This window comes from Vibrio sp. SCSIO 43133, from assembly GCF_023716845.1.
Taxonomy (GTDB): Bacteria; Pseudomonadota; Gammaproteobacteria; order Enterobacterales; family Vibrionaceae; genus Vibrio; species Vibrio mediterranei.
In genome coordinates this window covers 459,817-517,487 of sequence record NZ_CP068025.1, presented here as the reverse complement: position 1 = coordinate 517,487, position 57,671 = coordinate 459,817, and the positions used below count along the sequence as shown (strand labels likewise).

General features: G+C 41.5%; 48 protein-coding genes and 1 tRNA gene (2 of these 49 only partly in view). 24 read left to right on the top strand and 25 right to left on the bottom strand.

Annotated features, from left to right (window positions below; all coding sequences use genetic code 11):
• The 3 genes from JKJ11_RS19185 to JKJ11_RS19175 all read left to right on the top strand — a co-directional run.
• Nucleotides 1–1,296, top strand: partial view of an NAD(P)H-hydrate dehydratase gene (locus tag JKJ11_RS19185; RefSeq protein ID WP_252039797.1) — the 3' portion only. Its footprint begins 237 nt before the window's first position; 1,296 of the gene's 1,533 nt are visible here — the last part of the coding sequence; its start codon lies beyond the left edge, outside the window; its stop codon occupies nt 1,294–1,296.
• A 526-nt stretch (nt 1,297–1,822) separates the two neighbouring features.
• On the top strand, nt 1,823–2,869 hold the full coding sequence (locus JKJ11_RS19180) for a GMP reductase (RefSeq protein WP_006073644.1): 1,047 nt from the start codon (nt 1,823–1,825) through the stop codon (nt 2,867–2,869).
• 208 nt (nt 2,870–3,077) lie between these two features.
• Nucleotides 3,078–3,869 (top strand): EAL domain-containing protein, encoded by a 792-nt coding sequence (locus JKJ11_RS19175; RefSeq protein ID WP_031494271.1) that lies wholly within the window; start codon nt 3,078–3,080, stop codon nt 3,867–3,869.
• A 40-nt stretch (nt 3,870–3,909) separates the two neighbouring features.
• Here JKJ11_RS19175 and JKJ11_RS19170 read toward each other — a convergent pair whose 3' ends face one another.
• On the bottom strand, nt 3,910–5,523 hold the full coding sequence (locus JKJ11_RS19170; RefSeq protein WP_252039796.1) for a hypothetical protein: 1,614 nt from the start codon (nt 5,521–5,523) through the stop codon (nt 3,910–3,912).
• Between the two features lie 444 nt (nt 5,524–5,967).
• Between JKJ11_RS19170 and JKJ11_RS19165 the strand changes: the two genes are divergently transcribed.
• Together JKJ11_RS19165 and JKJ11_RS19160 are read left to right on the top strand one after the other, a co-directional pair.
• Nucleotides 5,968–6,660, top strand: a complete 693-nt coding sequence (locus tag JKJ11_RS19165) for a response regulator transcription factor (protein WP_252039794.1) — start codon at nt 5,968–5,970, stop codon at nt 6,658–6,660.
• An 11-nt stretch (nt 6,661–6,671) separates the two neighbouring features.
• On the top strand, nt 6,672–8,006 hold the full coding sequence (locus JKJ11_RS19160; protein ID WP_252039792.1) for a sensor histidine kinase: 1,335 nt from the start codon (nt 6,672–6,674) through the stop codon (nt 8,004–8,006).
• A gap of 64 nt (nt 8,007–8,070) precedes the next feature.
• On the opposite strand, the gene nfsA is transcribed toward JKJ11_RS19160, so the two are convergent.
• Together nfsA and JKJ11_RS19150 are read right to left on the bottom strand one after the other, a co-directional pair.
• Nucleotides 8,071–8,793, bottom strand: a complete 723-nt coding sequence (nfsA, locus tag JKJ11_RS19155; protein WP_252039791.1) for an oxygen-insensitive NADPH nitroreductase — start codon at nt 8,791–8,793, stop codon at nt 8,071–8,073.
• Nucleotides 8,794–8,925: 132 nt separating this feature from the next.
• Nucleotides 8,926–9,016 (bottom strand) — tRNA-Ser (locus JKJ11_RS19150).
• A gap of 332 nt (nt 9,017–9,348) precedes the next feature.
• Between JKJ11_RS19150 and JKJ11_RS19145 the strand changes: the two genes are divergently transcribed.
• A complete protein-coding gene (locus JKJ11_RS19145) occupies nt 9,349–10,029 on the top strand; it encodes a MaoC family dehydratase (protein WP_006075750.1) in 681 nt (226 codons plus the stop codon).
• Nucleotides 10,030–10,083: 54 nt separating this feature from the next.
• On the opposite strand, the gene JKJ11_RS26190 is transcribed toward JKJ11_RS19145, so the two are convergent.
• Nucleotides 10,084–11,700, bottom strand: coding sequence for a VRR-NUC domain-containing protein (locus JKJ11_RS26190; protein WP_503061218.1), 1,617 nt, complete (start codon nt 11,698–11,700; stop codon nt 10,084–10,086).
• 381 nt (nt 11,701–12,081) lie between these two features.
• On the opposite strand from JKJ11_RS26190, the gene aroG reads away from it, so the two are divergent.
• Both aroG and JKJ11_RS19130 read left to right on the top strand, forming a co-directional pair.
• Entirely contained in the window at nt 12,082–13,134 is a 1,053-nt protein-coding gene (gene aroG, locus JKJ11_RS19135) for a 3-deoxy-7-phosphoheptulonate synthase AroG (protein ID WP_252039789.1), read from the top strand.
• 110 nt (nt 13,135–13,244) lie between these two features.
• Nucleotides 13,245–13,646 carry a hypothetical protein gene (locus tag JKJ11_RS19130; protein WP_082795548.1) on the top strand — a complete coding sequence of 134 codons (402 nt, stop codon included), beginning with the start codon at nt 13,245–13,247 and terminating at the stop codon, nt 13,644–13,646.
• A 46-nt stretch (nt 13,647–13,692) separates the two neighbouring features.
• Here the strand turns inward: JKJ11_RS19130 and JKJ11_RS19125 are convergent, their stop codons facing one another.
• Together JKJ11_RS19125 and msrB are read right to left on the bottom strand one after the other, a co-directional pair.
• Nucleotides 13,693–14,799, bottom strand: a complete 1,107-nt coding sequence (locus JKJ11_RS19125; RefSeq protein ID WP_252039788.1) for a mechanosensitive ion channel family protein — start codon at nt 14,797–14,799, stop codon at nt 13,693–13,695.
• Between the two features lie 247 nt (nt 14,800–15,046).
• Nucleotides 15,047–16,183, bottom strand: a complete 1,137-nt coding sequence (gene msrB, locus JKJ11_RS19120; protein WP_252039787.1) for a peptide-methionine (R)-S-oxide reductase MsrB — start codon at nt 16,181–16,183, stop codon at nt 15,047–15,049.
• 126 nt (nt 16,184–16,309) lie between these two features.
• On the opposite strand from msrB, the gene JKJ11_RS19115 reads away from it, so the two are divergent.
• The 4 genes from JKJ11_RS19115 (at nt 16,310) to JKJ11_RS19100 (ending at nt 21,942) form a co-directional block, all read left to right on the top strand.
• The gene (locus JKJ11_RS19115; protein ID WP_124942090.1) at nt 16,310–16,708 is read left to right on the top strand and encodes an OsmC family protein; all 399 of its coding nucleotides are present in this window, start codon (nt 16,310–16,312) and stop codon (nt 16,706–16,708) included.
• 12 nt (nt 16,709–16,720) lie between these two features.
• Nucleotides 16,721–17,590 carry a YdcF family protein gene (locus tag JKJ11_RS19110; protein WP_252039786.1) on the top strand — a complete coding sequence of 290 codons (870 nt, stop codon included), beginning with the start codon at nt 16,721–16,723 and terminating at the stop codon, nt 17,588–17,590.
• Nucleotides 17,591–17,690: 100 nt separating this feature from the next.
• Nucleotides 17,691–20,855: a response regulator gene (locus JKJ11_RS19105; protein ID WP_252039785.1), complete on the top strand. Its 3,165-nt coding sequence runs from the start codon at nt 17,691–17,693 to the stop codon at nt 20,853–20,855.
• Nucleotides 20,856–21,141: 286 nt separating this feature from the next.
• Entirely contained in the window at nt 21,142–21,942 is an 801-nt protein-coding gene (locus tag JKJ11_RS19100; RefSeq protein WP_252039783.1) for an alpha/beta fold hydrolase, read from the top strand.
• Between the two features lie 49 nt (nt 21,943–21,991).
• On the opposite strand, the gene JKJ11_RS19095 is transcribed toward JKJ11_RS19100, so the two are convergent.
• Nucleotides 21,992–22,447, bottom strand: coding sequence for a methylglyoxal synthase (locus JKJ11_RS19095; RefSeq protein WP_006074898.1), 456 nt, complete (start codon nt 22,445–22,447; stop codon nt 21,992–21,994).
• A 145-nt stretch (nt 22,448–22,592) separates the two neighbouring features.
• Nucleotides 22,593–23,585, bottom strand: coding sequence for a TMAO reductase system periplasmic protein TorT (gene torT, locus JKJ11_RS19090; protein WP_062461515.1), 993 nt, complete (start codon nt 23,583–23,585; stop codon nt 22,593–22,595).
• 92 nt (nt 23,586–23,677) lie between these two features.
• Between torT and torS the strand changes: the two genes are divergently transcribed.
• From torS to JKJ11_RS19075, 3 genes are all read left to right on the top strand, one after another.
• A complete protein-coding gene (gene torS, locus JKJ11_RS19085; protein ID WP_171390703.1) occupies nt 23,678–26,599 on the top strand; it encodes a TMAO reductase system sensor histidine kinase/response regulator TorS in 2,922 nt (973 codons plus the stop codon).
• A 74-nt stretch (nt 26,600–26,673) separates the two neighbouring features.
• Nucleotides 26,674–27,027: a hypothetical protein gene (locus tag JKJ11_RS19080; RefSeq protein WP_062461522.1), complete on the top strand. Its 354-nt coding sequence runs from the start codon at nt 26,674–26,676 to the stop codon at nt 27,025–27,027.
• A gap of 77 nt (nt 27,028–27,104) precedes the next feature.
• Entirely contained in the window at nt 27,105–27,569 is a 465-nt protein-coding gene (locus JKJ11_RS19075; RefSeq protein WP_006074902.1) for an RES family NAD+ phosphorylase, read from the top strand.
• Nucleotides 27,570–27,620: 51 nt separating this feature from the next.
• Here the strand turns inward: JKJ11_RS19075 and JKJ11_RS19070 are convergent, their stop codons facing one another.
• From JKJ11_RS19070 to JKJ11_RS19060, 3 genes are all read right to left on the bottom strand, one after another.
• On the bottom strand, nt 27,621–27,806 hold the full coding sequence (locus JKJ11_RS19070) for a hypothetical protein (protein ID WP_006074903.1): 186 nt from the start codon (nt 27,804–27,806) through the stop codon (nt 27,621–27,623).
• A gap of 30 nt (nt 27,807–27,836) precedes the next feature.
• Nucleotides 27,837–30,191, bottom strand: a complete 2,355-nt coding sequence (locus JKJ11_RS19065) for a fatty acid cis/trans isomerase (RefSeq protein ID WP_240205829.1) — start codon at nt 30,189–30,191, stop codon at nt 27,837–27,839.
• Between the two features lie 151 nt (nt 30,192–30,342).
• Entirely contained in the window at nt 30,343–31,575 is a 1,233-nt protein-coding gene (locus tag JKJ11_RS19060; protein WP_252039782.1) for an L-lactate MFS transporter, read from the bottom strand.
• A gap of 508 nt (nt 31,576–32,083) precedes the next feature.
• Here JKJ11_RS19060 and JKJ11_RS19055 point away from each other — a divergent pair.
• The 3 genes from JKJ11_RS19055 to JKJ11_RS19045 all read left to right on the top strand — a co-directional run bounded on the left by JKJ11_RS19055 (nt 32,084) and on the right by JKJ11_RS19045 (nt 35,699).
• Nucleotides 32,084–32,449, top strand: coding sequence for a hypothetical protein (locus JKJ11_RS19055; RefSeq protein WP_006074906.1), 366 nt, complete (start codon nt 32,084–32,086; stop codon nt 32,447–32,449).
• 212 nt (nt 32,450–32,661) lie between these two features.
• Complete coding sequence (locus tag JKJ11_RS19050) at nt 32,662–34,695, top strand: TonB-dependent hemoglobin/transferrin/lactoferrin family receptor (RefSeq protein ID WP_006074907.1); 2,034 nt, start codon at nt 32,662–32,664, stop codon at nt 34,693–34,695.
• A 116-nt stretch (nt 34,696–34,811) separates the two neighbouring features.
• Nucleotides 34,812–35,699 (top strand): LysR family transcriptional regulator, encoded by an 888-nt coding sequence (locus JKJ11_RS19045; protein WP_252039780.1) that lies wholly within the window; start codon nt 34,812–34,814, stop codon nt 35,697–35,699.
• A 9-nt stretch (nt 35,700–35,708) separates the two neighbouring features.
• On the opposite strand, the gene JKJ11_RS19040 is transcribed toward JKJ11_RS19045, so the two are convergent.
• A complete protein-coding gene (locus JKJ11_RS19040) occupies nt 35,709–38,393 on the bottom strand; it encodes a bifunctional acetate--CoA ligase family protein/GNAT family N-acetyltransferase (RefSeq protein WP_252039779.1) in 2,685 nt (894 codons plus the stop codon).
• A gap of 244 nt (nt 38,394–38,637) precedes the next feature.
• Here JKJ11_RS19040 and JKJ11_RS19035 point away from each other — a divergent pair, with 244 nt between their 5' ends.
• Together JKJ11_RS19035 and JKJ11_RS19030 are read left to right on the top strand one after the other, a co-directional pair.
• On the top strand, nt 38,638–39,225 hold the full coding sequence (locus tag JKJ11_RS19035) for an SPOR domain-containing protein (protein WP_252039778.1): 588 nt from the start codon (nt 38,638–38,640) through the stop codon (nt 39,223–39,225).
• A 164-nt stretch (nt 39,226–39,389) separates the two neighbouring features.
• Nucleotides 39,390–40,385, top strand: a complete 996-nt coding sequence (locus JKJ11_RS19030; RefSeq protein WP_236110423.1) for a D-alanine--D-alanine ligase — start codon at nt 39,390–39,392, stop codon at nt 40,383–40,385.
• Here JKJ11_RS19030 and JKJ11_RS19025 read toward each other — a convergent pair.
• On the bottom strand, nt 40,382–41,341 hold the full coding sequence (locus JKJ11_RS19025) for a site-specific integrase (protein ID WP_252039777.1): 960 nt from the start codon (nt 41,339–41,341) through the stop codon (nt 40,382–40,384). The two genes, JKJ11_RS19030 and JKJ11_RS19025, sit on opposite strands and share 4 nt — an antisense overlap.
• Before the next feature lie 97 nt (nt 41,342–41,438).
• Here JKJ11_RS19025 and JKJ11_RS19020 point away from each other — a divergent pair, with 97 nt between their 5' ends.
• Both JKJ11_RS19020 and yciH read left to right on the top strand, forming a co-directional pair.
• Nucleotides 41,439–41,813 carry a DUF3319 domain-containing protein gene (locus tag JKJ11_RS19020; RefSeq protein WP_252039776.1) on the top strand — a complete coding sequence of 125 codons (375 nt, stop codon included), beginning with the start codon at nt 41,439–41,441 and terminating at the stop codon, nt 41,811–41,813.
• 1 nt (nt 41,814) lies between these two features.
• Nucleotides 41,815–42,126, top strand: a complete 312-nt coding sequence (gene yciH, locus JKJ11_RS19015) for a stress response translation initiation inhibitor YciH (protein ID WP_038226864.1) — start codon at nt 41,815–41,817, stop codon at nt 42,124–42,126.
• 1,256 nt (nt 42,127–43,382) lie between these two features.
• On the opposite strand, the gene JKJ11_RS19010 is transcribed toward yciH, so the two are convergent.
• From JKJ11_RS19010 to JKJ11_RS18975, 8 genes are all read right to left on the bottom strand, one after another.
• Nucleotides 43,383–43,544 (bottom strand): YoaH family protein, encoded by a 162-nt coding sequence (locus tag JKJ11_RS19010; RefSeq protein WP_006075648.1) that lies wholly within the window; start codon nt 43,542–43,544, stop codon nt 43,383–43,385.
• 78 nt (nt 43,545–43,622) lie between these two features.
• Nucleotides 43,623–44,741, bottom strand: coding sequence for a conjugal transfer protein TraF (locus JKJ11_RS19005; protein ID WP_252039774.1), 1,119 nt, complete (start codon nt 44,739–44,741; stop codon nt 43,623–43,625).
• A 91-nt stretch (nt 44,742–44,832) separates the two neighbouring features.
• Entirely contained in the window at nt 44,833–45,711 is an 879-nt protein-coding gene (locus tag JKJ11_RS19000; protein ID WP_031493195.1) for a DUF2861 family protein, read from the bottom strand.
• Complete coding sequence (gene vxrB, locus JKJ11_RS18995; protein ID WP_006072729.1) at nt 45,711–46,370, bottom strand: response regulator transcription factor VxrB; 660 nt, start codon at nt 46,368–46,370, stop codon at nt 45,711–45,713. The genes JKJ11_RS19000 and vxrB overlap by 1 nt, the downstream gene beginning before the upstream one ends.
• Complete coding sequence (vxrA, locus tag JKJ11_RS18990) at nt 46,345–47,799, bottom strand: sensor histidine kinase VxrA (RefSeq protein ID WP_006072731.1); 1,455 nt, start codon at nt 47,797–47,799, stop codon at nt 46,345–46,347. The genes vxrB and vxrA overlap by 26 nt, the downstream gene beginning before the upstream one ends.
• A 620-nt stretch (nt 47,800–48,419) precedes the next feature.
• Nucleotides 48,420–49,823: a Re/Si-specific NAD(P)(+) transhydrogenase subunit beta gene (pntB, locus tag JKJ11_RS18985; protein WP_006072736.1), complete on the bottom strand. Its 1,404-nt coding sequence runs from the start codon at nt 49,821–49,823 to the stop codon at nt 48,420–48,422.
• A gap of 8 nt (nt 49,824–49,831) precedes the next feature.
• Complete coding sequence (pntA, locus tag JKJ11_RS18980; protein WP_252039773.1) at nt 49,832–51,370, bottom strand: Re/Si-specific NAD(P)(+) transhydrogenase subunit alpha; 1,539 nt, start codon at nt 51,368–51,370, stop codon at nt 49,832–49,834.
• Nucleotides 51,371–51,714: 344 nt separating this feature from the next.
• Nucleotides 51,715–51,990, bottom strand: a complete 276-nt coding sequence (locus tag JKJ11_RS18975; RefSeq protein ID WP_006072740.1) for an HlyU family transcriptional regulator — start codon at nt 51,988–51,990, stop codon at nt 51,715–51,717.
• A 292-nt stretch (nt 51,991–52,282) separates the two neighbouring features.
• Here JKJ11_RS18975 and JKJ11_RS18970 point away from each other — a divergent pair, with 292 nt between their 5' ends.
• Nucleotides 52,283–53,521 carry a GGDEF domain-containing protein gene (locus JKJ11_RS18970; RefSeq protein ID WP_006072742.1) on the top strand — a complete coding sequence of 413 codons (1,239 nt, stop codon included), beginning with the start codon at nt 52,283–52,285 and terminating at the stop codon, nt 53,519–53,521.
• Between the two features lie 16 nt (nt 53,522–53,537).
• Here JKJ11_RS18970 and JKJ11_RS18965 read toward each other — a convergent pair whose 3' ends face one another.
• On the bottom strand, nt 53,538–54,494 hold the full coding sequence (locus tag JKJ11_RS18965) for a Solitary outer membrane autotransporter beta-barrel domain (protein WP_252039772.1): 957 nt from the start codon (nt 54,492–54,494) through the stop codon (nt 53,538–53,540).
• A 151-nt stretch (nt 54,495–54,645) separates the two neighbouring features.
• Nucleotides 54,646–55,629 (bottom strand): GGDEF domain-containing protein, encoded by a 984-nt coding sequence (locus JKJ11_RS18960; protein WP_252039771.1) that lies wholly within the window; start codon nt 55,627–55,629, stop codon nt 54,646–54,648.
• Between the two features lie 213 nt (nt 55,630–55,842).
• Here JKJ11_RS18960 and JKJ11_RS18955 point away from each other — a divergent pair, with 213 nt between their 5' ends.
• Entirely contained in the window at nt 55,843–56,280 is a 438-nt protein-coding gene (locus JKJ11_RS18955; protein WP_006072747.1) for a DUF3069 domain-containing protein, read from the top strand.
• Between the two features lie 44 nt (nt 56,281–56,324).
• On the opposite strand, the gene modC is transcribed toward JKJ11_RS18955, so the two are convergent.
• Both modC and modB read right to left on the bottom strand, forming a co-directional pair.
• A complete protein-coding gene (gene modC / locus JKJ11_RS18950) occupies nt 56,325–57,437 on the bottom strand; it encodes a molybdenum ABC transporter ATP-binding protein ModC (protein ID WP_252039770.1) in 1,113 nt (370 codons plus the stop codon).
• On the bottom strand, nt 57,434–57,671 hold the final stretch of the coding sequence (gene modB, locus JKJ11_RS18945) for a molybdate ABC transporter permease subunit (RefSeq protein ID WP_252039769.1). 455 nt of this gene lie beyond the right edge of the window; 238 of the gene's 693 nt are visible here — the last part of the coding sequence; its start codon lies beyond the right edge, outside the window; its stop codon occupies nt 57,434–57,436. Before modB ends, modC begins: the two co-directional genes overlap by 4 nt.

The following is a 57,671-nucleotide window of genomic DNA, read 5'->3' as shown; positions in this document are numbered from 1 at the left end:
CTAAGTCTTAGTGCAGGTTATGACGTTACGGTTTGGCAAATCGGCGATTCAAGCGCACTTAAAGGTGACGCATTGCGAGCTAGAGATGAATTTCTTGCCGCTGGTGGCGTTATTGATTCGCCGGAAAACGTGGTTGCGGATGACATTGACGTTATTATTGATGCTTTATTAGGGACAGGTATTTCAGGTGAAGTACGTCCTTTCTATTCTCATGTGTTTGATCGTTTAAACCAGTCTTCTAAGCCAATCATCTCGATAGATACTCCTTCTGGACTTGATACTGATACCGGTGTTGTTTTGGGAAACGCGATCAAAGCTGATAGAACCGTGACTTTTATCGGCGTCAAACAAGGGTTAGTTACGGGTCGAGCTAGAGCATTTACAGGACACCTGCATTTTGCTGGATTAGGGGTAGATAGGGAGTTTGCTCAACAGAATAAAGCAAACGTCGTATTAACCAACAATCATTGGATGAGTTATCTTCCGCAAAGAGCAAAAGATTCTCACAAAGGAACGCATGGAAAGTTGCTAGTGGTTGGTGCAAACAATGGAATGAGTGGGGCGGCTTATCTGGCTTCTGCGGCTTGTTTGAGAGCAGGAGGTGGGCTTTGCGCCGTCTTAACCCACGAAGCGAGTGTCACACCAATAAGAACGTTGCTACCAGAGGCGATGATTGATGCGTGCACCACCCAATCATTGACTGAGCGCGTGAATTGGAGCTCCGCCATCGCAATTGGTGTGGGGTTAGGACGAACAGCTTGGTCCGCTAAAGTTTTTGACCAAACACTGAAGTTGGCGATGTCGTTGGATCTTCCAGTCGTCATTGATGCAGATGGCCTATATTGGCTTAACCAGATACAAAGTGACACAGCTGTCTTGAAGAACCATATCATCACACCTCATCCAGGTGAGGCCGCACAATTATTAAACTGTCGTATAAGTGATATAGAGAAGGACCGTTTTCAGGCAATTAGAGCATTACAAAAAACTTACGGTGGAGTAGTGGTACTGAAAGGTGCAGGAACACTGATTTATGATGGTCAGTCTATGGTTGTCTGTCATGCAGGAAACCCAGGGATGTCCAGTGGTGGAATGGGTGATTTATTGACTGGAACAATCTTAGCTCTATTAGGACAGGGAAAAAACAACATGCAGTCTGCAACTCTTGGCACTTTGATTCACAGCCTTGCGGCTGACCAGGAGTCAAAGGAACATGGAGAAGTAGGCATGCTAGCTTCTGATTTACTCCCACAAATTCGATTAGTTCGAAATCATGACAATTATGTTTCATCTTAAGCGTTTGAAGTATTCGTGATGGCGATAAGAACAATGACTTTTGATTTGAACAGTTCAGAGGTTATATAAAATAGCGGTTTTTTTCCGAATCAATCGGTAAAAATGAGCTAATAGATAACAAGAATAACCACAAAAATCGGTTAATAAATGCACATTCAGGTGTTGAGAGCTCGATATTTGCACAGTGCAAAAACGTTTGCGTCGAGTGCTAAAGTAAGCTTGTTTATGTAAATAACGTGGGTTTTTTCTGTTATATCAGAGGGTTGGAGAGATTTTATTTCGTTAAGATAGGATTGATAATCAGCGGATTTGCAACTTGTCGGAATGGTAACACAAAAAAAATTAAAATATCAGTCTTGCGAGATTATTTTCGCGACCTATAATGCTGAAAACCGGAGCGTCTGCCAACGCTCCGGTTTTTTTGTGTCCGAAGAAAGGTAAACCGTCTGCCAACGGAGAGCCAACGCACTATGCTTAGTCATATGCCCACTGGAACATGTACTATATAAATCAAGGAATTTACACAATGCGTATCGAACAAGAACTTAAGTTAGGCTTTAAAGATGTACTGTTTCGCCCTAAGCGTTCAACACTGAAAAGTCGTTCTCAAGTAAATTTAACCCGCGATTTTACATTCAAGCACAGTGGTCGTCAATGGTCTGGTACACCAGTAATTGCAGCTAACATGGATTCTGTTGGTAGTTTTGAAATGGCTACAGCGCTAGCACAACATGGTGTAATGACTGCGATGCATAAGCATTACACAGTAGAGCAGTGGGCTGAGTTTGTTGCTGGTGCAACAAAAGAAACATTGAACAAAGTATTCGTATCAACGGGCACGTCTGAGCGTGATTTCGAGAAAACAAAAGAAATCTTAGCATTAAGCGAAGATCTAGAATTCATTTGTATCGATATTGCAAACGGTTACTCAGAGCACCTAGTTGAGTTTGTACAAAAAGTACGAGCTGAATTCCCAACGAAAACGATTTCAGCAGGTAACGTAGTAACTGGCGATATGTGTGAAGAGCTGATTCTAGCTGGCGCGGATATCGTTAAAGTAGGTATCGGTCCTGGTTCAGTATGTACTACACGTGTTAAGACAGGTGTTGGTTACCCACAGCTTTCTGCAATCATCGAGTGTGCTGACGCTGCACACGGCCTAGGTGGCATGATCATTGGTGATGGTGGTTGTGCGTGTGCGGGTGATGTTGCTAAAGCTTTCGGTGGCGGCGCAGACTTCGTAATGCTAGGTGGTATGTTAGCTGGTCATGAGCAATCTGGTGGCGAAATCATCGAGCAAGATGGTAAGCAATTTATGAAGTTCTACGGTATGTCTTCTCAGTCTGCTATGGACAAACACTCTGGTGGTGTTGCTAACTACCGTGCAGCTGAAGGTAAGACGGTTCTTCTGCCTTACCGTGGTGACGTAAACAACACAATCCAAGACATTCTTGGTGGCGTTCGTTCAACTTGTACATACGTAGGCGCAGCGAAACTGAAAGAGCTAACTAAGCGTACCACGTTCATCCGTGTACAAGAGCAAGAGAACAACGTATTTGGTAAAGAAGGTTAATTAACTTTTAATCCAAGTCCTGATAAAAGAGTCGCCTAGGCGGCTCTTTTTTGATCTTATCTTTCTGCATTGTTTTGCCTCAATTCCAATACGCGGCTCAAACAAAGTGCTTTGCTTACATGGTATTACGTATCTCCTCACAGGGGTTTGGTACTATTGCGCCGATAATTCGTGCTGCAACCCGCAAAGGAAGGACTGCTTGCGTAATATGGACATTAGCAATATATATTCCAATAAATATGACACGGTGCAAAAGCTGTTAAAAATACAACCAGATGGCTTTGCCACCGGTGTGTATCAAGGCATTCAGTTTACTAGTGTGTTCCAACCAATTTTCAATCAACAATTAGAGCTTGTCGCACTTGAGGGGTTGGCTCGGATAAAGCACACCTCTGGTCGGAAACTTGATCCGGCGCGTTACTTTGCTGATTTAGAGCGACAAGTCGAGATAAATGTCGTCTGTACTATACTATGTTGTAAGCTACACCTGCATAACTTTTCTTGTTCTCGTTTTAGAAGACGAAAGTTATTCCTAAACGTCTCTCCGTGTGTGTTCGAGTTACTTGCAAATGAACCTCTTGCCATTGAACGTTTTATGACACGGATAGGTGAATTTGGTGCAATGCCATCACAAATAGTGTTTGAAATTACCGAGTTTAAAGAATCTGACATTCGCGCTATTGTCGTGGGAAAGGGCAAACTCGCGAAATTTGGTGTGCAGACAGCACTTGATGACTATGGGACAGACTATTCCACTAAAGACCGCGCACTAGAAATTAAAGCTGACTACTTAAAACTTGATAGAAGTGTCTTATTGTGTGATGAAAAAATTTCAGAAGCGGTAACTACTGCTAATAAAATAGGAGCAACTACTGTAGCAGAGGGCATTGAAAATCAAGACACATTAACGCGCTGTCAATTGCATGGAGTGTCATTGTTTCAAGGGTTCGGCTTAGCAAAACCCAATGCTATGAAAATACTGGAAAGTAACTTAGATTGATAGGAAGCAAACCAATAGGGTTGCTTCCTAGAGCAGGAATTTATTGCACGAGGGAGTATGTGCGATCTTTAAACTGAATAGCCTCGAAATTCGCTAGGGTATCTGTTCCCGTGTTTGAGCATTGCACTGCAACTGCGTATTTCTGCTCTGTGATAACGCAGTTAGCAAAGTCCTCATCAATGATATAGACGTCATCGCCACCCTTACCATCAACCACATTGTCTTTTTTATTACCTTCAATATGATTGTTCTGGTCGTTGGCACTAAGGTTAATCGTTGCATCACCTATGATTTTTACGTTAACTAGCCAGCGAGACTTAAAGGTATAGGGCTCAAGAGGTGGATGCGTACTTTTCGACATATTGAACGTCGGAGTTAAGCCCCCTTGTGGAAATCGGTGGTTGTAATACGTCTTGACACCGTTGGAATCGATATTTGCGGTGTATTGCAAGTAGTCGTGGAACATGTTTTCTATCCAAAAGGCTGACTCGGTATCAATAGAACGCATTTGAGAGCGAGTCACTGCTTGATAGTTATCTAAACCTTTGCTCTTGTGCTCCCACATCCCCATGTAAGCTTCGAATGCAGCCGCAAAGTACTCATGAGAATAGCTTGGTCCGATAGCTGGATCTATGTCGTCATTTTTCCAATCTTGCCAACTACTGTTGGTTGGTTGCCATGGTGAATAGTGGCCGTTTTCGTGATCGGTATAGAGTGAGAGCGCTCGTTGTTGAATCTGTTGTTGAAACGCATAAAACGTCGGATTAGGAGCGATACCTTGTGCTTGAAACAAGTGAAGTATTTCCTCAAACCCTGCGTCTCTGTCTGCATGTTTACCTAAGTTTTCGCAATAGTTCGCGAAGTTACTCATATAGTGGCAGTCACCTTCAAGGGTTAACTCTCTGAACATTAATGATTGGCTGTTGATGAGCCACTTGGGGCTATTGGGACTTTGCTGTACACCGGTTAAGATCGAAGTAATAATATTATCGAAGAGATCCTCATCAGACGACGCTAGCGGGATTAGAGAGTTTAAGAAATTAAATTCTGATGTAGTATCAAGGATACTTGACGCAGAAGGAACTTTTGATACCCAATCATCTATTTTGTTTTGACGAAACGCTTCGCCGACAAATAATTTGGTGAGCATCATTTGGTTTTGCTCATCGTTTTCCGTCATTATCAATGTCGCTTCTCGTTGCGCCATGAGTGCAGCGATTGACGATTTATTCTCTCCATACTGTGAGTTCGGGACGTTGGACATCAGGTGTTGAAGAATCTTGGTAGCTCGTTCGATTTTGTAGTTGACGATTGTTCTATGCCTCTCCTTTTCTATAGTATCTGGATATTTTGATTCATCGAAATACGCCATGATATGTATAGCACCATCATTGATACCTGACGATCTCAATTGCCTCGTCGCTGCACCTGAAGGAGTTACTGAAACGTAGAGGTTAAAACCAGCATTGCTTGCGATGTTAAGCTCTTGTGGAAGTGTCTTACTTACTTGACTAATTGATATGTTGTTCACGGTCTTCGAGGGTGGAAGTGTTGGAGGGGGTGAAGTTGGATTACTTGAATCGCTGTCTGACTTACAACCTGAAGCAATAGCTAGTGTCATTGCGCTAAAGCTTAGCAACTTAATCAAATGCATTTTATTTCCTAATGATTTCTAACGGTAACCTTTACAAGCTCAACATTATTTGAAATACGTTAATGCCTATAAACGAAGTGGGGCAGTTATAAAACGTGAGTCTACCCTCTGAATTGTGCGCGATAGTAATAAATGCAGAGCAGAAATCTAGGTGTACAAATGGAGTTACAGTGCTCAATTAAGGTATTTGTAAGTATGAGTACAATAATTATTTAGTCACATTTAGTCATTAAATGTAATTTCTCGGTTCCATGAGTAATGTGATACCACTAAAGTATTAATTTTAATGGTGTTGCGTACTGTATATTTGGGCGAAGTAAGCTAATGTAAGCAAGAACGTTGTAAAATCCGTGATACTAAACTTTTTTATGTTTTTTTATATTGGCATTGAGAAATGCTCAACTTTCAATATACTCCGGCGCGTTTACGTTTTAAGGAGGAGTTATGGATTGCAATATTTTGCTTATCGAAGATGACATGCATATTGGAAATTTGACCAAAATGTTCTTGGAGGCAGAAGGTTATACAGTCAACTGGATTGAAGACGGATCAATAGCTCTGAATAAAATCGATTCTCTTAAACCCGATCTAGTGATATTAGATTTAATGTTACCAGGAAAGTCAGGGGTGGATATTTGTCGAGAAGCGCGCGCATTTTATTCTGGAATGATTATGGTAGTTACGGCAGCAGAAGATGAAATGAGTGAGGTATCGTTATTCAAGTTAGGGGCTGACGACTATATAACAAAACCAGTGAGAGGCCATATTCTTGTTGCTCGTATTGAAGCGTTAATGCGCCGTTATAAACCTGTCCAACAAGCTGAAAAGTCTTTATATATATCAGATGCTTATGGAATTGTCGTTAATAGTGAGAACCAGACCGCATACTATGAACAGAAACCTTTAAATCTCACCAACTCTGAGTTTGAAATTCTTCAGTTACTTATTGAAAATAAGGGAAAAACAGTTTCTAGAGAGCATTGTTGTCGAGTTGTCAGAGGGATTGAGTACAGTTCCTACAACCGTTCGATCGATATGCGAATTTCAGGCTTAAGGAAAAAGCTGATTCAAGCTGAAATATATGACGCAATTATCAAAACAGTTCGAAACCAAGGATACAGACTGGTTAAGGCCTAACGATGAAAATAATGTCTCAGCCGAAAAACATGTTTACCTGTTTGTACATAGAAAGTCTAATAGGGTTAGTATTAACCTTCTTCGTCTTTATCAATGTTACGAATGTTTTATTAAGACACGAGGATATTGGCTCTTTTATCGACAATGGTAACTCTTACATTCAAGATTATATCGATAGTCAACATGAGAGGCACGGATTTCATCATAAGCTCAACAGCATGTCCTCTTTGCAGTATTACGACTACAAATTAATGCTATCGGACAGTACTACTTCCATTACAGACGTCTGTTCAGATTGTGAACTATTCAAACGAAGAGATGGCATTGATGTTTATATCAAAAACAACCAGTTATTTGTAGCCGCTTTCCCAATACCACGTGCCAACAAGCAACTATTTTTTATAGAAACCGAAGACCCGTTTAGTGCTGACGCTAAATGGTATGAAGACAGCGATAACCAGTTCTTTTTTGCCTTATTCGTGACATTGAGCATCGCTTTAGCAGGATTAATTTACTTGCCGTTGCACAGAGTTAACAAGCGCATTAACAAACTATTAGCTGTGCAGACAAAATTTGGACAAGGTGACCTTAGTGTTCGCTCTGAGGTGTTCCATATTTCACCGATAAAAGAACTCGCTCATAGTTTTAACGATATGGCTGATGATATCGAACTAAGAGTAAAAGAGTCGCTGGTGTTTTCTCAGGCTATTCCTCATGAAATCCGAACGCCCCTAACTAGAATTCAAATGGCCAGTGATTTACTCAGAAGAGAGGATACAAAGGACAAACAAACACTCTTTAACGACATAGACAGTTATATTGAAGACATTTCCCATTTAACCAGTGATATTCTTAAGTTATCGAGGCTTACTAACGGTCGGTGCGGTGAACTACCAATCGCTCGCGAGGCATTTTCCGTTTCTGAACTAGTTGAAAAACGTATCGATGTTATTGCTGATACTAAGCAAATTCAGTTTATCAAAGATTCAAACATCCTAAATGATAGGTATTTGGCTTCTAAGTGCTTGTCCAAATTGGTCATTGATAACTTACTTAAAAATGCACTTCGTTACGGTGGCGGGGTAGTCAATGTCACCTTGAGAGAGTACCACTCATGTTGGACTTTGGACGTAGAAGATAATGGTCCTGGCATCCCTATTGAAAAGCGAGAGGAAGTATTTATCGCCTTCTCGCGCTTGGACTCTTCGCGAAATCATAACAATGGCGGATTCGGTCTAGGGTTAGCTATTGTCGCTCAGGCAAGCAGAAACTTAGGATGGAGTGTATCTGTAGATGAAAGCCACATTGGTGGCGCCCGTTTTACAGTAGTGATCCCGAAAGAGTGAATTGCTTTGTACGAAAGAACTCATGACTAGAAAGAGATTAAGTCATGAGTTCTTACTGTAGAAATTAGCGTTTGAACAAACCTTTACTGTTTAGGTAACCGAGCATATGAGGTCGAGACTCACCTTCTAGCTTACTAGTAACTTGTGAAGACCACGTACTGCTTTTTTGGTTTGTTGATCGATGTGCGTAATAGGAAAGCATCACATCATCGTATTGTGCAACCGCATTTTTATCTAGCTGATGGTATTCATTTTCATGCACAATGACGTCAAGAGGCAAGCGTGGTTTTACCTCTGGGATTTGGTCTGGATATCCTAAACACATCCCAAAAAGAACCGCAGAGTGCGGGGGCAAACCTAACAACTCATCAACTTCAGCCGCTTTATTTCTCAGGCCTCCGATATAGACGCCGCCTAACTCTAGTGACTCGGCCGCCACTAAACAGTTCTGTGCCATTATTCCGGCATCAATAGCACCGATTAAACCTAACTCTGTGTAGTCAACTTTCACGTTTGGGTTTAACTCTTGGTGTCGCTGATAGTCTATACAGAAAACGAGAAATTCAGCGGCTTGAGCCACATAGGGTTGATTGCCAGAAAGTTCCACCAGTTTGTTGCGCTTATCTTTCTCTGTGACCCTGATAATAGAGACGACTTGCAATAGGCTAGATGATGATGCGGCAATTCCAGCTTTAAGAATAGTGTTTAGAATATCCTTATCGATAGGTTGCTGCTTAAATTTTCGAATAGAACGGTGGTTGAGTATTGTTTCTAGAGTAGAGTTCACGTTCCTTTTGTCCCTATGGCTAAGATAACTTACTGAACCTTAGTTTCTTTTCATAGGAGATTGCAAGTTTGAATTGCATAGAGGATTGTAGAACAAAGAAAAAAGCCTCGCATTAAGCGAGGCTTTAGAATGTGGCGGAGAGATAGGGATTTGAACCCTAGATACGCTATTAACGTATGCCGGTTTTCAAGACCGGTGCTTTCAACCACTCAGCCATCTCTCCGTTTTGTGGCGCTAATAATAGAGTCATAGGAAAGGGCTGTAAAGAAGAAAATTGCCTTTGGAACACTGACTGCGTTAAATGTAGTCAAAGTGATGTCGATTTACTCATGATGCTCGTTATGTGTGTGATTCCAAGAAGATTGTTTTACTAAAAGAGGATATTCAGCGAGTTTTACTGCTAAATAAAATAATGTTTTTTATTGCTAACATATTGAAATTTATCAATAAAACAGCGTTCAGAATACGCGTGTTCGCTCGAAAAAGTTTGCGTGATGAAGGGACATGCTTCAAAATAGTAGGGTTAGTTCTTATGAACTGAGATTTGAGGTCAAGATGAAAGTTGTAAAATTGTTTAAACAAAGAGCTGATTCGGTTAAGCATCAGTCTGAGCTTATGCAATGGATGTCGCCCACTATTCGCGAATATTGGACTGAGTTTGTCGACAAGACAAACCATAGCAATTTTTTAGCATGGGTCAGAGACTATCACAAGCCTGCAGTAAATGAACCACATGTAGTACAGGTCGAACCAGAAATTGTGCTCAAGCCCGCAGCACAGGCACTATTTGACGAACTGCAAGACAAAATTGGCACTGTGATTCATGAAGGTAATTGGATTCACGTAGGTCAAGAACGAATCAATCAATTTGGATCAATTACTGAAGATAACCAGTGGATCCACACTGATCCAGAAAGAGCAGAACAAGAATCACCATTTAAGACCACTATCGCACATGGTTTCTTAACTCTGTCTTTGTTGCCAGCACTAACAGATAGTGTTGACCCAGATAAACCTCTATTTCCGACTGCGAAGATGATGGTAAATATCGGGTTGAACCAAGTAAGGTTCCCATATCCAGTTAAGGTAGGTAGTAACCTTCGTGCTAAGAGTACCTTGGTCAAAGTTACACCGATCAAGAAAGGTCTTGAGATAGAGCGTGAAATACGCGTAGAAATAGAAGGAATCCGTCGCCCAGCGTGCATTGCGACATCTGTGATTCACTTACACTTCTAAGTCGAATTTCAAAAAAACCAGCATCATTGCTGGTTTTTTTTGCTTGCCATTAACTCAGTCATGATTGACGTAACACACTTCATAATTAATATTTAATCTATCCATCTGTTTAAACCAACGTTTTTGATTATTCTGAAGTTTGTCACCAGGTCCCTTTACTTCGCACCATAACCATTCGTTGCCTTTAAACGCGACAAGATCAGGCATACCATTGCGATATGCTCTTAGGTCTGAGAGAAGAACAGCAAACAAATCTGCTAATTGCTCATAGTCAATGGATGTCATTGCCAACTCTAACCATTCGGTATCCACTAGGTCCCAAATAATGAATGGGTTCTGAATATCTCTTTTGGTTTCTAGAATGCTTAGGTACGGTTTAATGCCAGTTTGTTTAACTTCGGATAGTCTTTGCTCGATTGCGCCTTTTCGCCTTTCAGTAAATGACGGATGATATAAATCGAGCGGTTGGCGTTGGTATGGATTGATAAAAGCGCCTTCGACAGGGGCAAAAATAATGTCCCAAAATACCAAGCCAAACATAGTGTTGAGAAACTGATTCTCTAAATAGAAAACCTCCCATCCTAGATCAGATAACTTATTGCAAACAACTAACTCAACACGCTCATGAGATAAGTCAAGATTGAACCTACGTTCTGGAAAACTAGGTTTGACCGTCTTCTCAAGAGTTGTCTTTAATTTCCTGTCGAGTTTAGCTTTTAGTCGTTCTCCGACTTCTTGCTCATCAATGCTTAGAGGGTTTTTAATCATTGTTAGTGCAAGTTTAATGGCTGCCTCGAATCTTTCTTGATGAATAAGTATACGAACTTGTCGCTCCCTCGAGGGCGGAAGTCGGGAGGACTCGAACAAGCGCAAAGCGAGGTCGAGGTCGCCATGTCGTTCTAGATCTCTTGCGATTAAATTAGTGAGTTTGTCTAATTGTCTAGTGGCGTACTTTCCGTTTGCAGATGGGAGCAAGTCAGCAAATTGCCTTATGAGCTTAGAACAAGGCTTTGTGAGTTCTGTGTACGCTATCCTTAGATCTGTAATTTCAAGAGTTGAGTCGATTTCCGCTCTATTATTGAACAACCTAGTTGCCTTAGACACTTCATAATTCTCGAACTTATGAATTCCTAAGTTCTCTAAAACGAATTGTGCAAACTCTTGGTGCCGATTTCCAAAGAATAGTAAACAAAGAAGGGGTAACACCTCATCGTCCAACAATCTGACGACAGTGAACGGAAGTTTCGGAACATGATTAGGCTGTTTGTGATGTAACTGTTCTATCAGTTCGTTCTTTTTAGCGGTACGTTTTAGGCCTGAATAAAAAGTGAGAATCTCAGGTTTTGATAACAACGTGGATGCGAGTTCAAATGAACTTGTCGGTGGCTCTGTACTTATAAAACCATACTCTATGAGTTCTAATATAGGTGAATCGAGACAGCCGATCTCGGGATAGTTCAGTTTATCGTCTCTAAACCAAATCCCCTTGCGAGTCATTAACCGAATAACAAGGCATTGTGCGTTTTCACTAAGAGTGTGAAACGATTCAATCCAATGTCGTTCACTCTGTTTCAATAAATCAGAGTAGATAGACTCAACATGCAACAACAAACGTATGAAGTTGTCTCGATAATACTTAGACGGCAGAGTAGGTGGTGAAAAAACAGGCACTAGTAACGACGCTTCTTGTTTAGGTGAATTCCGTTTTATTAAATATTAGTTGAGTAATTTGAGCTATAAAAAATATCACATTACCAAAAACAGAGCGTTTGTTGAGTCGTAGATTAGTGATGTAGATCTATCAGCCAAATGGATGTTTTTCTGACAATACTAATTAACTGTATGATTATTAATCAAAAATAACTGTATTAATATGTTTACACTGTGTCTAATTTTAAAAACGAGCAATTAATTTGCCTTTTTATTTAAATAGTGATTGAACTTATTGTTCGAAGCAGATAAGTTACAAGGAAAGAGCACGACATAAGTCACAAAATGGAATGCGGTCGTGTATCAAAGATGTAGATTTAAAAGAATAGGAAGAAGTAAGCAATGTTTCAAACTGATGATGTACGAATTAGTAAAGTAAAAGAACTATTACCACCAGTTGCTGTTTTAGAGAAGTTTCCAGCGACAGAAGTTGCTTCTTCAACAACGTTTAACGCACGTAAAGCAATCCACAATATCCTTCAAGGCGACGATGACCGTCTGCTAGTGATCGTCGGTCCATGTTCTATTCATGACACTGAAGCGGCGATTGAGTACGGCAAACGACTAAAAGTACTGCGTGACGAACTTGGTGACAGACTAGAAATCGTAATGCGCGTTTACTTTGAGAAGCCACGCACAACAGTAGGTTGGAAAGGCCTCATTAATGACCCTTACTTAAACGACACATTCAAGATTAACGATGGCTTGCGTATGGGTCGTAAGCTACTCCTAGACTTGACTGATATGGGCATGCCAACGGCGAGTGAATTCCTTGATATGATCAGCCCGCAATATGTTGCTGACCTTATTAGCTGGGGTGCGATTGGTGCGCGTACAACTGAGTCTCAAGTTCACCGCGAACTGTCTTCTGGTATTTCTTGCCCTGTAGGATTTAAAAACGGTACTGACGGTAACATCAAGATTGCGTCTGATGCGATTCGCTCTGCTAGCGCTTCTCACCACTTCTTGTCTGTAACCAAATACGGTCATTCGGCGATTATTGAAACCGCTGGTAACCCTGACTGTCATATTATTTTGCGCGGTGGTAAAGAGCCAAACTATAGTGCTGATCATGTAAAAGCGATCAAAGATGAGCTGACAGCGAATGGCCTACCTGCAAAAGTTATGATTGATTTTAGTCATGCGAATAGCTCTAAGCAATTCCAACGTCAAAAAGTCGTTGCTAGCGATGTAGCTCAGCAGATGGCTAACGGTGAAGACGCTATCTTTGGTGTAATGATTGAGTCTCACCTAGTTGAAGGCCGCCAAGATTTGGTAGATGGAGTTGCGCCAACTTATGGTCAGTCGATTACTGATGCGTGTATCGGTTGGGAAGATACTGAAAATGTACTTCGTGAACTGGCAGACGCTGTTGAAGCACGTCGTAAAGCATAAGCATTTTTGATAGATGTCTAAGCCCTTGGCTAACCGAGGGCTTTTTTATTGAATTATACAGTATGGCATACTATTATGTGTGGCCTTATCATATTTTTAGGTTAAATATAATGAAGCTGTCTATCCATCATATCCTCATCGTCTGCTTTAGCGTTCTTCTTCCTACTACCGTAAGTGCAACCACATTAACCAATGAACAACTCTGTACGGCAGGTCTAGCGCTTGCCATTGATAAACAACCACGTGGAATCAATACAAAAGGGCTAGCCGGAAAACAAATACTTCTGGCGTTAAAAGATGGTAACAACGACTGGGATTATCGTTGTCACGTGAATCGTTCTTCGAAAACAATAAAACTCGAGGCGAGAGAGTCTAGACTAAATGATGCTTACCTGAAGCAGGCTATCCGTTACGATGTTTCCAACAAGGCTAGATCCGTAGAGGTAAAGATGAAACGAAGAAATGGCGGATTTAAATCAGAAAAGTATCAAGCCAGACAACTCAAAAGCTAATGCGTTTTATGACGGAAAAGGGAGCATTAAATGCTCCCTTTTAAAGTCACTCGACAATGATGTCTTTCACAGTGGGGTGTTCATGAATCGAGACAGGATCAAGTTTCAAAGTTTGCGTAGGGTAGGCAATATCAGCGTCATTTTTCTTAATAATGTCCATTACTTGTAATAAGACATCTTGCTTTACTTCATGATAGCGAGCCCAGTTTACTGTTTTGGTAAAGGTATAGATAAAAAAGTTAAGCGAAGAAGGACCAAATTTATCGAAATTCACCATCAGTGTCTGTTTGGTGTCGATATCTTTATGATTTTCTAGCATGGTTTTCACTTCATCAACAATCTGACTGACTTTGTCTCCATCGTCATAACGAAGACCAATCGTTTCATAGATTCTGCGATTAAGCATACGTGAGGGATTCTCAACGACAATGTTGCTGAAAACAGAGTTTGGAACATAGAGTGGTCTTTTATCAAAGGTACGAATAATGGTCATTCTCCAACCAATACGTTCCACTGTTCCTTCTATTGCGCGGTCTGGAGAGCGTATCCAGTCACCGACCTTAAATGGGCGGTCAAAATAAATCATCATGCCGCCAAAGAAATTAGACAGTAGGTCTTTAGCCGCAAGACCAACAATTAAGCCACCGACGCCACCAAAGGTAAGTAAGCCTGATAGACTGAGGCCTAGCGCCTGCATTACCGTCAATATGCCTATGGAGATAAAAAACAAGCGCGCTACTTTTGCTATGGCCTGAACGGTCGTCTCATCGCGTTTTTTCTGAGCCAAGACATGCTCTTCAACGTTTTGAATAAGTCGAAGAAAAATCCAGATAAAGGTTGATATAACAAGCAGTAAGTCGACCTTATTTAACCAATTCGTATCTGATTCTGTATGAGAGGTCAGAACTAACCCAATAGATACGGTTGCAGGCCAGAGCCAAATGAGGACACTAATAGGAGACTTAACCGCTTTGATGAGAAGATCATCCCATACAAGACTGGTTCTTTGTGTCAGTGCTTCAAGTCGCCCATAGAATATTCGCCAAACAACCCAAAGAATGAAACTACTGCCAGTGATAAGTAGTAGATTACTTAATAGATCGTAGCCAAAAGATTGAATATAGTTTTGTAGCGTATCCATAGAACTGTTCATCGCCGTTAGAAACCTTTCTATTAACTCAATGTATTTGTTCAGATCAAACAATGAGTAAATGAATCGTAATTATCGGATATTACTCAGATTAATAAGGATAGTACATGCAGAAAGTGATTTTTATTTTATGGCAACAAACCATTTTTTCAATACAAAAAGAAACGCGATACCGAGAGTAGACTGGTATCGCGTGCGTTCAACCTTTGAAAAATGAGCAACACTTGCAGCATAGGTTTATGCTGCCCACTTATTGGTCAAACAAAGCTAGGTATTGTTCATAACCTTGCTGTGCAAGCTTTGATTTTGGAATAAAACGCATTGCCGCTGAGTTCATGCAGTAACGCAGTCCTGTAGGCGCGGGGCCATCTTTAAACACATGCCCAAGATGAGAGTCTGCAAATCTGCTTCTTACTTCAGTTCTTGGAAAAATCATCTTGTAATCAGTGTTTGTGACAATGTAACCCTCGTCTATGGGCTTAGTGAAGCTAGGCCAGCCGGTTCCCGACTTGTACTTGTCAGTGGAAGAAAATAGAGGCTCTCCGCTAACAACATCTACGTAGATACCATCCTCTTTGTTATCCCAATATTCATTGTTGAATGGCTTTTCTGTACCATCTTCTTGAGTAACATAGAACTGTAAGTCAGTAAGGGTCTGTTTGATTTCATTGTTATCTGGCCTGGTATAACGCTTTACCGAAGTCTTATTGATTTGGTTATCTATCATTTGGCGAAGGGTCACTGGGTTATCTTTTCTGTCTTCACCGAAAATCTCATCTAAGTATTGGTCGCGACCAGAATTGTATCGATAGTATTTGTATTTCAAGCTACTTTTTTTATAAAAATCCTGATGGTATTCCTCCGCAGGCCAGAAAGTATCAAAAGCAATCAACTCGGTAGCGAGAGGTTTTTGAAACACACCGAGTGTGTCTATCTCGGACATAAATCGCTCCGCAATCTGCTTTTGCTCGGTGTTATGGTAGAAAATAGCAGGGCGATATTGCGGCCCTCGGTCTACGAATGAGCCTTTATCATCAGTTGGATCAATATGGCGAAAGAAGTAGTCAAGAACTTGCTCGTAAGAGACTTCGTCAGCATCATAGCTTACTTGAACAACTTCAATATGACCTGATCTGCCACTCGCGACTTGTCGGTATGTCGGGTTTTGCTGTTGACCACCCGCATAACCAGGTACAACTTCTGTCACGCCATGTAATTGTTCTAAATCTGATTCAGTACACCAGAAACAGCCACCCGCTAAAGTCGCGACCTCTTGATTCGCTCCTTTTGTTTTGGGTGAGTCAGCCATCCCCTTGCTCGGTACCATAAGCCAAAAAACTGGAACGGCCGCTACTAACGCAACAAGTAGTTTGGTGAAGTTCGTCATTTAAGCTCCAAATTAAGTAGTGTTTGTTATTTCTAGTAGACAGAGTGGCATGGGGAAAAATTTCAAATTGCCGTTTTATCGGTTACTATCTCAGTCCTTACAATCAGTCGGACTGCAGAGGTTTATATGCAAGCGGAAGTGAAATGGATCGAAGGATTCAAGTTTTTAGGACAATCTCAATCTGGTCATTCCATCGTGATGGATGGCAGTGGGGGTGATACCGCACCAAGTCCGATGGAAATGGTTTTAATGGCAGCAGGTGGTTGTAGCTCAGTTGATGTGGTAGACGGATTAAAGTCAGAAAACCAAGCCGTAACATCGGTAAATGCGAAGCTAACGACAGAACGACGTGAAACAGCACCAAGAATCTTTACCGCGATTAACATTCATTTCGAAGTCAGTGGTGACAATCTTGACGAAGCCTTAGTGGCTAAGGTAACCAAAGATTCATTAGAGAAATATTGCTCGGTATGTCTCATGCTTGGTGCTGGTGTTGAAATGACTCACTCTTGGGAAATTATTTAAAGGACAACATCGGTGAAAGAAAAGGAATTCGATCAACTTATCGTTGTTCTAGGAAAGCGCCTCAACAACAATGCACTCACTCTGGAAGGAATGTCTAGAGTTGAAGAAATCTTGCGTCATGTTGGCAACAGTGACTGTAGCTCATCGATTATTGCCTTTTGTGGTGGCGTGACGAATGGACAGTCAGTTTCTGAGGCTCGATTAATGTTTGAAGCGTTTGAAGCTGGTCTTTCATCGATGGATAATTCCAACATTGGCGCTGTTTTGCTCGAAGAGGAATCAACAAGTACGGTGGAAAACATCATTCACTTGTCAGAAGTACTCTTAGAAAGTGAATTGCTACAAAATGGTGCGAAAATTGAAGTGAAGTTTGTTTCGAATGATTACCACTTGGAAAGGATGTTTACCATCCAGTCCTTACTCGATGAGCAAGGTTTGCTACGCTACCTAAAATCCGAATGCCAGCGTGCAGGGTTGAATTTAACTATCTCATCTGACATAAAGTCACATTTCCCAGTATCTTATCCTCACCACTGTATAAATGGACAGTTGTTTCTCTTGCTCGATGAACTGACGACTTACCGTGTGTATTTGGAGGGGGTTAGGGATAAGGTGTTTAGACGTCCTTTATCTGAAGTAATCGTAAAACCGTTATCCATTGCCCATCGTGCATTAGCGCAGTTAGAAGATCTCGTTTCACCTACATCTCATGCTGTGTTGTATGACCAACTGCCGGCCTTGAAGGCAGCAGTTGAAAGAACATCATCAACAGAGAACACCAGTGACATAGAGAACGATCTTTCTTTCTTCGACACTGTATTAAACTACCTAAATCGATGTTTGGATCCTGAGCGGGACGAGAGTATTAAGTGGTGGCGATAACAGACTTCTGGTGAAAATTATCATTAAATTAGTCGATTAGTTCGACCTGTCTCCATGATGTCCTACACTCAAAGTATCTAAACTTTAGTTGGGCAAGGGAATGAGACAACTTAACTTTTGGAATAACTTGTCGGTTCAACGCAAAATGGTTTTACTTGTGTTGTTACCGATAGTGCTGATTATTTTCTTGGCATCTCGTCAGATTTCTACCCTAAATCTCCAACTAAACAACCTTGAAAAAGTAGAAGCGTTAGTACGCTTTTCTGAAATTCTTTCCGATACACAATCACAGTCAAATTCTACGCGACTTGAAAAGGCGACTGTTGAGCTTTCCCCTGTGCTTGATTCTCTCCAACAATATGCGGCAAAAATATACGGTGTAGAAGATTTAAAGCGGATTGATAACCTTCTTGTTGATTATTTTGAAACGCTTGAATCGATTAGAGATAGCCAAGATATAACGGAGACCCATGAGCTAGTTGATTGGCAAAATGAGAGTTACAAGCAATTACTGTTGTTCGTAGAGAAAACTCCATTAACGGCTGTTATTCCACAAGTCGATGGGCACTTGGTATCTCTCGCACAGTTAGAGTGGCTAATGTTCTGGGCTGGAGAAGAAATCTGGCAGATCAATGCGTTAGTAAATGGCAATCAACTAAACAGTGAAGCTATGCTATCAGCAAGAGAGTCGATAATTAACTTAGTGCAGAGCCAGCAACTTTTTGTAGAAAGGTTTATCGCGATAAATGCGGATGAAACTCAAGTTAGTTTGCTATTGAAAGCCTTTTCTAACGCTGCTTTTGAGCAGAGCAGTGTTTTTAGAGAGCAGCTTTTAAATACCAAGAGTGCAAACGCTTTATCTGTAGCTGATATTAAGCTTGGAATGGAAGCGCTAGACTTGAGGCTCAATCTAATTCAGGGCGTGTCTCAGTCTATTGAGGTACAACTTAGAAGTGAAATTAGAGAACTTGTCTCTGGCTTTGAAAAACAAAGACTGCTGTTTTTAACACTAGTTGGCGTTCTAACCATCTTAGTGGTCGGTATTGGGATAAGTCTTGCTCATCGTGTAACTCGTAATTTGAGTTTGGTTCTATCTTACTTGGAGAATGAAAAAAGTACTGGAGACATACCGCTTACGGCTCGAATTGGCGGTAAAGACGAATTGAGCCGCTTTGCACGTGAGGTCGAAAGGTTGACGAACGAACAGCAAGAGAGTCAACGTAAGCTGCTTGAAGCTAAAAACGCAGCCGAGCATGCGAAAGAAAATGCCATCGAAGCAAGTAAAGCAAAGAGTAGTTTTTTAGCAAACATGTCACATGAAATTCGTACCCCTCTAAACGGTGTTATTGGTATTTCTGAAGTCTTGTCTGATACAGACTTGACTGCTACTCAAAAAGATTACGTTGATACGATTGAGACCTCATCCCAGCTGCTATTAAGCCTAATCAATGACATCCTAGACTTTTCGAAGATTGAATCAGGGATGCTTCAAATCAACCCGCACTCCACTTCTATACGGGAAACGATTTATGACATCGCATCGATCGTGGCACCAAAAGTCAAAGAGAAAGGCATAGAGCTAAACGTTGATATCGACCAGAACGTTCCGTTTCGTGTTCTTGCTGATGATCATCGCATGCGTCAAGTGTTAATGAACTTTATGTCTAATGCCGTTAAATTCACTGATAAAGGTAGTGTTACCATAGGAGTACACTATCAAGGCGAGTCTAATAACATGGCGTCGTTGATGTTTGAAGTTCAGGATTCGGGTATTGGCATCGACAAAGAAAGGCAATCCAAAATCTTTGAAGCGTTTGCTCAAGAAGATGACTCTACAACGCGACAGTTTGGAGGTACGGGTCTTGGATTAGCGATCAGCACTCAATTGATTGAATTAATGGGAGGGGAAATCCGACTTGATTCAGTGAAGGGAGTAGGGAGTCGCTTTTACTTCACACTAGATTTAGCCATTGATGAAAAAGAGTATCAGCACCGCAGTCCATTACTCTTCGATGAGCTCGTTATTGTTTGTGATGCGCCGGCCTATGAACGCCGTTTACGTACTGAGCTCGACTTTTATCAGCTGAACATCGCTCGGGTTTGCCGTTCAATTCAAGAGGCTGACTTGCTCAATCCACAGAAGAAAACTTTATTAATTTATGTTGAAGGTGGAGATGTCAGTTCTGATAAGGATGAAACACGCTTTGCAGAGATCCAAGCTAACCGAACGGCAATATGTTTAATCAGACAGTTTGAAAGCTCGAATAAGGACTTTGGCAATAACATTTGCGCACTCATTACTTACCCTTTACTGGGTAATCGACTTTTGAAATCGCTCGAGGCGTGCTGTCGGACGTTAGATAAAGGGCTAGCTACTCCAAACATCGACACTTATGCTACTAAACGAGTCAAAGTCTTATTAGTTGAAGATAATATCGTGAATCAAAAAGTAGCTAGCCTGCACCTTAATAAAATGGGGCTTGAATATGATGTTGCGAACAACGGTGTAGAAGCTATTGAGCATTATAAGAAAGATACGAGCTACGCGTTTATTTTGATGGACTGTATGATGCCTATTATGGACGGATTCGAAGCGACAGAAAAAATACGCAGTTACGAATCTAATAATCATCTACCTCGGACTCCAATTATTGCTTTGACAGCTAGTGTAGTCGATGATGACATTCAGAAGTGTTTTGACTCGGGTATGGATGATTATGTTCCTAAGCCCTTCAAAGCCGAAATACTCAAAGAAAAGATCGTGTCGGCGATTGAGCTTAAAGGCGCGGTTGATAGTCCTATCGTACTCGATAACAAGATATCGATTGAACAGACGCCTAAATCTAATCCAGCACCGGCAGAAGCTCAGTCAGTGTCTGATGTTCACTCTTCTGGAAGAGTTCTGTTGGTGGAAGATAATTTAGTTAATCAGAAGGTTGCATCACTACATCTCAAAAAAGCTGGGTTTGATTACGTGATAGCGGCTGATGGCCAAGAAGCATTGGAGCTATTTATCAGTCAAGGTAAGTTCGATGTCATTTTGATGGACTGTATGATGCCAATAAAGGATGGCTTTCATGCAACACAGGATATACGCTCGTACGAGAAAGAGAATGGATTGAACCCAACGCCAATAATCGCGTTAACAGCCAGTGTGGTCGATGATGATATTCAGAAGTGTTTTGATGCAGGAATGGATGCTTATGTGCCAAAGCCTGTTCGCAGAGAAAAACTCCTACATGAAATGAACAACTATCTGTCTTAGTTTTTCTAGACCTAGTCTTTTTAACAATGGCATTGCGGGGACACATATAACGTCACGAAAGATAGCAATGCCATTGTACTATTAAATAAAGGCATACTTTGTTCGCTTTATTAGGTGAACCATCACAACGAAACACCTACTATGAGTAAACCTAAATTACGCGAGTGTTTCGATGCTACTTATCTCTATTTCAATTCTTATATTTGCTGTTTTATTGTTACCCATTATTCGGAATACAGAGAAGGGTTCCCTCGACCAATATAGTCGAGCTCTGGTGCCTGGGAGAGTGATTAAGCTGTCAGAAGGTTATGTTCATTATGAATTACAAGGTGACGAATGTGGCGAGGTAGTGGTGCTGGCTCATGGTTTTTCCGCACCCTCATATATGTGGGAGAAAAACGTATCTTCGCTTGTTAGTGCAGGCTACAGAGTGCTTACGTTTGATTTGTATGGACGCGGTTTCAGTGATCGACCTAATACAACCTATGATTGCCAACTATTTGTTAACCAGATAGAACAGTTAACGCAGACAGTTTTGCCGAAGGATAAATTTCACTTGATTGGTTTGTCTATGGGAGGCGCAATAGTGTCGGGCTACACTTCAACATTCCCACACAAAGTACTGAGTGTGGGTTACATTGCACCGTTTAATCAGCCTATTGACCTTGGTCCATTGACATTACCTGTCATTGGCAAATGGCTTGGATATAGTTTCTTTATTCCGAAGCTTGCCGCCAATCAACTTAATGATTTAGTCTATCCGGAAAAACAGCCAAATTGGGAAAAGAGGTTTGCAGAGCAAATGCAATACAGAGGTTTCAGAAGAGCCATTATCGATACGGCTATTAACCTAATTTCCAAAGACCCTAGCGAAGATTATAAAGTAGTCGGGCGAAGTGGCATAAACAAATTGGTTATTTGGGGTGATCAAGACAAAGTAATACCAGTTAAAGATGCTAGCAGGGTAGTTGACATGTTGGGTGAAAAAACAACATTAGTGTTATTGAAGAATGCTGGTCACGTATTGCAGTTTGAGGCGGCTGAGCAAGTGAATGTTGCACTGTTGGAACATTTAGCTCGGAGTTAAAGTAGCAAATTGACTGCGCCAGTAAGTTACTGGCGCTTTGTTTGAATGCCTAGACTCGCTCAGCTAAATACGCATCGTAATCTGGAACTTCGATTTCAACTTCTTGCTCTAGAAGGTTGGACTCAAACAAGAAGTTGGCCGTTGCACGGTTTGTGGCGACAGGGATATTCCAAACGCTAGCGATGCGCAGTAGGGCTTTAACATCAGGATCATGCGGCACCGCGTTTAGTGGGTCCCAGAAGAAAATCAGCATGTCTAGTTTACCTTCAGAGATCAACGCACCGATTTGTTGGTCGCCACCCATTGGGCCACTAATCATACTTTTAATTGCCAAGCCGGTCTCTTTACTTAACATGTGACCGGTGGTGCCAGTTGCGTACAAAAAGTGACCTTGTAACTTTTCTTTATTCTCTTGTACCCAGCGCAGCAATTCTGGTTTGTAATGGTCATGTGCGACCAATGCAATGTGTTTATGTGCTGGCATGGTACGAATGGTTTTTTGCATTTGACTCAGTTCCTAAGTGTTTATCTTCCAATTCCAATAACCGAGTATTGTCACATTGGTTATTGGAATTGAAAGGTATTCAGATACTTTGATGTTAATAGTTGTATTACTCAGTATCAATGAAGATAACTGATATCTGTGACAGTTAATCTCCTTGGACTGAGAAGACAGGTCGGTAGCCTGTAGGAGATAGTGATTTTTCAATCGCTAGACTCGATAAGTGTGTCGGTGAAAGTACTTCAATACTCGGTGCTTGGTCTTTTTGAAATGGAATACCTCTCAAGTAAGAAGTGGCTTGGAGCAATGAGAGGCGACCTTGTTCAACCATTTTGTCTGTTGGAGCTAGTTGAACTTTATCTCGCAGTAACCCACGGTAAACACCGTGACTGAGGTAGATGGACAAAAGCTCAATACTATCTTCTTTCCCAGAACTTCGTAGTTCACTGATTGCTGCTTCAATCGCAACAGCGCTACCAACAATATAGGCCAGACTATCGTGGTCCTCTATAACCTTTTGAACCAAGTTACGCTGTAACTCTTTGTCATTGTCAGCCCATAGAGTTTCTACTACATTGATGTCGCTATCTTTGATAGCTTCGAGAAACCCAAGAATGACGGGCTTCGTGCCACCACTAGAGCGAGGACCAGGTAGCAATGCTACAGGGGTGTTTCCTGAGCCCTTGGGGTGTTTCTTGGCAAGATAATCTCCAACTCTGTAACCCATCCAATACCAATCAACGCCAACCACGCCTTTCACGTGTTTAGATTGTTGTTTGTCGACGACAAGGTGATTAACGGTTGCAAAAACTGGTACATCACCTGTATAGACCGATAAATCGTGTGTGAATGCGGTAGGCGAGACGGTGCCCAGTATAATGGCATCCGCGTTCCATTGACGACAAGCGCTTAACTGAGCCCTTTGTTTATCAATATTAGGGTAGCCACCAGACTCTAACACTTTCAACTCTACTTTTTGCTCTTTGGCTTCTTGAACCATGCCGTAGTTAACGGATAGCCAATAGGAATCTTTGAGGTGAGGATAAATTGCACAGATCTTTTCTTGAGACGCGATGGCTTGCGAGCTAGAAATGAGCAAGGCAGCAGAGAAAATGGAATGGAATATGTTTTTTTTTGACATTGGTTAATCGTTTAGTGGCATCTCTATCTTCAACACTGCAAAATATAGCGTACTATCAAAGAGTAAAGAAGTGGATTCTGCCGGAGTGGTTAATGTTACTCGCTAAAGCCAGTATTGGCCGTAAATTATTATTCTCGTTTCTTGTTATGGCGATGTTGGTTCTGCTATCAACGGCTATCGGTGTATCAGGGTTCTCTTTTGTTGCTAAAACAGAGCGCAATGTAGTCGATACCGCTATTCCTTCAATGCTCGAAGCGCGTGAAGTATCAGAGTTGAGTACTCGTATCATCGCTTCTGTCCAAACCTTGTCTAATGCGAAAACCAAAGAACAACACCAAGAAGCCGGCAAGGTGTTATTTTCACGTTTGGAAGCGCTCCTCACTCATATAAAAACGTTAGGTTCAGACTCATTTGATTCGCAATTGCTCAACGAGCTTGAGAACTATGTCCAATCAATTATTGATAGTCTTGTCGAGCTTGGAGTTGCTGTGGAGCAATCTATTACATTGGATCAGTCTATTGATGATGAAGTCGAGCTTCTAAGAGTAAAAGCAGAAGAACTCGAGCAGCTAACGCGCACTCAGGTTCTTAACACCAGTACTATCGCCGTTGCGAACGTCACTCACATATATCGCTTACTGGAGCAAGAAAATAAAGCCGATGCCCTAGATGCGCTAGATAGTTTGGTAGAAGTCGACCTTGACTTGTCGGAACGATTACATGAGTTGCACTTATTGGCTTTTAAGACTCTAAATCAAATTGAGGAGAGTCGTACCGTTTCAGATCTCGGCCGAATTGAAGAACTGCAGAAGGACTACCAAAACAACATCAGTATTATGACAAGACGAGTCAAAGGGGTTGAAGACCCAGCTCGTTCTAAGCAAATGAGTGAGCTTTTGGCTGAACTATCTCAAGGAAAGCGCGTTTTCTCATTACTTACTCAGAAACACAATGTTAGACAACGCTCTAAGACGTTGATGCAAGAGACCCTAGAACAGTTTACGTCGTTAAACTCCACGGTGTCTAAGTTGGTCGATCAATCGAATGCGGCGACCACGAAAGCAGTGGCTGAGCTATCTTCGACATTAAGTTTTGCGCAATGGACGTTAACTCTTTTATCTATTGCAGGTTTTGTCGTTGTTGTTTTGATTGTATGGCGAGTGGTTTATGTGTCCGTAGTGAAACGTCTAGGTGAATACTCATCAGCACTACTTTCCATTGCTAAAGGCCAGTTAAAGGTGGATGTCACCGTCAAGGGTAATGATGAACTTGCTCATATGGGACAAGCCATCATCACCGCTCGCAATACTGCTCAGGCACTCAAAGTGGTTGCTGAGGCCGAAGCAGCGGCAAAAAGAGAGCTTCAAGAGCACAAAGAACATCTTGAAGAGATTGTGGCGGATCGAACGCTACAACTTCAGAAGAGTAATGAACGATTAAATCAAGAAGTTCTTAACCACGCTAAAGCGAGAAATGCTGCGGAACAGGCCAACCGCGCTAAATCAGCATTCTTGGCGACAATGAGTCACGAAATACGCACTCCTATGAATGGAGTTCTAGGTACAGCGGCTTTAATGGAAGAGACACCACTAAACAACCAGCAACAGAAGTTTCTGGATGTCATTAATCGAAGTGGTCAGAACCTGCTTGCGATTCTCAATGATGTGCTCGATTACTCTAAAATAGAAGCAGGGCATTTAGAAATCAGAAATAAGCCGTTTGATCTTTATCGTATGATCCAAGACTGCTATCAACTTATGTTAGGCAAAGCTTTAGAGAAAGGTCTCGACTTTAAATTTCATATCGAAAGTGACGTGTCTGATGTCTATTGTGGCGATGTAACTCGATTAAGCCAAGTGCTTAATAATCTCGTTGGTAATGCGATTAAGTTTACACCTTCCGGCCAAGTGGATATATACGTCTCACTCGATCCAGATGACGAAACGTGTGTCATGATTGAGGTCTCAGATACAGGAGTTGGTATCAGCCCTGAGGATCAGCTCAATCTATTTGACGCATTTACTCAAGCTGAAAATGGGTATTCGACTGCAGGCGGCACTGGGCTTGGCTTAGCGATCAGCCAAAAATTGGTCAAAGCGATGAATGGGGCAATTTACGTTGACTCCTACTTAGAAGAAGGTAGCCGCTTTTGGTTTGTTGTTCCACTGGAGCAATGCACTATAGATAAACAAGAAATAATCCAACCGCTTGGTATCACTAAAACGGTAAATGGCCGCATCCTGTTGATTGAAGATAATGCGGTTAACGCAATGGTGGCTGAAGGCTTTTTAATGAATATGGGACACCATGTCATTTGCGCTGAAAGTGGCCATGATGCAAAACATATTTTTTCTCATAACGACTTTGATATCGTCCTAGTTGATATCAACCTTCCTGACTGCAATGGCGTTGACCTGATGCATCAACTTCGTGAAATCGAAGATTCTCAAGCACAAAAACATCATGCGCCTATGATCGCCGTTTCTGCTCACGTATTTAGTGAGGAAGTTGAGAGCTACTTAGAAGCAGGTTTTGATGGCTACCTTCCGAAACCCGTAGATAGGGAAGCGTTAAAAGAGATGATACAAACGAAGTTAAAAGGCCGCGATTTCGAAATGAAAAATGAAGAACATGTAATTTCTACTCATGAAGAACCTGCTATTGAACAAACGGGTATTATCGATCCTAGTGTTATTGAGGCAGACATCAAAGTGCTAGGAATCGAAAGAATGGCCAAGATTGTAGACGCATTTACTCGTACAAGTGAGCAGACATTACACGAGTTAGAACAAGCCGCACAAATTGATAATGCTAAAGATATTAAGGCGTTAGCCCACAAAATGAAGGGCTCTGCAGGCTCTCTTGGCTTAAGTAGACTTTTTGAAATCTGTTTATCCATCGAATCTTCAGAAGATCAACTTGGACGATATTTAGAACTGCTGGAACCTTTGGTTGCGGCTCAGAGAATGTCCGTAGACTCACTGATAGCAGTACTGGGTAAATATACAGATTGAACCAAAAGGTGACTACTTGCTGATGTTGACTTATAATTGACGTAATATCATGTCATTAATTTGTCGAGGTGCCAATGTTGAGTTTACAACGTGAAGGGTTAGAAGATCCCAAACTATGGGCCAACGCGTTTTACACGACAGTTGATCATATCGCTTTATTTGTGGACTTACCTGTTCAGTCATTAAAACGAGTGGACCGCATAAAGCAAGCGAGAATTCAAACCCGTCTTTTAGAGGTCCATGCACTTTTAAGAAGGGTTCAACCTTGGTTTTCGAGTGAGCAAGCGGCTTGGTCATGGTTTATTGGAGAACCGATCGCCTCGTTTGGTAGATTGACGCCTTCGGAGATCATTAAGCAGTATAAAGCTGACGGTGTAGTCGCACTGAACGATTATATTACAGCAAAAGAAATGGGTTCTTTTGAGTGATTTTGAGTCAAACCAACCCATTGATATCCAGCCTGCTTTCTGCACCTTTAACTAGGTATCAAGGCGTTTGTTATCGAATGCACAACCCCGTTTGGGCATGGTCTCCACTAAGTACTGAAGGGGCTGCGCGCGTGGGTGGGCGATTCAATCCTAAGGGATCACCGGCACTTTACTTAAGTTTGAAGCCGGAAACGTGTATTGCCGAGGTAGCTGGTGGCGCATCAACACGTTTGCTCGATCCGATGACGCTATGCTCATACCATATCGACATAAATGGAGTACTCGATTTACGTTTATATTATCAAGAGTTCTCTCCTGGTTGGCGACTTGAGCTGTTGAAGAAAAAACAGCCTTTGGGCTGGGCTCTATATCAAGCACTTCAACAACGTCCTGAGGTTAAAGCTTTATTAGTACCTAGCTATCAAATGGTAGGCGAGTATAACTTGGTCGCGTTTCGTTGGGAGGATGGTGAAATCACCTTATATGATCCGGATGGGCGTCTCGCTGCGGTGTATGGTGATCAGCTCACTATTAAATCATGAAACAGAAAAAGGGCTCAAATGAGCCCTTTGCATTAGATTGTCCTTGATGGTTTACCGTTCGTCTTCATAAAAGGTGCGATGTTCAATCGCATAAGGGTCTTCATCAAGTCCTCTGTTTGAGAGTCCTCTCAAATGTTCAAGTTGGTGTTCCAACATATTTACGGCCTCGTAGTCGCCGTCTGAACAGGCAACATATATCTGTTGCTCGATGGCTTCAATGCTATCTTTAATGCTCATCATACACCTCCTAAGAGTTCCGGAGAGCACCTATCTGTTCTCAAATCGATTATAGTCCAAAAGACCAAATTCGATAGGCTGGGTGCGTTGGTAAAACTCATGAACGCGGTCGCTAAAACCCCAGAATTCATTGCTACTACGTCTAACTGCATAATTGTCTAGCAGTTTTATGTAACTCTGTTCATCCTGAATATTTTTAAGTTCGTTAACGAAATTTCTGATTTCGCGCTCTTTGAGAGTTAGGTACGCAGCAGGGTAGCTGCCGATCACTCCACGCACAAATGTGAGACTGTCATTCTTGTAATCGCGGTTGGCTTCTTCTGAAAATAAGCTCGAAATATTAATGTGAGCATTATTGTGCAGTAGCGTAAATAACTGTTCATTACCTGACTCGGTTTCTATCATAACCATAATGATCTGTGGTACGGATTTAAGTCCTTCACCTGTGATGCTATCGATCTGCTGAAGCAAGGCTTCATTTTCTGCAGAAAGACCTGTGTTGACGATTTTAAATCGGTCATGCAGCACTGGCTCAAGTTTGGCTTCAATCTTGTCAAATAGCTCAGATTTGTAATCTGTGGTTAAGTAAAGCTCTTGAGTCGGTTGACTAAATGGTTTGATGTTTCGTTGTAAGAAAGCACTAAATTGCGGACTTTGGTCTTGATACCAACTACTGAACTCTTCATGTCTAACTGTATTTGGTAACAGAGCCAAAAAGTTACTTTCTCCTTCCATACGCAAGAAGTCCATAAACATACGAGTGATAAGTTGATGGCCAAAGTTCCCATAAACATCAAAGCCTGCGACGAGTAGGTAATGAATACGCTCAAGCAGCGCATAGTCTAAGATCCATGCCGTTTTGGGTTTAGTACCAACTAGGCCTTGAACAACCGATGCACTGTCGAAATGCCTAAAGACGGTTAGCGCAGCATTTGGGTTCTCGCCATCCCCGGTCCAAAGTACATCAGTTGTCAGATGCTTTCCGCCCTTAAACCACGTGTTCATAAACTCAGATTTAGCCTCAAGGTATCGAGCCTGTTGATTCGAATACTTGACCCAGTTAGTGATTGGGACGGTATTGCTTTCTAGCTCACTAGGGAGCTTTAAGTTGTCAGCTTGATCTTGATAAAATTGGCTTACCGCAGGTATATCGGATTTCTCTGGATCTAAAAAGAACACCCAGAAACGATCGTTAATTACATTAAGCGCTAGCTGTCCGCGACAAACAGGCCCTTTGATATACGCCATAATAGTGTTTTGTGCGTTGTCTAACATAAAGCTAAAACGCGCTTTCACAGGTATGTCCTTGAAGGCCGTCATAGGGTTAGCTGCTATATTGATGTCGTAGCTTGGCAAGGCCTGAACGACATAATCCGGTTCAATAAACCATTCATACCATTGTTCCAATTTCTGATCGTTAAGTGCAAACGGCATATGGGTTTTATCAACAATGGTGCTTCGAACGGGAACAAGACGATAGTAGACACGGTCCACGCCCGGTGCGTCATAAGGCCTTCTGGTGACGATACGTTTTAATGGTTCTCCTGGAGGAGTTGATGAACGAACAATGGTGAAAAATCGATGTTGAGACTCAATCTCTGAAAAATACAAGTGAGACAAATACAAATGTTCATATATATAGCGAGCGGCAAGTTGGTTTTTGCGAGCACTTTTGTTTAATAATACTTCATACTTGTCGACCATCATTTGTTCTTCTGCATTCAGCGGAATAGGCGCGTTCATTTTTGCTCCCGCACTCAACCAAGCAATCAGCGTTTGATACTCCGATGGTTCCAAATTAGGCATGCCAAAAGGCATTCCCCAGAGCGGATAATCTGATTCATAAGCGTCATATTCTTCAATGGTCGGGCAAACTTGAGTGCGATCAATAGAGAAATCAAAACCTTCAAGTTGTGCCGTTTCTGGAAGAGGATGTCTGGCTTTTTGAGTGATCATTCGAGAGACCAGTCCAGCGTCCAAGTTACCAGCTAATGTTTGCTGACGTTCGTTCAAAACAGGAAAGAAACCGAGTTCTCGCCACTCAGAGGTATTTTGTGCGTCTTCAAACAATCGCGTTGGTTGAGATGCCGTTAAGCGAGTACCTTGATATACCATTTCTTTACTAGCACCTCGGTCGATTCCATCAACAGAGGATAATTTTAGCTGACAAGGTGCGTCATAGCATGCATGACATACAACACAGCGGTTATCGATGATTGGTTTTACTTCAGTAAGAAAGTAATCCGCAGTGGGCGAGGTTGGGGTAACAGTTCTTTCTCGGACTTCTGGTTTCCCAAATAGCTGGTCATAGTTTAAGCCGGCGTAAGTGGCGCAACCAGAAAACACCAGTACAAGTAAATAAAGGACAATACTTTTCGTTTTCATCATTAGCTCTCAATGCTACGCAAATTGCGTTCAAATTCCTTGTTATGCATAGTGCTAATTTTTGTTAATAAATCAATATTTTTCCAACGTTTAACAAAAAAAAGGCTCAACGGAACGTTGAGCCTTGATGAAACAATATTAGATAGAGCTGTTAAGCCGCTGAAAGTTGCGCCGCTTTTTGCTCTGAAATTGGTTTAGTGATGAAAGACAGAACCACACAAACGCCCATCATTGCAGCTGAAATTGTGTAGGCCAGGTTATAACCGCCGCCGTGAGTCATTGAGTAACCAACGATTGCTGCACCGATTGCACCGCCAATACCCCAAGAGGTGTAAAGTACGCCGTAATTAGTACCGTAGTTCTTAAGACCGTAATATTCCGCAGTTAGAGAAGGGAATACAGCTAGAAGCGTACCGTAACCAACTGCAGCAACAGCGGTACCGATAATTAGCATGAATTCGCTAGTGAAAGTCGAAAACATCACCATGTTTACGCCTTGTAAGATAAACGCAAGCATCAGCGTACGAACGCCACCAATTTTATCCGATAGGATACCCGCTGCAATACGACCACCAGAGTTGAAAATAGCCAGTAATGAAGCTAGGTAAACAGCATTTGGTAAGTTAGCTTGAACACTCGCGATATTTGTGATGTTACCAATGATCATCAAACCGGCTGCCGCTGCAAATGCATACATGATCCAAAGCGAGTAAAATTGAGGTGTTTTAAGCATCGCTTTCCAACCAATATCGGTCGCCTTTTTCACCTGAACTGGTGCTTTGCCTGCTTTTACTTTTGGTTCTTCAGGAATGTAACCTGCTGGTGGGTTATTGATAGTAGCAGCAAGTGGAACCGCAATGATTAAGACACCAACACCTAGAACCATAAACGCAGAACTGATCCCCATTTGTCCAATCAGAGATGAAGTCAAAGGTGCCAGGTAAACCGCAGCTAAACCGAACCCAGCGGCGATTAAGCCATTAACCATACCTTTTTTGGAAGGGTGGAACCACTTCATCGCAGATGGAGAAAGACAAGCGTAGCCAAAACCGATACCTGCGCCAGTGATAACACCAAAGGTAATATTTAGCATTAAAACTGATTGAGCAAAGCTTGACGCGATCATGCCTAAGCCAGTTAGTGCTGCACCTAAAATTAGAATGTTACGTGGACCCATACGGTCTTGAAGAATACCCGCAACTAAAAGACAGATAGAGAAGGTGATGGTTGCAATAGCATAAGGTGAGGATGCATCAGCGGCACTCCAGCCCCATTCGCTAACTAACGCTTTATTGAAGACACTCCAAGCATATAGGATGCCAAGACAAAGGTTGATACAGAATCCAGCAATTAGGATTCGCATAGCTTTATCAATCTTGCTCATTTTGGTTCTCTGATATTTCGAACAACGTTCGGGGGTTAAAAATTCAAATTAAGTTTGCGTTTATCAACATATGTCGCAAATGAGCGCGGATTATAACCAATAAAACTGTGATTGGAATCGATTTCTTTGAATTAGTTCAAATAAACTCACTCATGTAAAATAAGTTACGCTTTCAGGTTAATATTTTGTTTCATCGAAAGTATTTCCGGTGCTGTTCACAGAAATCTAAATTAATCCGAATTCTCTTGTATGTAATTTATTTGTTAATTCAGTTGCAGTTAACGTAGGTAAAATACGTAACATACTGTAAACAAAGGAGAGCAAAGGTAAGTTATGTTAGCTACTTGTTACAACAAAAATGGTGTCGATTTAAACTGGTAAATTGCGTAAAAAACGTGCTTGAATTTCGATAAAATAACACAGACAATACATGTAAAATGAGTTTGCATATTTGAAAAATGGATATTTCAAACACTATTTTTCTATTTTGTTGAGGTAACTTATGTTCATGACTAAGATTTTAATGTTGCTTGGTGTTTCACTTGGAGCAGGTTATGCGGCAGCTGATCACCTTCACTCATACCTTTTAGGCTTATCTATTGCATCACTAGCAGTAGGCGCATGTTACATGATTGCTTTTGCAAGTACTCGATTCCCTCAATTTGCAATGGGCTTGTTGTTGTTAGGCACGATGGCCAAATTGACCGTTACTGTAGTTGGTGTTGGCCTCAGTATCTCAAACGATCTGATCACATCGCCTATTGTTTTTGCGCTTTCATATCTGTTCTACATTATTGCAGTAAGTTATCTGTGGTTTAGCTATAGAGATAGCATTACGCCTACACCTAAAGTAATGAAGTCATCGTTGGCTTAAAGATATCATTCAAAGTTATCTAAAAAAGGAAGGTTTACCTTCCTTTTTTTGTGCCTAAAATCCCATATAAAACAGAATGCACACTGTAGTGTAAATCAATGTAAAGATGAAAATAATTGTCACTAACGCAAGTGGAAATGATAGTAATTCGTATTTATATTTGTAATAATCAACGTCCTTGATGTGATTCGAACAGATATAAAGAAGGAACTATGAAACTTAAACTGTCGATTATCGCTAGCTCAGTGGTGCTAGCACTTTCTTCAAACGCTTTCGCGGAGAATGATGTTTCCTCATTGAATGAGGTCGTTGTGACAGGCTCTCGTGCTGAGAAAACTGATCAAGACAAAACGCGTTCTGTAGCTAAAGTGGACTTAGAAAAACTCGATGAAATCCAACCTAATTCCGTCGCCGAAGCTATAAAGTATGAACCTAACGTGTCCGTAGTAGGTGCAAATGTACCTGGTAATCAATCTATCAATATCCGAGGGTTGAGTGGCAACAAAGTCTTGCAAGTAATTGATGGCAACCGTCAAAACATGCAGTACGGCCATCGACCTACTTACTTTTTAGATCCATCTCTTTTAGGTAGTGTTGAAGTTGTAAAAGGCCCAATCAGTTCGTTATACGGGTCTGGTGCTATAGGTGGCGTAGTAGTACAGAATACCCTGAGCGCTGACGATATCGTTGAAGAAAACGGTTTAGGTGGTCGCGTAAAAGTTGGTTACCAAGACAATGGTGATGTTTGGACAAATACCGCGGCTTTAGCCAACAAAAACGACAACATTGATTGGATTCTCGCTGGTAGCTACAAAGACAGTGGTTACATGAAACAAGGTGATGGTTCTACACTTTACGGTACTGAGGCTACTAACAAAACGGGCCTTGCTAAGTTTAACTGGCAAATCAACGAAGCACACAAACTTGGATTTAACCTCCGTTATGCTGATTTAGATGGTCGCCCACCTGTAGTAGGTGACTCTAGTGGCCAACTTAATGATCCTGATGGCTTGATTAGTCGCCGCACTAAAGATCAATCCTATGGCGTCAACTACGCATTTAACCCTAATAATCCTTGGGTTAACCTAGAAGCCTCCCTATATAGAAATGATACTAAGATCACCGAAAACGACCCCTCTATAGCTGGTGAAGATATATCTCAAGTAAACACCACAGGGTTCAATCTAACGAACCAATCTGAATCAGGGAAATTGAAGTTATTTACCGGTGTCGATGGTTATTTAGATGAGCTAGATGCAACACGAGCAGCATCAGTTTCGGGAAGACCTGAATTACCTAAAGATGCACAAACTTCAGTAATTGGAGCGTTTGGCTACATCAATTACCAAATTGTGGAATCATTAGTCGCTGACTTGGGCGTCAGATACGATTCTTTCACATCTAAAGCTCAAGGCTATGACGATAATAACCAGTCGGCATGGTCACCATCTGTAGGTTTGTTGTGGCAAGCTAAGCAGTGGATGGCTTGGTCGATTAGATATGACGAAGCGTTCCGAGCGCCTGATACATCAGAGCTTTATATGAGTGGAACACACTTTGCCTTTGGACCTGGTGGTCCTAGCAACATCTTTGTTCCAAACCCAGAACTGAACCCAGAGAAATCTCACAACATCGAGCTTAAGGGACAATTTAACTTTGAAAATGTATTTGCTGATGACTCTTTAGACATAACAGCAGCTGCATTCCAAAACAAAGTTAAAGACTTTATCAACTTAGATGTAGACATGACACCTTCTAGCTCGTGTGGTATTGGTGGTTCGCTTGAGGGGTGTGCAGGTACAAGTAGATCGAGCAATATCGATAACGCAGAACTTACCGGTTATGAAGTAGCAGCGGACTATCGTTGGCAGCAACTATTGGTCGGTTTATCTTATGGTCAAACTCGTGGTAAAGATACCGATACTGATGAATGGATTACTAACATTCCGGCGGATAAATGGGTTGCACATTTACAATATGGTTTTTGGAATATCGACACCAAAATCGGTACTAGGGCTACTTTCGTAAGTGCACAGGATCGAGTTCCAACAGGCTACACCGAGGGGCCATTTGACTCTTACCAACTTGTTGACTTTTATGCATCTTGGGAACCTACAAGCAACCTCGAAGGGCTAAAGGTTGATTTATCTTTAATTAATGCCTTTGATGAAAATTACAGAACAGCATGGACGCAAGTATATCAACCAGGTCGTTCTGTTCGCTTAAATGCTCAATATACATTTTAATATGCTCAGATTTTAAAATGCTATAACGTAGAAAAGCGGCTTCTAAATGAAGTCGCTTTTTTTATTCGCGCTAGGTTGTATTATATATTTATCTGTTTCATTGATAAGGAAGTTAAGTGCATAACCCCATAACACTAGAAGCCCTTCATATTCTTGACGCTATAGAAAGAAGAGGGTCGTTTGCTGCAGCTGCATCAGAACTCGATAAAGCAACGTCATCCCTGAGCTATCAGATTCAAAAACTTGAGCAAGATTTGGATATTATGATCTTTGACCGTTCGGGCCACAAAGCATCTTTAACGGATGCAGGAAAGCTGATTCTAGAGAGAGGACGAGTCATACTCCAAGCTACAGAGAATATGGTCAATGAGGCTCGTTTGCTTGCAAATGGTTGGGAGCTTGACCTTACGATTGCATACGACAGCATTATTCCTGTTGGCAATTTTTTTGATTTAGTTGATAAACTTGGCATGGTGAGCAAAACCAGAATCAAACTAGAGGAAGAGGTATTAGCTGGCTGTTGGGAGTCATTAAATGAAGACCGTTGCGCTTTGTTGGTGTGTCCTCAACCTGAAGTTGTGCCTCAAGGGGTGAAAACACAAATACTCGGCCCTATGTCAATGACTTGGGTCGCTGCATCTGATCATTATGTACATAAACGCAGTGGTGTTTTTGACAGTAGTGCTCGAGAAAAATATCGAGTCATTGCTATCGCTGATACTGCGAGAGAGCAACCTGCATTAAGTGTAAATATTCTAGAGAAGCAACCTCGTCTTACCGTATCAAACTTAGTGACTAAAATAGATGCATTGGTAAAAGGGCTTGGGATTGGGACCTTACCAACACAAATAGCTGAAACCTTGATCAAAGAAGGTAAGCTCAAACGAATCAAAGACACCGATGAAGCGACCATAGATATCGTTATGGCTTGGAAAAGAAACAATATTGGAGAGGCCAAGTCTTGGTGTATACGTCATTTAGCCAACACTTGGGATCTACAATAATTGCTCAAATTATCGATTTAGTACTAAAACCATATCTGCCACACCATCTTCGAATTGTACGTCTAGCTCAAAACCCAGTTTTTGAGCTAGCGTTAGCATCCCACGGTTTGTTGGCATGGTCATTCCAGAGATCTGTCTGGTGTTCTTACTTTTACAATAATCAATAATTTTATTCATTAATACACGCCCAAGCCCTTTGCCTTTCAAATCAGAACGTATCAAGATGGCGAACTCGGCGTCAGAATTATCGGGGGTAACTAAAACTCGAGAGACTCCTATGATGTGTGGATTAGCGTAACTAAGGTCGACAGCAACAAATGCCATTTCACGGTCGTAATCGATTTGAGTTAAGTTTGCTAACGCCTCATGGTTAAACTCACCGACATCTGAGAAAAAACGCTTATAAAGGTCTTCTTTGGTGACGTTATTAATGAAATCTGCATGAAAGGGTTCATCCTCAGGTCGAATAGGGCGCAACGAAATTTTTGAGCCATCTTTCAAAGTTATGAGCTCCTCCATCTCGGTAGGATACGGCCTGATTGCAAGCCGAGCTTGAGGTTCTCCTTCGTAGCCTTTTATTACCACTGAAGCATCTAATATAGTGATGTCATCACCATTCAAAAGGAGTGGGTGGATATCTAATTCGTGTATCTCAGGGCAAGCAACAATGATTTGTGAAATTTTCACCAAAAATTGCGCTAAGTTTCCAAGATTTACCGGATTAGGAGATTGCTGGAATCTTAACGTTCCTTTGTTAATTGCATTAATAATTAAGTAACGAGCTAGAGCCATATTGACTGGTGGCAATGCGGTGACCGCCTCTTTTTCAATTTTCCAGTCTGAACCACCTTGGCCTAGAAAGATTGCTGGCCCGAACGTAGCATCAGTGATCACTTTGACGCGAATCTCTTGACCACCTGCAATCTTAGCCATTTGTTGTACCGTCAATCCTTCAATCCTTGCTTCGGGATAGGAAAGCTTGGTGCGGTCGAGTATTGACTGTGCCGCGCTACTGACTTCATTGGCATCTCTCAAGTTTAACATGACGCCATGTATATCAGACTTGTGAGCAATATCAGGAGAACGAAGCTTTACTGTGACAGGGTAACCTATATTTTCTGCTAGATGTATCGCCTCTGTTGGGTCATGAGCCAACCAAGTGGGAAGAGTAGGAAGCTCAAATAAATCAAATAGTTGTTCGCAGATATGAGATTCGAGTTGCGTGAATTCTTTATCTTCGGATATGGATTCAACATGGGATGCAAGCCATTCGTGAGCTTTAGAAAGCTGCTCTGTGGTATACGAATCTGTCGTTGTTGGTGTTTCCATTAACTGCCATTGATTTCGTCGGTATTCGACCAAATGCATGAAGGCCGTGACTGCGCTCTCAGGCGTTCTGTATGTCGGTATACCATGATTGGTAAATAGAAGGCGGGCGTCTTTAGCTGTCGCTTCTCCAGACCAGTTCGTTAAAAAATTAAATCGTTTAGATTTGGGGTGTTTTTGGATCGTTTCAATGAGCTCCGCAGCCGTTTGCTGCGAATCTGCTGTGGCAGATGGGCTATGCATGATTAGAATAGCATCCACATCATCACTGTCTAAGACTATGCTCAGTGCGTCACAGTACCTTTTCGCGGTTGCATCACCGACAAGGTCGATAGGGTTCCCATTGGACCAAGTATCAGGTAGAACCTTAGACAGTCTAGATATTGTGTCATCAGAAAGTTGGGCGATACTGCCGCCTCGATCGGTTAACGTATCCAAAGCCATGTTTGCTGGGCCAATTCCGTTGGTTATTACAGCCAGTCTTTCTCCACGGAGTGGGACGGAATGTGTTAACGTTTCTACTGCTGCGAATAGTTCGTGTGTGTTATTTACCCTAAGCATACCGGCGCGCTGAATCGCCGAGTCGTAAACGATATCAAATGAGTTGGATTCATTGCCTTTGACTAAATTAGTCAGATTGTTTCTACCTGCCTTTAAGACCAGAATCCGACGGTTACGCGATGCCGCACGCGCTGCCGACATAAAACGGCGAGCATCGCGAATAGAGTCTACATACAAAAGAATGGATTCGGTCTTACTGTCTCGAGCTAGGTAATCAAGTAGCTCATCGAAATCCACATCCAATCCAGAACCAATGGATAAGAACGCTGAAAAACCTATGCTCTTATCATTGGCCCAGTCAAGTATAGTAGTACAAACCGCTGATGATTGAGATATGAACGCTAGTTTACCTGGCTTACAGTTAACAGGAGAAAATGAGGCATTGAAGTTTTGCCAAGGTAAAAGGATGCCGAGGCTATTTGGACCTAATATACGCATTCCAGACTGCTGCGCTATCTGAAGGCATTTTTGTTCTATCGTTGTCGCATCATCAAACGGACGACTCATATCTGATGCCATTACGATAACGGTTTTAACGCCAGAAATCGCAAGATCATTGAATAAATCTACGTTTCGCTCGCCTTTAGTGCACAAGATAGCTACGTCTGGTTTTAGCGGAAGTTCACTCACTGCGCGATAGCAGAGTATGCCGTTAACAGATTTATATCGAGGATGAACGGGCAAAATCGTACCTTGATAACCTCCCAAGAGAAGGTTTTTAATCACTACGCTACCTGCTCGATGAGGCTTTATCGATGCGCCGATAACAGCAATAGAAGATGGCTTGAAAAGAGTGTCTAACGACATGGTTTACCTCTACAACAGTAAAAGACGACAGTGACCTACAAATGATCCTTATGAGACGTAACTATAGTAGTCTAGGAAGGCATCACTTAGACACTGTTGGCTCCTAAAATTAGACATAACATATTGCTGTACCTCAATTATTGTGTAACATGTCACAGGAAGAAAGGACAGGTGCTGTGAATCTTTGATTCAAGAGAGTTCTGTCTGCATGATTTAGGGAATTATTAACTCAGGCAGTAATAAAATGAAAAAAGTCGTTATTTTAAGTTTAGTTTCATTATTAGCAGCGTGTTCTTCTAGTGAGTATACAACCGAGGTGAAATCTGAAAGTTATCGCGAGGATTACGCACCCGTAGAAACAACGACAGTTGCTCCTGTTGCTGTAGCGGCTACACAAACAGAAGATGTTAAGAAAGAGCCAGCGGCAAAAGCCCCCGTGCAAGAGCAAAAAGTGCCTGCAACTACCACGACAACGACCCAAACACAGCCTGCTAAAAATGATGTAGTAAAAATCGTACCACCATCAAAAAAACAAGCTGAGCAAGATTTCCGTTTTGGCTACACAATTCAAGTAGTTGCCGTTGGCAGCCAAGCCAAAGTTGCAACTTTTTCGGATAAACTACCAAAGAACGGCCAGCCAATTTGGCAAAACTACAAGGTAGTAAACGGAACGAAATGGTATTCAATCCTCTTCGGTGACTATGCAACGAAGCAACAAGCGAAGGAAGCTATCGCGACACTGCCAAATGAGTTTAAAAACCTTAAGCCGTTCGTACGTAGCATCGACCAAATCAAGAAGTCGGAATATCCGACATTGAGCAAGCTGAACTAATTGATACTCATACTGTTATAACGCGTTCAATCCAAAATTGAGCGCGTTTTTGTATGTATTATGTGCAGACAGTAACTATGGTGGCAGATTTAACAGATTTAGAACTGAATGTTGTTTCTCGATCGTTTATCATTTAGTGAAAGCAATTTAAGGACAAGCTTAAGATGTCAGAACTCAATATTCTTCTTCTATGTGGTGGTGGCTCTGCTGAGCACGAGGTGTCTCTCGTTTCAGCAAACTTTCTTGAAAGCCAACTCAAACTCAATCCTAGATTCAATGTTACGCGGGTTGAAATAACTCAAGAGGGCTGGAAGTGCAGTGATGGTCATTTAGTTGTCTTAGACCTTAATCAAAAAGCCCTTGTTAATGATCAGCAAACTCTGCACATCGATTACGTTGTTCCTTGTATTCACGGTTTCCCTGGTGAAACCGGCGATATTCAATCTCTTTTTGAGATGGCAGGTATTCCGTATTTGGGCTGTGGTCCTGAAGCTAGTAGCAATAGCTTTAACAAAATCACATCGAAGTTGTGGTATGACACATTAGACATACCTAATACACCTTATCTATTCCTTACCGACAACGATAAAGAAGCTCATGCGAGAGCTACTCAAGCTTTTGAAAAATGGGGAAAAGTATTTGTAAAAGCCGCAAAGCAGGGGTCTTCTGTGGGATGTTACAGTGTAACTGAAATCGAACAGTTGGAGGCCAGTATTGATGCAGCTTTTGGTTATTCGGATCAAGTTGTTATAGAGCAGTCAGTAAAACCAAGAGAGCTGGAGGTCGCGGCTTACGAGTACAAAGGGAAATTGCACATTACCAAGCCTGGTGAAATTATCGCTCCTGATGGTGCGTTTTATACTTATGATGAAAAGTACAGTTCAGACAGTCATTCAACTACAACAGTAGAAGCGAGTGACCTAACAGACGAGCAGTTAAACATTATTCATACCAGTGCAGTCAAAGTATTCACGCAAATGAAGCTCAGACACCTATCAAGAATTGATTTCTTTTTGACCGAAGACAACAAGATTTACCTAAACGAAGTTAACACCTTTCCAGGTATGACACCGATTTCTATGTTTCCGAAGATGGTTGAGCATTCTGGTCTTGAGTTCTCAGAGTTTTTGTCCGACTGCATTGAATCTTCATTCCGTTAATCATAGTTATTGTCGTCTTTAAACTTTGCTTTTTCCTTTTCGGATAGTGTCCGCTTGCCGCTATATTGTAGTGGCATAGCGGGGCTAGCCCATCGACCAAATTCTTGAATTTCTTTTATTTTAAGACCGTCCTGAGCCAACTTTTTAACAGCACCTACACGACACGATTGGGAAGAAAATTGAACTTCAAACGGTAGTTCTAGTATGTCGCTGGCCTGACGTAAGATTCGAAAAATCGAAGAATCATTCAGTTCGTTGTCCTTAATGTTGCCGTGTCGGTCAATACCGGTAAATATAGTAGTGCAGGGTGTTAGTTCGAGCCATCGTAATAAAATGGTGCTTGATTCATTGCTTAATTGGTAAACTGCGCTATCAACCTCCACAAGACACTCATCGTATTCGTTAAGCTTTACATTCATTCGAGATAGTTGACGTAAATCTCGCCGTTTTAATGCGCATTCAAACATCACGCTATATATAGCCAAGTCTCTAATATCTTTCGGAGATTGACTACGTTCAAGTTTTAACCTCAACTGTTTGAGGTGTTCCTGTGTTAATGCTTGAGTTTCTGAGACAGAATCAATGCCTAAAACTCTTATATTTTCAATAATTAAGCCAATTTCTCTCGATTTAACAGGATCTTTAAAATCGAATAAATAGTGGATTAGTGATATCGTTACGACGTAACGTTTTATTGTTGAATACTTTCTTGTTCGTCGTTCACGCTCGATAAACGCTTTTATAGTGGCGACGGAAGCTGGAAGCGATGGGTAGTGAGAACTGAGACAAAAGTCATTGAACAAATTCCAATCTTTGGTCATCGCGATGACGGAATTTTTAGAATAGCGATAGGAAGTTAGTTCATCAAAGGTACTTGTATCTATAGAACCTCTAAGTTTCGCTAAGTATCTATCAATTTGTTTTGTTTCTGTGATTCTGGGTATGTCTTTTTTCATACTAATGCACTATAACTCGATTGATTGGTTTAGAATAACTGATACCATGTGAAACACAATGTAAAGCATCAACGTACACAATAAGAGATAGATCTTTATGGCTCTAGCGAGTTATCGTGGGTTTACCCTCAAATCCATTGGTACAACAAACCAAGTTTGGAAAGTGACCATTAAAAACAGAGAGTTACAAGGCTCTTTACCTGCGGTTAAAAAAAGCATTGATTGGTGGTGTGATACAGCGTCTGTCATAGATCCATCACAGCTGACGCAAGCTGCAACTGAACGCGCGAGCGGGTCTGCTGGCACACAAGAAAATTTTCATGGGTTTACTATAAAGAATGATACAGGTGCAAATAATGCCTGGTACTGTATGTTTAATGGTAAACTTATCAAAGGTGGTAAGCTTGCAATTCAACGACACATTGAAGCTTATCTAATCGCAAAGAAGAAAGCAGAACAAACTAAGAACTAACATGACTCTTGTATATTCAACAGAAACTGGACGCATTAAAGAAGAAAAGCAAAAACCGGAACGTCCAAAAGGCGATGGTATCGTTAGAATTCAAAAACAGACTAAAGGACGCAAAGGTAAAGGTGTTTCAATTGTCACTGGCTTGGACTTAGAGGATGCTGCGTTAAAACTCATTGCAGCGGAACTGAAAAAAGTTTGTGGTTGTGGTGGTTCTGTCAAAGACGGCAACATCGAAATACAAGGTGATGCAAGAGACAAAATAAAAGCCGCATTAGAGAAAAAAGGATATACCGTCAAACTTGCGGGCGGTTAATCCAACAGCGTACAAGCCAGCATAATAATGCTGGCTTTTTTGAGCCTAATAGACACAGAGTTAAACGTAGATTAACTCATGTGATTATTAGGTATTTTATGGTAAATATCGATTATGGTTAAATCGGGACTAAAACAAGTTAGTAGAGCGGTTCAAGGTAAGGATTTTAAACTCATGCATCTTGCATTTAACATAAGATAGATAATGCGCACTCATCATGAGGTATATACAACGACGTATTAAGGCCTTTGACAACTACCTAAAAACTATCTTCTATGATTCTAGAGATTCAATTAACACTCAGTTATCTAAGACCTGACAACGAGTTTGTATAAATCCTTAGGAACATGTTCCTTTCTTAAAAACGAAACCTCACGTTATAGAAACATAATGACGATAAAAAAAGCCACTTGAATGTTGGAGAGTTCAAGTGGCATCCAAAAACACCAGACGGCGTATGTGCAAATATTTTTTATTAATGTTCCCAACTAAAAGCAGCATCACTTTGAAGGAACCTAGATAACCTACCTTAAACTTCTCTCCTTACATAATAACGTTTTAACACGAAACCACATTTATGTTTTGTTACGCACCGTACTGGTTGTTGTCCTAGTTTAGTCTTTTTGGATCGTTGACTTTAACCTTGGAGCAACCTTTATGGTTAACAAATGGAATCAATTAGTCGAGTATTTTTATTATGGGTATGTGTCATCACAACGGTTCAGATGTTCAAAACACACGTCCGATATGGCGTGTGCTTCTAATAGTCGCAACTCTAGTCTTAGTTCTGGTGATCTTATTTGGCTAACTAAGAGATTATCATAAACGTGACACTGTCATGTTTTATTTGGTTTTGACTAATCAAAGTCACCTATCAGTCTTTGTAATCGAAGGCATGCCTCTTTATTGTTACAAGCCTCACTCACCTAAAAATGATCAAATTATGATCGTGACTACTTACTATTCTTTAACCACCTGCCTTCATTGAGCAGCATAATTCACTGCAACATATACACTGCTCGAACGGTTAAGTAATTTTATTACAAGCTCATATATTTAAATGAAGCTGACAGTAGATTATGCTTCTATAAATAATTGATATATATGGAATATGTTATTTACAATCACCAAGCGCTCATGAATCACGAGCGTTTTAGCTCTATTCTGTAGTATGTATTTGATATTCGAATGGATTGAATTTGGGCACAAAAAAAGCCCTTTAAAAGGGCTTTATAGATAAACTTGAATAACAGAAATCAACTTTGTTCGTCAGAACTGTCTTTCGATTTTTCTTCTCGGATCTCTTGAGCTATGATTTTGATCGCTTGAGCAGTACTAATCCCCTGCTTCATCAGTTCTTGGATTCGTTCTACAGCAGCTTGCTGCTCTTCATGACTAAGGGATAAATCGTCAAACATAAAGTCCTCCCAATAACACGGACGTTAATTAATGACAGGACTATAGACTATTTAGATTTACTAGCAAGGGAATTAAACCTAATAGGTTGCAATAAAGTTGATTGAAGCCGCCATAGCCTTAGGTGATGTGTAACTTGCAGCAATGTCCATTTCAATAATATTTAGAGGACGTAAACCGATACCTGCTGTAATTGTTCCATCTGAATCTCGAGCCATGTTCTTCATATACCCTCCCCTTAACTGAATTTGTCGCGCTAAGTCGACTTCTACACCCGCTCTTAGCATTCTTACGTCATCATCGAACTGAGTGAATTTCTTTTCGGTGTTCAGGTCGTAGTCTACGGAAAACTGAAAGTAATCAGCGATAAAACCTGCACCAACGGTATATAGGGGCGACAATTGGTATTCGTAGCCATAGTGTATGTCTTTTCCCCCAATATTCTTAGAACCGTTCGCGGTTTCAATATTTCGCGACAACATGTTTTTGGCTGAAAACCCTACTCTAAACGGACCATGGAACCATAACGCTCCGGCGTCAATGTTAAATGCGGTATCGCCCTGAGAGTTTTCTCTTATGTTGTTTAAATTAAAATCATTTAATGAACTTACTGAAGCGTACGTATAGGTTCTTTGGATTTTCGGAGAAACGCCGAATGAAAAATGTTGACCAAATAAAGTTTGGTACTTGGCCAAGGATATTCCGATTTCGGTAACGGCTACTGAAGCGGTTTTTACTGCCGATCTAGCCGCTTTTTCCGCATCATTACTACCTGTTTGATCAATATCTGGTGTAGCTACGTTTTCCACATATGCCTTGCCGAATATATTTGCCGCGATGAAACGGTTAGGAAGCCCAAATGCTACAGCACCACCAAAATCGACTTTGGCCTGTGTACCATTCAGCTCATTAAGCGCTGCCGCACTCGGGTTATTTACGACGTTATCAACTTTATCCAACATTTTGTCTTCGTCGTTGTAGTTAAGTCCTAAGCTAGGTAACAACATTCCTGCATCATCGTTTCGTCGATAGATGGCAACTAGTGCTGGATTATAGAATGGAGCAGTAAGATAAGAAGCAGAGACAACCCCCGTTCCGCCCATCGCATCGCCACGAGCATCGATTGCTAACGTCGAAGCGCCTGCCGACATAGAAGTAGTAATAATAAGGGCTGCTAGTGTTTTTAATTGGGTTTTCATCTAAAAATAACGCCGTTAATCCTTTGTGCATTTATTAACGGCGTCGATTAGAGATTCTTTAGCGTTTTCAGAGCGAAATCTTACTTATGAGTTATTCATCGGCGGAAACGTCGAACGTTTTACTAATTATTTGAGAACGCTCGAAAAGTATTGGGCCTTGCCAACGGCTTTGCTTCATTGAAACTGCAAGCACATATCGATCAGGTGTGATGTTGTTAGCCTCTAGACTCGTTGGATAATCAGACTCGTACTCTTTGCCCCATACTTGAGTATATTTGCCACCAATGTAATCGTATAAACCAACTTCGAGTTTTGGTAGCGGGCAATAAGGGTTTAGAAGCGCATTTTTCTCGATACGCCATTCATCTTTTGCTGACCAACGAACAGTCTGTTTCAATGACTGATCGGTAAAGATCAACCACTGACTCCAAGTTTCGCCGTCAAGTAAGCGCACGTCAAGTCTATAAAGACCGACATCTAAGGGCGATGTTAAGTTGTAACGGATCCCATAAGCTGCTTCTTCCGTTACGGCGTCACCAATTGGATTCACGTAGAATTCGCTGTCGTTAGAAACTCTTCTATCAACCCATTTTTTTAGGCTTATTTCTGAAATGACTCGTTTCGATTCAATTTCTATCGCGGATAAATAGGTGTCTCTTCCTGGGCTTTGAATAGATTGTTGCCTTACTACCACAGAATTAATCCATTCAGGTAGAGGTTGAGAGGAGTAACCTTTACCGCAATCCACTTCTAAAGATTGTAAAAACAACCTATTTATGTGGTTCTTGATACTCTTAGTCGGTTGTTGTTGCCACTCTTCCACTAGCGATTGGAACATAGATTCCAAATCACGATTAAGTAAATGACGATGCGCTTGTGTAATGGTTGTATTATTTTCAAACCAATCGGCACCAACTGACGTTGATGCCGTAAGGATTGCTAGCGCTAAAAATTTTGATGCTCTAGACATTAGCCTTTCATTTTGTAGCCAACACCACGAAGTGTTTCGATCTCTAGCCCAGGAAGCTTCTGTCTAAGTTGTAACACGTGAGTGTCAACAGTTCGTGTTGTTGGGAAGTGATTGTAACCCCAAACATGGTCAAGCAGTTCATCACGAGTAAACACACGTCCCAAGTTACTTGCTAGGAAAAGCAATAGATCAAACTCTGTACGCGTTAACGTAATCAGCTCACCTTTATAGTTCACTTCACGAGTCGCTTTATCGATCACCAAACTCTCTGTCACAACCTTAGTTGCATCCTCAGTGTCAGCTTCTGGTGCGCGAAGCTGTGCACGAATACGAGCAAAAAGCTCAGCTTCCGCGAAAGGTTTGGTTAAATAATCATTTGCGCCTGCATCTAAGCCGGTTACTTTGTCTTTTACTGTGACTAACGCAGTGAGCAATATCACTGGAACATCTTTGATTTTCTTCCAACCAGCAAGGTGCTCTACTGAGTCACCATCCGGAAGTTGTCGGTCGAGAATTACCAAGTCTGCTTCTTCCCAGTGTTGCTCGACCTGAGAGATGAATTCAGCGTGAAGGCAGTTATAACCAGCCAACTCTAAACTCACCAAAAGGCCGTCAGCTAGATTCTTGTCGTCTTCAACAAGTAGCAGTGTCTGTTTCACAAGGTATCTCCAAAATAAATGTTGTTGGTGGCCCGACTAGGTACATCTTACCGCCCATTCGACCAACCATAGATTCTACTATAGTAAGACCAAGCCCAAGGCCTGCCTTACTTACAAATGGCTTTCTAAGCTCACGCCAGTCCTTTGAAGTTAATTGTCCGTTGTCGATGACTTCAATTTTGATAGAGTTTGAAGAAGTCACAACATTCAAACTCACTGGTGCAACGCCGTACTTAATCGCGTTACGTATTAGGTTATCAATACAAGTTCCTAACCAATATATGTTAATTTTAGCTGCTACGTCTTGATTAATAGTCAAATTCACGTCAGCTTCAAATTCTTCCTCTGCTTTGAAACTTAACCAATCTTGTACAGATGGTAGCCATTCTGTCGATAAAGGTTTGTTATCAGATTGTAGGTAGTCTTTACTGGCCTCAGCTAACTGACGCAGTCTACGTGTATCTTCACATAGTCTTCTAAACTCATCATATACAGTTTCTGGTAAGTGCTCAAATTCACGTCTGAACCCTTCAACTGTCAGAGATAAACTGGCGATGGGTGTTCTCAATTCGTGTGTAAGAATTTGTAACACTAACATCCGGCTTTTCATCTCTTGACGTTTTGTATTCCAGCGATAGATTGCCCAACCAATTACTAACAGTATGTTAGCGATGATCAAGCTGATCATGCTGATACGAAGTACATCAGAATGATCTTCGACTTCCCAACATAAGTTCCCTCTTTGCACGAAACACGTATTGGTTTGAGAAGCTAGTTTAAAGTTGAGGCCAGCCTCTTTTGCTTTCGAGATCCAAATGTTCGAAGGGAATAAATAGTAAATATCGCCTCTTCTCAACCACAGTTCCTCGTTTTCAACGAACATTGAGGAGCCTCGGATTAAGGATATAACAGTTTGCTCATCCATCACTTGCAGCCTACCCAAGAGAGAACCTGGTGCTGCCAGTTCTCTTTCTTTGATGTGCATAAACTTTTGAAGTTCTTGTTTTTTATCTGGGTATTTGGTGATGTACCTAGCTGCGTAAGTACCACCACCGGGATGAATCAGTCCACTGCGCGCAAACCATTTCGTCGATAACTTACGACCACCACACATTGCTCTAGTAAAAACTAAAGGTTCTGTGATTAAAGGGCTTAGTGGTAACGTGCCACTGCACTTTTCAGCCAACCGATAGAGTTGTTGTACTTCTTTCAAGGGGTATTTACTTGTTTGAGGAAGCATAGATATAGGTGTAAGAAGCTGTGTCGGGTAATCAGCCTGAATAACCCTTACATCGTATGAGGCGGTCGCTTGTTCGAAATCAAAAAAACTGACGAAATTATCTATACGTTCAGGTAGCGACTCAGCAAAAGCCAGAGGAGCAAGAACAATAGATATAATGGTAAGCAAAGGGCGCGCTAGTTTCTTCAAACGAATTATCTTGTCTGGTCAATAATATAAAAACACTAATTTACATATTATCGGCAAGATTCGCGCCAAGTGCACGCAATTATTTTGTCAATTATTGGAAAACACGACTTGAGGTTCTATTTACCATGCTGACTTAAAGGTAGCCCGTGTTATGACGTCAAGATCTTTCCAACTCGACCTTTTAGCTTCGCTAAACGCAGTTCAGCTATGCGTTTTTGACGCAAGATGCTCTTTGCAGTTCCACGATCCGGATCTATACAAGCTTGGTACTTTAGCTGTGAGTAAGAGGTTGTTGAACAACTAAAATACTGTGTACAGGCTTCTTGTCGTTTGTCGAGCGTCGAGGTGATATCGGCGAGATGATTTTTATGAACTAGATAATAAGATTTTGAGTCCTTTGCATAGTTCACTATTCCAACTGACATAATCGCGGCAAAGATTGTAAAGCAAACAAAAGATTTTAGCATCGAAGTCCCTTAATTGAAGTGTTGTTCTCACTGAGTGATTAGGCTTAAATCAATACAAACACTACAAGCTAACGGCGTTTCTATTGGTTATAGTAGTTATAACCGGACACAAAAAAAGCCAGCATATGCTGGCTTAATCATTTTTAGTGAGCTTTAAAGCGCCTTGGAAATAGCGTCCACACTCTCTTTAGCATCACCGAAGAGCATCGAGGTGTTCTCTTTAAAGAACAGTGGATTTTGTACACCCGCATAACCCGTATTCATCGAGCGCTTAAATACAATAACATTTTGCGCGTTCCAAACCTCTAGAACTGGCATACCGGCAATAGGACTATTTGGATCTTCAAGAGCCGCAGGGTTAACCGTGTCGTTTGCACCAATAACTAGAACCGTGTCAGTTTCGCTAAAGTCATCGTTGATTTCGTCCATTTCCAGAACGATATCATAAGGTACTTTCGCTTCTGCCAATAGAACGTTCATGTGACCAGGTAAACGACCCGCGACGGGGTGAATACCAAAACGCACTTCCACGCCTTGAGCACGCAATTTTTCAGTGATTTCATGCACTGGATACTGAGCCTGAGCCACTGCCATACCGTATCCAGGAGTAATAATAACTGACTTGCTATTTTTAAGCATATCGGCAACATCTTCAGCCGATGTCTCGCGATGTTCACCTTGCTCTTCATCGCTTGAAATAACCACTTCTTGACCAAATCCGCCGGCAATAACACTAACGAACGAACGGTTCATCGCTTTACACATGATGTAAGAAAGGATGGCACCTGACGAGCCGACCAATGCACCTGTAACGATGAGCAGGTCGTTTGCTAACATGAAACCAGCTGCCGCTGCTGCCCAACCAGAATATGAGTTAAGCATTGAAACGACTACTGGCATATCCGCACCACCAATGGAGGCAACCAAGTGATAACCGAATGCGAAAGCAATTAGTGTCATCACAATTAGAGCAAACATGCTGCCGTCTGCTTTCACGAAGTAGATCATCAGCAAGGTTGAGACAACAATCGCAGCAAGGTTGAGTTTGTGTTTGTGCGGAATATTAAGTGGAGATGATGAAATAACCCCGCGTAATTTACCGAATGCTACAATAGAACCTGTAAAGGTTACTGCACCGATAAACACGCCTAAAAAGACTTCTACCATGTGAATTACATGATGAGCATGAACTTCGGCTTCAGAAAGCATTTCAACGTTAGCGATTGCCGGTGGATCAATATAACTATTGTAACCAACAAGAACAGCCGCTAAACCTACGAAGCTGTGAAGAATTGCTACTAGCTCGGGCATTTCAGTCATTTCTACTTTACGTGCATAGAAAATACCAATCGCCCCACCGATTACCATTGCTACAATAACCCAGCCGAAGCCTTGCGCATCAGGACTGAAAATAGTCGCAATTAACGCGATTGCCATACCAGCGATGCCGTAATAGTTACCAGCACGTGCTGAGGTCTGTTTAGACAGACCCGCTAAACTCATAATGAAAAATAATGCAGCAACAATGTATGCTGCTTGTACTAATCCTGCAGACATGTTGCCTCCTATTTATCTTTACGGAACATTTCAAGCATGCGCTTGGTTACGGTAAAGCCACCAAAAATGTTGATGCTTGCTATTAATACCGCGATAAAGGATAAAAACGTGACAACGCCACTTCCTTGTCCAATTTGAAGAAGTGCACCTACAACGATAATCCCTGAAATCGCGTTAGTTACCGACATGAGTGGTGTATGAAGTGCATGTGTGACGTTCCATACCACGTAATAACCTACTACACACGCCAATACGAAGACTGTAAAGTGAGATAAAAACGCGGCCGGCGCAACAGAAGCAACCCAGCCAAATACACCAACGGCAGCAGCAAGACCCAGCAGCTTTTTCACTGGTGACGTTGGCTCTTCTACTTTTTCCGCAGGTTTAGCTACTTCTACTTTTGCCGGAGCTGGTTGAGCAGAGACTTGAATTGGCGGTGCTGGCCATGTGACCTCACCTTCTTTAACTACGGTTACACCGCGAAGTACAACGTCTTCAAAATCGATGTCAATATTGCCATCTTTCTCTTTACAAAGAAGTTTTAGAAGATTGATTAGGTTAGTCGCATAGAGCTGAGAAGATTGAGTTGGAAGGCGGCCTACCATGTCTGTATAACCGATAACTTTAACACCGTTCTCTGTTGTTACCACTTGGTCAGCAACAGTGTATTCGCAGTTACCACCATTCGCTGCAGCTAAATCAACGATAACGCTGCCAGGCTTCATTGCATCAACCATTTCCTTTGTTACCAGCTTTGGAGCTGGTCGACCAGGAATCAATGCCGTGGTAATAATGATATCAACATCTTTAGCTTGCTCCATGTAGAGTTCAGCTGCTTTTTTGTTGAATTCATCTGACATTTCTTTCGCGTAGCCATCACCTGAGCCCGAGTTCTCTTGGTAATCAACTTCCAAGAACTCTGCACCCATCGACTCTACTTGCTCTTTTACTTCTGGACGCACGTCGAATGAACGAACGATTGCGCCAAGACTGCCTGCAGCACCTATCGCAGCTAAGCCAGCAACTCCAGCCCCAGCTACCAGCACTTTAGCGGGTGGCACTTTACCAGCAGCGGTAATTTGACCAGTAAAGAAGCGTCCAAATTCATGTGCAGCTTCAACGACGGCTCTATAACCAGCAATATTGGCCATGGAGCTTAATGCATCTAAAGCCTGTGCACGAGAGATTCGCGGTACCGAATCCATAGCCATCACGTTAATGTTCTTACTTGAAAGCTTTTCCATTAACTCTGGATTCTGGGCCGGCCATATAAAGCTCACTAAACTCGCTCCATCTTTAAGGAAAGTAATTTCCTCATCAGTAGGCGCATTTACTTTTAGCACTAAATCCGACTCCCATACTTCCTTTGAAGAAGTGATGGTAGCTCCAGCGGCTTCATAAGCTGAATCGTCAAAACTCGCAAGCAGACCCGCTTGTGATTCTATTGAGACATCAAACCCCAATTTTAGTAACTGCTCAACCGACTTGGGCGTCGCAGCGACTCGCGTTTCTCCCGCGAGAATTTCTTTTGGCACACCAATTTGCATAGCTATTCCTTAACTATTGGCAGAAGTATTGTTCTTTTTTAACCAACCAAGTGCACAACATCAAGCTATTTGTAATAAAAAAACAATATTTCATTACATATAACTGAACGTAATGACTTTTAAACAGGCATCTTTAGTAAAAAAACCACACGAAACCCTCAATATAGAGGTCTTACCAGTGTTATAATACGCTTTCGCAGAGGAATTTCGTGTAGGTAGGTCATATTATGACAATAAATGCTGCAAGCAGATGACCAACATCAATTAAATCAAACAACTAATACTGGTCTTGCCAGAATAAATCTTCATCAATCGACATCAATATATTGGTGGTGGGATTGATTTTAGAAAATACTGTCTCCCATTTGGTCGATGAACATTTGTGCTTTTTTTAACATTAGCTCATTCGCATCAGACTCAGACCCAACCACGTCAGAGCGAATAAAGCGATGCTCTTTTATTTCATCACCAAATTGCTTTGTAATCCTGCCCGCAATCCTATACTGGCCACCTTCAGCTAACGCTTCCTGGTAGATTAAAAAACCTTTGTACTCAACTGGCTCAACGATTTTTGGCTCGGCAGCCTTAGAGCTACCAAATAACTTAGAGAAGAATCCCACTTTTTTTCCTCTTTCTATATGGATTGATTCATGTTGTAGGGTTTATAGCGCTTGGTCAACCATTAGCGTTTGGAAAGTGAATCTTGTTTACAATTTGCGTTACTTCTAGCTTCTCTATATAGACGTTAGGTTTATGAAACTCATTAAACTAATGAAGTGATTTTTCTTGAGTTTGAGAATATGGCGTGAGTTTTGAGCCTTCCATTAACAAATTACTTGGCAAAACATCAAATTACCGTATCCTAAGGTGTTGAACTATAATCTACTGTTAAGTCTCTGAGTCATATCGTTAATGTCGACCTCTTTTGCTAGCTCAAATCTGTTCCGGCTATTTATTCCCCTCATCATGATTGCGGGTATACTCGTAGGCTTAAACCATATCATTGCAGCAACTCAAGCCAACTCCGGCTTTGTTACAAACCTGCCCTATATTTTGTTTGGTACTGCTTTCGCACTAAGCCATAGCTTCAAACAATCGCGTATTGCTATGGTGGCACTTTCAATGTTGTTAGCGTACGGCGTAATTCAATTAAGATTACAAAGTCCTTTATCGACAGGAACGACTCTTCTAGAACTCTCCTTGTTAAGCCTTTTACTACCTGTTGCTTGTTGTCTTGCGTTTCTGTTTCCAGATACCGGTGTATTGAGCAAGGGAATGTACCTTTTCTCTGCTATTGTCATAAGCTTTTTACTATGGAGCTATTTGATATTGAGCCACTTTGCTACTGGTGGCTTTAACCATTTTGACAGTGATCTGCTCTTGGCCATTCCTGAAATTTCGCGTTTACCTTTGGTTTTAGTTTTGTATAGCCTTGCTATAACCGGTGCAACGGGTATTTTCTTATTAAATTACAATCGACCGATTGATGCTGTTGTTTATACCAGTATCTTGCTTGCGAGCAGCACATTCATTTTCTTTCATGTACCGCATATGTCGAGCACTCTGTTTTCTTTAGCGGGTGTTTTAGTCATTATTTATGTTATTTCCGCCAGCCATCAAATGGCGTTTAACGATCGACTAACCAACATTCCTGGTCGTCGTGCTTTAGAAATGGACATGAAGCATTTGGGCAGAAAGTTCACTGTTGCGATGCTGGATGTCGATCACTTTAAAAAATTTAATGATACCTACGGTCACGATACAGGTGATGATGTATTGAAACTGGTTGCTTCACGAATGTTATCTGTTGGCGGGAACGCACGAGTCTATCGATATGGTGGCGAAGAATTTACGATTCTGTTTAAGGGTAAAACAGCCAAGGACAGTAAAGTCTATCTTGATGAATTGAGAGAGAAGATAGCGGATTATGAAATGGTGATTAGAAATAACGCCGAACGCCCGAATGACAACAAAAAAGGCGCAAAACAACGTAGTGCGAGCAACAAAGGTTCAACAGTAAGTATCACTGTAAGTATTGGTGCAGCAGACAGCAAAAGCACAAAAAAACCAGAAGAAGTTTTAAAGAAAGCAGATAAAGCGTTATATAGCGCCAAAGAAAAGGGACGCAACCAAGTTCAGTGCGCCCGCTGATACTGTCCTACGTGAATTAATCTTGGTTGAAAAACAGGACTATGCTACCCCCTTTGAGGTCACTTCCATAGTTAATACTTAATCCAATCCCGATATTATCAACAAACTCAATCTTAAACGGAGGTGTCATTAGCCAACCGACCGTACCTTCGTAGTAATGAGGAGTTCCAAGCATACCGACAGTATCCCCTCCAATATCGACTCGCCTAAGACTTGTGTAAATAGTCTGAACTGAACGCCCCCAATCAGTTACATCATAAAATAATTTGGCTTCATTGGACCAATACCAGCCTTCAGGCGTTCCCACATCCCCATCATTTGCTTTTCCCCAACCTACCCCTGAGAAATAGTTGAAGGTTGAATTAAACTTCACTTCCCCCCACGGTTTGTATTTGTGGTAATTGAAGCCGACTTTAGGTTGCAAACTAGCTGCCCACGCAGACGTATTGACGACTTTGCCATCTAGGAACGGCTGAAGTAATTTTGAATAAGGAGATTGAAAATCATAATCACTGTGCAGATATTGAAGGTGTGCTCCTATGCCTGTCTCAAACGTCCAGTGTTTAGAGAACTGTATTTCTTGTTCATAGCCTGTAAACGCACCTAAAACATATTTGGTATGGCTATCTGGTGCATCTACGATTTGGTCTTTAATTCTGAGCGCTGAAAACCTAAGTGTTAGCCTCTGTTGGAAACTGTCATCATCATTTAACGAAAAGGTAAGCGGTAACGCAGAGACAGCAATGTTTTTGCGTCGATCAAGCGCCTCTTGCGAGCCAATTTCGTCGTTATCAATATTGAGTACTGAGCTTGGATCAAAGTCTTTGAACCCTAATGTAAGAGCATCACTGTCTGTGAGAATGATAGCTGCTGCGAAATCTTCTTCAAACAAATCACGGAATTCAGGCTCAGCTGCGCTGTGAGAAGATAAAGTTGTAAAACACATCAAAGAAACGAAACGAGCCTTGGACACAGCTTTCTACCCATTGTGGAAATATCTTAATAATAGCCCCACTTTGAATAATTGTGGGTAACAGTATGTAATTTAGGAAGTTATCTAGTGGAACAACATAAAAAAGCTCCTCATAAAATGAGGAGCTCATAACGTAAATTTTACGCCAGACTCACGAGGTTGTACTAATGATATCGCCTTCAATTTGGGAAACGTACCTGTTTCGACCGGTTCGTTTTGCTTGATAAAGCAGTTTGTCAGCACTTTCATACAGCTCGTTGATGGTCTCAGTCCCAGTTGGAACCAAACTAAATACGCCAAGTGACAATGTCACTCTGTCCGTGGTGTGAGAGAACTGGTGGGGAATGTTTAACTGAGAGATCCCTTCTCTGACTCTAGCTGCATTCTCTTTTGCTTCACGAATATCACATTTACTAAGTAAAATAACAAATTCTTCGCCGCCATATCGACCGACATATTCACCACTACGAATAAACATCACATCGAGAAATTGAGCAATGTTGATTAAACATTGATCACCTTCAGTATGGCCATAATTATCGTTGAACGCCTTAAAGTGATCGACGTCCATCAAAATAACCGAGAGAGGCATCTGATGACGACCGTGCCATTGAATAAGTTCTGTGAGTTTTTCATCCATATAACGGCGGTTAAATAGTTTAGTCAGCCCATCTTCATTTGCTTGGTGTTGCAGTGCCCTGTTAGCTTCTTGTAGTTGTGCACTTGCTTGTTTAAGTTCACGACGCATATGAGCTATACGTTGCATAGCGACAAGTTTGGATTGTAGCACTATCTTATTAACTGGCTTAACTAAGTAATCATCACCACCCGCTCTGATAGCCTTTGCAATCATTTCAGGTTCATCATGACTACTAAGAAAAATAATCGGAATCCAGTCTGCTTGATAACGCTCACGTATTTCCGCAGCCACTTGAAAACCATCCATTTCAGGCATTGATATATCTAGTAGTACAAGCTCTGGATCGAACGATGGGTATAAGGCTAACGCCTCTCTTCCGCTCGCGGCGACTTCTACTACATGGCCAAGTTGTTTAAGTCGAATTTGAAGCTGCATCCGTTCCAGTTGCGCATCATCTACGAGAAGAATTCTCATTGAAGAATCCATGGGTGTCATAAGCCTTCCTGTAATTGCACGCCAACCCTAATGAGTCAGATATAACACATATTAGGACAATATTCATCCAGTCCCACTTTAATCAGAGTTTTAACGTATTGATAAGGTTGATTTGTCCAATATCGGGAGGATTTTTACTGAGACTTCGATTATTATTGACTTTTACATCGCTTCTCCTAGGATAGGCGCAATTTTACACACTGAGATAGTAGTATGTCTGAGACACAAAATAACGAAGCAACCAAAGTTGACTTAGAGTTGGTATCCCCAGAATTACGTCAAGTAATCACGTTTGATGACGTGCCTGAAGAATTGCATAACATGGTGGTTTCCATTCACGAGGTGACTGAAGAAGCTGTGCGTGAAGCTTGGGACACATTACCTGCCAGTGCACAAAATATCCTTGATAACTTTGAGCAGTTCCATGCTTTGATTTCAGTTAGCCAAGCATTTGCGGGCGTCAGCACAATGGAAGAATTCACAACGATGGATTTCCCTGCCGACATGACTGACGAAGAGAAAGAAGACTATCGAGCTCAACTACTGGATAAAGTCTTAAGCAACTGTATTCGTGATATGGTTAAGCAGATTAAGAAAGCGCGTCGTGATGCTATTCTGAAGCGTGATTTTAAAGAAGTATTTGAGAAATAAAGTACTTTGTTTTCGTTTAAAAGGTCGCGAATTCGCGACCTTTTCTATATTTGCGGTTCAATCGCCACATCTCTTTGAGAGACACTGACACCTTTTATTTGAGCATACACTTTCTGGCCTACTTCTAGCGCAAGGTCATCAATAGCCCACTGAGTAACTGTTGCTATCAACTTTTGTTGATTTGTCAGTGAGAGAATGACTTCCACACTCTGCCTTGATGTGCCCTTGCCTCCCAGATGAATAGCTTCTACCGTACAAGATAAAATATTACGGATCGATGTTTTACTTGGGCGCTCCAGCGCAATGGATACGTCACTTGCTCTTACTCTCAATCGAACATGTTCACCTATCACGCCTTCTGTGTGTTGAACCCATAAATAATGCTGTTCAGTTAGCGCTACTTTCGTAAGCCCGTAATAACTGTTTTGCTCTAGAATCTCTCCCTTAAACAAGGAGCTTCTATCTGAAAATGATTGCCACGACTGCATAATCGGTGAACTCCAAACGTTCTCAATGGTATCACTCTCCACAACTTTGCCATCTTCGATGACTACTAGATGCTGAGCAAGACGAAGGATTTCATTCAAACTATGAGTGACATAGAGAATTGGAATATCAATAGAGTGCGATAGTTTCTCTAAAAACGGCATTAGTTCACGTTTACGTGAAATATCTAATGACGCTAATGGCTCATCCATTAACAAAATTTGTGGTTTACTTAGGAGTGCTCTTCCGATTGCAACACGCTGTTTCTCTCCTCCTGACAGGCTGCTTGGATAACGATTTAGTAAATCCCCAATAGCTAAAAGCCCAACAATTTCATTGAAATACGCTGGGTCGCCACCCGTGACGCCGTAACGCAAATTGCGACTGACAGTCATATGGGGAAATAATCTTGCGTCTTGGAACACGTAACCCACTTGCCTACTTTCAATCGCTACATCAAGTTTTAAGCTAGAGTCGAACAAAACGCGATCTGCGACTTCAATTAGCCCAGAATCTGGTGTTACCAAGCCGCTGACCAAATTAATCAACGTCGTTTTTCCTGCTCCAGAGCGTCCAAATATGGCCGTAATACCTTTCGCTGGTAGCTGTGTTTTTAAGTGAAAGCTTCTATCAGAGAAGTTCTTTTTTACGTCGAGACTTATTCTATTCATTTCGCTACACCCAATCGTTTACTCATCCAACGATTTAGTCCTTCTGCAAAATAGAGGGATGCAAGAGAAATAACAATCGAGATAATACATAGCCTCATCGCCGCATCTTCCGCACCAGGGGTCTCTAAGAAGTTGTACATAGCGAGTGGAATAGTTTGTGTTTCACCAGGAATATTCGACACAAAACTTATCGTAGCCCCAAACTCTCCCAAACTTCGGGCAAATGAGAGCATA

Coding starts and splice junctions, on each gene's coding strand:
- JKJ11_RS19180 (WP_006073644.1), top strand. CDS start 1,823: ATGCGTATCGAACAAGAACTTAAGTTAGGCTTTAAAGATGTACTGTTT.
- JKJ11_RS19175 (WP_031494271.1), top strand. CDS start 3,078: ATGGACATTAGCAATATATATTCCAATAAATATGACACGGTGCAAAAG.
- JKJ11_RS19170 (WP_252039796.1), bottom strand. CDS start 5,523: ATGCATTTGATTAAGTTGCTAAGCTTTAGCGCAATGACACTAGCTATT.
- JKJ11_RS19165 (WP_252039794.1), top strand. CDS start 5,968: ATGGATTGCAATATTTTGCTTATCGAAGATGACATGCATATTGGAAAT.
- JKJ11_RS19160 (WP_252039792.1), top strand. CDS start 6,672: ATGTCTCAGCCGAAAAACATGTTTACCTGTTTGTACATAGAAAGTCTA.
- JKJ11_RS19145 (WP_006075750.1), top strand. CDS start 9,349: ATGAAAGTTGTAAAATTGTTTAAACAAAGAGCTGATTCGGTTAAGCAT.
- aroG (WP_252039789.1), top strand. CDS start 12,082: ATGTTTCAAACTGATGATGTACGAATTAGTAAAGTAAAAGAACTATTA.
- JKJ11_RS19130 (WP_082795548.1), top strand. CDS start 13,245: ATGAAGCTGTCTATCCATCATATCCTCATCGTCTGCTTTAGCGTTCTT.
- JKJ11_RS19125 (WP_252039788.1), bottom strand. CDS start 14,799: ATGAACAGTTCTATGGATACGCTACAAAACTATATTCAATCTTTTGGC.
- msrB (WP_252039787.1), bottom strand. CDS start 16,183: ATGACGAACTTCACCAAACTACTTGTTGCGTTAGTAGCGGCCGTTCCA.
- JKJ11_RS19115 (WP_124942090.1), top strand. CDS start 16,310: ATGCAAGCGGAAGTGAAATGGATCGAAGGATTCAAGTTTTTAGGACAA.
- JKJ11_RS19105 (WP_252039785.1), top strand. CDS start 17,691: ATGAGACAACTTAACTTTTGGAATAACTTGTCGGTTCAACGCAAAATG.
- JKJ11_RS19095 (WP_006074898.1), bottom strand. CDS start 22,447: ATGCAAAAAACCATTCGTACCATGCCAGCACATAAACACATTGCATTG.
- torT (WP_062461515.1), bottom strand. CDS start 23,585: ATGTCAAAAAAAAACATATTCCATTCCATTTTCTCTGCTGCCTTGCTC.
- torS (WP_171390703.1), top strand. CDS start 23,678: ATGTTACTCGCTAAAGCCAGTATTGGCCGTAAATTATTATTCTCGTTT.
- JKJ11_RS19080 (WP_062461522.1), top strand. CDS start 26,674: ATGTTGAGTTTACAACGTGAAGGGTTAGAAGATCCCAAACTATGGGCC.
- JKJ11_RS19075 (WP_006074902.1), top strand. CDS start 27,105: ATGCACAACCCCGTTTGGGCATGGTCTCCACTAAGTACTGAAGGGGCT.
- JKJ11_RS19070 (WP_006074903.1), bottom strand. CDS start 27,806: ATGAGCATTAAAGATAGCATTGAAGCCATCGAGCAACAGATATATGTT.
- JKJ11_RS19065 (WP_240205829.1), bottom strand. CDS start 30,191: ATGAAAACGAAAAGTATTGTCCTTTATTTACTTGTACTGGTGTTTTCT.
- JKJ11_RS19060 (WP_252039782.1), bottom strand. CDS start 31,575: ATGAGCAAGATTGATAAAGCTATGCGAATCCTAATTGCTGGATTCTGT.
- JKJ11_RS19055 (WP_006074906.1), top strand. CDS start 32,084: ATGACTAAGATTTTAATGTTGCTTGGTGTTTCACTTGGAGCAGGTTAT.
- JKJ11_RS19050 (WP_006074907.1), top strand. CDS start 32,662: ATGAAACTTAAACTGTCGATTATCGCTAGCTCAGTGGTGCTAGCACTT.
- JKJ11_RS19040 (WP_252039779.1), bottom strand. CDS start 38,393: ATGTCGTTAGACACTCTTTTCAAGCCATCTTCTATTGCTGTTATCGGC.
- JKJ11_RS19035 (WP_252039778.1), top strand. CDS start 38,638: ATGAAAAAAGTCGTTATTTTAAGTTTAGTTTCATTATTAGCAGCGTGT.
- JKJ11_RS19030 (WP_236110423.1), top strand. CDS start 39,390: ATGTCAGAACTCAATATTCTTCTTCTATGTGGTGGTGGCTCTGCTGAG.
- JKJ11_RS19025 (WP_252039777.1), bottom strand. CDS start 41,341: ATGAAAAAAGACATACCCAGAATCACAGAAACAAAACAAATTGATAGA.
- JKJ11_RS19020 (WP_252039776.1), top strand. CDS start 41,439: ATGGCTCTAGCGAGTTATCGTGGGTTTACCCTCAAATCCATTGGTACA.
- yciH (WP_038226864.1), top strand. CDS start 41,815: ATGACTCTTGTATATTCAACAGAAACTGGACGCATTAAAGAAGAAAAG.
- JKJ11_RS19010 (WP_006075648.1), bottom strand. CDS start 43,544: ATGTTTGACGATTTATCCCTTAGTCATGAAGAGCAGCAAGCTGCTGTA.
- JKJ11_RS19005 (WP_252039774.1), bottom strand. CDS start 44,741: ATGAAAACCCAATTAAAAACACTAGCAGCCCTTATTATTACTACTTCT.
- JKJ11_RS19000 (WP_031493195.1), bottom strand. CDS start 45,711: ATGTCTAGAGCATCAAAATTTTTAGCGCTAGCAATCCTTACGGCATCA.
- pntB (WP_006072736.1), bottom strand. CDS start 49,823: ATGTCTGCAGGATTAGTACAAGCAGCATACATTGTTGCTGCATTATTT.
- pntA (WP_252039773.1), bottom strand. CDS start 51,370: ATGCAAATTGGTGTGCCAAAAGAAATTCTCGCGGGAGAAACGCGAGTC.
- JKJ11_RS18970 (WP_006072742.1), top strand. CDS start 52,283: ATGTCGACCTCTTTTGCTAGCTCAAATCTGTTCCGGCTATTTATTCCC.
- JKJ11_RS18960 (WP_252039771.1), bottom strand. CDS start 55,629: ATGACACCCATGGATTCTTCAATGAGAATTCTTCTCGTAGATGATGCG.
- JKJ11_RS18955 (WP_006072747.1), top strand. CDS start 55,843: ATGTCTGAGACACAAAATAACGAAGCAACCAAAGTTGACTTAGAGTTG.
- modC (WP_252039770.1), bottom strand. CDS start 57,437: ATGAATAGAATAAGTCTCGACGTAAAAAAGAACTTCTCTGATAGAAGC.